We start from the raw sequence: 57,229 nt of genomic DNA, 5'->3' as shown, positions 1-57,229 counted from the left end.
AGTTGCGAGCTCCTCTCCCAGAGCTTACTCGGCGTCAAAAAGGATTTGGCCTGGTCGAGGTCCTAGTGATGCTTGCCGTGTCTGGTGCGGTGCTGCTTATCTGGAATCGAATGCAGGTTGCTCGACAGATCGAAGAAACGGACACTTCTGTTGCTCAGCATGGCAAGTTGGTGCAGGCAGGTGTAAATAAATTCATCAGTGATTATCGGCTCACCCTCATCAGTAACGCCGCGCCAGCGATTCCTGGCTTTCCTGTTGCACTGTCTCCCACGTTGGAACAGTTGCAAGCAAATCCGGCAGAAAATCCCTATATCCCTTTAGGTTACAACTTGGCCAATCAGCTTGGGATGACATATACCGTGAGTCTAGGGTTACTCCCGGCTGGCTGTACTCCAGGCGTGAGCTGCACTGACGTTACAGGAATTATCGCTTCGACCTTACCGCTTATTGATTCGGCAACTGGGTTTGCTGATGGAAGCCGTGTTGGCAGTATCGCCAACAAGATTGGACTGGACGCAGCGTCCTCAAAGGTTGGTGCCGGCACGGTTCTAACTGGCCCTGCGGGTACCTGGGCGGAAGTAAATCCAAGTGGCAATGTCCCAGGGATTCTGGTAATGAGAGCCGGTTATGGTTCCGGTGCTTACAACGGCCTTGAACATCTCCTACCGCGGGACGGATCAAGGGCCATGAGCGGACGGCTTCGCTTAGGCGGGAACCCAATCGTTGACGTTTCGACTCTGGAAGCGAGTAGTCATATTTCGACCTTGACAGGAAATATTTCATCGAACTCGGGCTCCATCACAACTCAAAGTGGCAACATCACGACCACGACGGGGAAGGTATCGGCGAACTACTTGATGACCTCGAATCAAGCCCCGTTAAGTACTTGCCCTGATCCCAATGCGATCGCAACGGCGGCGGACGGTACCGTTTTGGTATGCCGTTCAGGGTTATGGCGTGTCCATACTGGCCCTATCGCAGATAAAGGCGCCCCCTGTAGTCAACCTGGTGCGTTGGCAACGACTTCCGGCAACGGAGAAGCTGTGCTGTGCCGGGGATCGACCTACATATCGTTGTCGAATGCGATTGGTAAGTTTGTGGAAATAGGCCGGCAAGCTGTGATGGATGGATCTGTCGTGCAGCATCCTCAATGCGATGCTGGTGGCATACCGACCTTTCGTTTTAGCATGGTTCAAACTGCAGTGGATGTTAGTTCAGCTCCGCCCAAGCAAGTATCTAGCTTAACAGCGAGCGGGGGGCCTGGAGCCGCTTGGACAGTCTCCTACAAGTTGATTGACGATGTGGGAACGCAGACATCAGCGAACGTATATAACCTGCAAGCAGTCATGTATCTCGAGTGCAAATACCCGTAACCAGGCCAAAGTATGCAAATTAACAAAAAGTACATTTTCAGTGTGGGATTTGCGGTCTCCTCGTTGGTGTCGGCAGCACAACCAATGCAATTTGAATTGGTCCCTAACTCGAAGCCCATTGAGGTTGACTGCGGGATCTCGCCTGATGTCTGTTTAACCGCGCCGGTCGCACGAGGTTGCGGTCCAGGCAGGCACTGGTCTGGTGCCGGCAGCGGAAAGGCGCACTGCGTAAAAAACGATAGAACTTGTGAAAATGGTAGAAAAAACACCCGCGATGACCCCGATAAATTGGTTTGTGAGGATGAACCAAATGACAGTGAAAAAAATGGGTTACCTGAAAAAGGGTTTGCGGATCCAAGTTCTATCGAATCACAGATGAAGGGAAAAAATGAATGAAACAGTTTATTTTAGGATTAGGTTTGGCATTATTCCTACTATCCTCGCAAGCGCAAACAACCCAATCGGGTCGTGGAACAGGTGCAAACATCGCGACCTGCATACAGAGCCCCGATATGTGCCTGTCGTCACCAATCGCAAAGTCCTGTGCTGCTGGGATGCGTTGGTCGACCGCGGGAACCGGAATTGCCCATTGTGTTGCAAACGATCCTGTATGCCCGGCATCGGAAAAAGTGGTGCACGATTTCTATGGGAATCCTTCTTGCGTTTCACGCTGTGCACCTTCGGAGTATTGGAATGCAACAGGGGAGTGTCGGCCATGCGCGACCACATCCACCAGTAGTGGTTCATGCCAACCAGGCTACGAAGGGACGGCTTATCGCTCGGTGACTACGAACGTATGTACTGGTTCAACCAATTATGCTGAATGGGATTATTCGGCCTGTACTGTCCCGCCCACCTGCGGTAATGGCGCAAGTAATTACCCCATGTGTAATGTTTTTCCGACCTGCGCTAACGGGGCAAGCAACTACCCGAGTTGTACATCGTTTGCTCCAAATTTGGCTTCATTGCCCGCAGTGATTCATGAAGTTGGAGCATCTGCCGAAGCCCAATTGCAAATATATGCGGATGGCAGATGGCGCATTGGAAGAACTAACTGTGGCAATGAGGATACGCCGGGATGGTCAGCCCAAGAGCAATGGAAGTTTTGTACGACGAAGGACGCCTATGGTAGCCTTTTTCTTCCGGGAACGAATCCCGCAGATTTTGAAATTAGGTTGACAGATATGTACAGGCAAACTGGTAGTGTTCGTGGTGACTCCAATGACCCTAGATGTGCAGTATGGCAGAACATTACCACTCAAACATTAGCGTGCTCTTGGGTGAACGCTCGTCGAGAAATCTCAGGGCACCCGGGAGATAGCCAGGATTACTCGTCTCCGTCGGATTCGAGTTTGCAATTTACGTTGAATATCCGTAGTAGAACAAATCCAGCACAAGTATGGTCGATCAAAATGATTCTCGGGGCGACCTGGTTGAAGGGGCAGGCCTGTCCATATAGAGGTTTTTGCTACGATTAGAACTTCGGTTAAATTGAAGTAATTGCATGAGCCCGAATAGAAGTATTCGGGCTCTTTCTATTTGTTTGATGGATACGCGGTAGAGCTGCATCTGATAAGCGCTATTAACCCTTGATTGGCCACTGCGGTGGCCGCTCGCGGCGCGCCGGTGGCGCAGGCGTGGGTCCGGCCGGAGATCCGCAGCAGGAACGTGGTGGCGCCGGCCTGGCGCCGGGCAGCAGCAGGTGCGCGACATCGACGTGGTGCTGGCCGTCGGCGGCCGCGCGCGGCGCGCCGGCGGCGCCGGCGAGGATCCTGCCGGTGATCAGCTGCAGGAACGTGGTGGCGCCGGCCAGGCGCCGTACAGCAGCTGGTGCACGCCGTCGACGTGGTGCTGGCCCGCGGCGGCCGCGCTCGGCGCGCTGGCGGCGCCCGAGCGGATCCGGCCGGAGAGCAGCTGGAGAAACGTGATGGCGCCGGCCAGGCGCTGGCCAGCAGCTTGTGTACGCCGTCGACGTGGTGTTGGCCACTGCAGCGGCCGCGCGCGGCGCGCCGGCGTGGGCCCGGCCGGTGATCAGCTGCAGGAACGTGATGGCGCCGGCTAGGCGCCGTGCAGCAGCAGGTGCGCGACATCGACGTGGTGCTGGCCACCGCGGCGGCCGCGCGCGGCGCGCCGGCGGCGCCGGCGTGTTCCCGGCCGGTGATCAGCTGCAGGAACGTGATGGCGCCGGCCAGGCGCCGTGCAGCAGCTGGAGCACGCCGTCGACGTGATGCTGGCCACTGCGGCGGCCGCGCGCGGCGCGCCGGCGGCGCCAGCGAGGGGCAGGGTGATGATGAGCTGCAGGAACGTTGTGGCGCCGGCCAGGCGCTGGCCAGCAGCTTGTGTACGCCGTCGACGTGGTGTTGGCCACTGCAGCGGCCGCGCGCGGCGCGCCGGCGGCGCCGGCGTGTTCCCGGCCGATGATCCGCTCCAGGAACAAGGTGGCGCCGGCCAGGCGCTGGCCAGCAGCTTGTGTATGCCGTCGACGTGGTGCTGGCCACCGCAGTGCTCGAGCGCGGCGCGCCGGCGGCGCCGGCGTGGTCCCGGCCGGTGATCTGCTGCAGGAAGTGGATGGCGCCGGCCAGGCGCCGTGCAGCAGTTGGAGCACGCCGTCGACGTGGTGTTGGCCACTGCAGCGGCCGCGCGCGGCGCGCCGGCGGCGCCGGCGTGTTCCCGGCCGATGATCCGCTCCAGGAACAAGGTGGCGCCGGCCAGGCGCTGGCCAGCAGCTTGTGTATGCCGTCGACGTGGTGCTGGCCACCGCAGTGCTCGAGCGCGGCGCGCCGGCGGCGCCGGCGTGGTCCCGGCCGGTGATCAGCTGCAGGAAGTGGATGGCGCCGGCCAGGCGCCGTGCAGCAGTTGGAGCACGCCGTCGACGTGGTGTTGGCCACTGCAGCGGCCGCGCGCGGCGCGCGGGCGGCGCCGGCGTGGTCCCGGCCGGTGATCAGCTGCAGGAACGTGATGGCGCCGGCTAGGCGCCGTGCAGCAGCAGGTGCGCGACATCGACGTGGTGCTGGCCACCGCGGCGGCCGCGCGCGGCGCGCCGGCGGCGCCGGCGTGTTCCCGGCCGATGATCCGCTCCAGGAACAAGGTGGCGCCGGCCAGGCGCTGGCCAGCAGCTTGTGTACGCCGTCGACGTGGTGTTGGCCACTGCAGCGGCCGCGCGCGGCGCGCCGGCGGCGCCGGCGTGTTCCCGGCCGATGATCCGCTCCAGGAACAAGGTGGCGCCGGCCAGGCGCTGGCCAGCAGCTTGTGTATGCCGTCGACGTGGTGCTGGCCACCGCAGTGCTCGAGCGCGGCGCGCCGGCGGCGCCGGCGTGGTCCCGGCCGGTGATCAGCTGCAGGAAGTGGATGGCGCCGGCCAGGCGCCGTGCAGCAGTTGGAGCACGCCGTCGACGTGGTGTTGGCCACTGCAGCGGCCGCGCGCGGCGCGCCGGCGGCGCCGGCGTGTTCCCGGCCGATGATCCGCTCCAGGAACAAGGTGGCGCCGGCCAGGCGCTGGCCAGCAGCTTGTGTATGCCGTCGACGTGGTGCTGGCCACCGCAGTGCTCGAGCGCGGCGCGCCGGCGGCGCCGGCGTGGTCCCGGCCGGTGATCAGCTGCAGGAAGTGGATGGCGCCGGCCAGGCGCCGTGCAGCAGTTGGAGCACGCCGTCGACGTGGTGTTGGCCACTGCAGCGGCCGCGCGCGGCGCGCGGGCGGCGCCGGCGTGGTCCCGGCCGGTGATCAGCTGCAGGAAGTGGATGGCGCCGGCTAGGCGCCGTGCAGCAGCAGGTGCGCGACATCGACGTGGTGCTGGCCACCGCGGCGGCCGCGCGCGGCGCGCCGGCGGCGCCGGCGTGTTCCCGGCCGATGATCCGCTCCAGGAACAAGGTGGCGCCGGCCAGGCGCTGGCCAGCAGCTTGTGTACGCCGTCGACGTGGTGTTGGCCACTGCAGCGGCCGCGCGCGGCGCGCCGGCGTGGGCCCGGCCGGTGATCAGCTGCAGGAACGTGATGGCGCCGGCTAGGCGCCGTGCAGCAGCAGGTGCGCGACATCGACGTGGTGCTGGCCACCGCGGCGGCCGCGCGCGGCGCGCCGGCGGCGCCGGCGTGTTCCCGGCCGGTGATCAGCTGCAGGAACGTGATGGCGCCGGCCAGGCGCCGTGCAGCAGCTGGAGCACGCCGTCGACGTGATGCTGGCCACTGCGGCGGCCGCGCGCGGCGCGCCGGCGGCGCCAGCGAGGGGCAGGGTGATGATGAGCTGCAGGAACGTTGTGGCACCGGCCAGGCGCCGGGCAGCAACTGGTGCACGGCGTCGACCTGGTGCTGGCCACCGCGGTGCGAGCGTGTTGTTGGTGTTCTGCTGCAGGGACCTGGAGGGCCGATGAATAGCTGTTTGAAAAAGGTGGGAAATGTTATTGTGGCGCGGAAACTGTGAATGGATCCCGCGAAGGCGTCACGCTGTCGATCGACATAGCTGATGGATCTGAAGAATTGTCACGGGCATCCATAAGCAACCTCAATTTTTTTGTCGGAACGAAGGTATTTTATGACTACGAAAACAGAGCCGCCATTTAAAAAAAGTGGCAAGAGGGGGCCTGCACCGAGCGGAGAAACCAGAGCCGAAATAGAAAAGCGCTCAAAGTTGAAAAGTCGAGCGAGACGGGAAGACGATGGTTTGGTTGACCTCAAGGCCCATGTAACAAAAGATACTCGCGATCAGCTAGCTGCCATGAAGGAAACGTGGTGTTTAAGCAACATTGGTCAAGTAATTGAAAGAATAGTGAAGGACTACCAAAAATAAATGTAAAAAACTAGTGGCTACCCGCCACTAATAATGTATGATGATTCCCATCAGCAACATTAATCTCACTGAAAGGGAAGAAATGAAAAAGATCGCATCCACTAGCATGATCGCAGTTGCCGCGCTTTTGTCCGCTTGTGGCGGTGGTGGCGGAGGAGATTCCGGTGCCGTTCCTGTACCTCCTGTCGTTGTCCCACCTGTAGTGACTCCGCCGGTTGTGGATGCCAACCCGCTGCAAACGACGGTGGCAGCGGCAACTTATGCTCCTAATTCCGTTTTGAGCAGCGCTTACAATACTTTGAATGGTGCACGCCAGGCATACGGCGTAGGCCTGCTCGCTCAAAATGCTAAGCTCGATCAATCGGCTGCTAATCATGCAGCATACGTCTCCGCTCGCTGGGGGGCACAAGACTTTGCAAATGTTGGTCACCTGGAGGACGCATCCAAATCCGGATTTACGGGTGTGAACCCTTCCGATCGAATTGCCTATGCTGGTTACACGGCTGCCACAACCGGCGAGGTACTGACAACGTTTATCTCGGTGGATGGCGTACAGAGCGACCCAGGCGTGGTGGCGGTAAATGGGCTGATGTCGGGACCTTACCATCGGTTTAGCTTGCTCGATAGCAGTAAGGAAATCGGCATTGCGGATGCTTCTGCGGTGTTTGTAGGAGAAGGTGGGAAGAACCATACAGTGGTCTTGAACTCCGCTGTGGCTTTTTCCGACAAATCACAATTGCCAAACGCGAGTTGGGTGGGAGTCTGGCCATTGGATCAGGCAAAGGATGTTATGTATGGCTTCGCGGGCGAGTCGCCTAATCCCATCCCTGCAAATGGTGGTGCGTGTGCAGGGTATCCTGCATCGATCCAAATCCGTAACGGACTGGTTCTCGGAACGACCTCGTTCACCATGGTGGAAACAGCGGGTAACGTTCCGGTATCCGTGCAGCTTTCGACGGCTTCTTCGGACGTCAATCCAAGCCAAGCACGTACTAATTCCGCGTACATCATTCCGTTCAAACCGTTGAAATTGGCCACGCAGTACACCGTACGCTTTGTCGGTACCAGCGGCACCAATGCAATCGACAAGACATGGTCATTTACAACTGGCAACATTAATACAAAGTTGATCTACGGCTGCAATCCAAGCTAACAAATAGCGGCTCTGAGATAGGCAAGATGTTTCCACCTGGTGGCCTCGAATCCCATCGGGTGGAATTTTTGTTCTCTATTGCCGGAGCATTGTCCTCTCATTTGAATAGAACGACCTTCTGTATTTTTCTGGGTGCTTCGTAAAACGCAGGTTCCCTGGGTCACTTTGGCTCAACGAAAAATTGGATTCCCCCCGTTCTATTTCGACTAATTTCTTGCCTCTAACTCGTCGTAACTCATGTATTGTATGAAGTCCCAGAAGCCCTTTTCAGCCAATCGCCGTGTGATAGCGGTCGAGATAAAGAACCTCTTGAGTCTTCGGCGTTCCATGCGCCGCTTGCGACGTGAACTGGCTACAGGCCGGTCGCCGTCCGAAATGGTGCGAACCCCGCGTGGCGATATATCGCGCATTATGCTACTTCGCTATGCTGAACTGTCGTTTCGGAATGGGCTGGTGAAAGTATGTGCGGCAAGACGCGTTCTGTTTCGCCTGCAATTGTCTGCCGATGTTGGCATGGAACAACCTGGTACGGGCCACCTTCAGTGAACATGCGACCACGTGCGACGAGAGACAATATCTCGCAGGGTCCCCTCACTTACGTTCAATTCTTTTGCTTTTGCCGTCCATCCCGGCGTCTCTTTGCGTGAAGTTAGTTCAGCCGCCCATGCGCGGATGGCCAACACGTCTTTTGATTCCAGTTGGGCTCGTCCATGATTTTCTCCTCTACGGGCCTTCTTTGGGAATGCCAGCCGCTGGTTGGCGAGATCCTCCGGTGCATTGACGGGGTGAGTACCACCCACCTTCTTGTGCTGCACCTTGTAGCCAGAATCACCGTCAAGGGTATAGACGCGAGCATTGAGTTCACTGTCTGCAAAAAATACTTGTACTGCTGCGTCGCCAAATAATTGTCCCCACATGCTCCTGAAGCGCTTCTTCTCATGTTGCGCTTCTTCTTCAGCAACTCTAATGGTGCTTTCCGTGATGCTCATGAAATATGCTCTGGGCAATAAAGGGGCAACTTGCGATCATTGATTGGCAAGTGCTCTGACCGGGCACTTGCCTCATATTGATTGGGGGAAGCGATGAAAAACTGGCTCATTGAACTGACAGACGCAGATTCGCTCTCCCACAGGTCGCGGGTCAACTTGGAAGCCGCATTGATGCCCTCGATAACAGACGTCCCGTATAGACGCATGTTGTGGGCGACCTGGAATAACATTAGTGCTCCACAACCTTCGGCCAAGCATTCTCGCCAGAACTCGTCAGCTGCTACAACCATGGGGATCTCTGTTTGGTAACGGGAAAGAACGGTCTGGAATGAGCCAAGAATCTCAGGCCTCATCCAAACCGAGACTGCCGTGATGACCGGACTAGTGCCACAGCCGTTCAGTCGGGCCCGCATATTTTTGCCAGACTGAAAAAACTGACAGGCAATGCGTGTTCGTTTGTTGCCAATGTAGTAGTCAATAAAACCGAAAGTGGAGTTCAATATCGTCATAGGTCAGCAATTGTTGATACCAGCACGATCACTTTCGTCTGGCTGTTCATCGGCTGTCATTTCATTGAATGGGGCGGACGATACTTGCAATGTTGCAAACAGATCACCGATCTCCGACGACGAGGCCAAGGTCTCTTCGACCAGTGTGGAGATTTCCGAAGCAAATATTGGGGTTGTCATTGCCAGACGTTCGGATTCGCTCAACAAATTTGTGAGGTTGACGGCAAGCCAGTAATTTCGGGGGGCCGTAGCAGGCTCAACTAATTTGATTGCGCTCACGTTAAACATCGCGTCGCGCTGCGGAAACTGCGTCAAGAATGCCTTTGTGACCATGTAAGCGGCGATGTGCCCCGGCGTGTATTCAGCGTCAGCCTGACCAGTACCACCTAGATTCCGGTCGACCAAAGCTTGGAGGTCGGCGCCGGCATTATCTTTACCTGCGGATGTGAGGTGTTGAAAAAACTGTGCTGTATGACGGAATGCCGTGACTTGCATTTCCAATAAACAAGCGGGATCGAACCCGCGCGCCGCCATTGCAACGAGCGGGCGGCAGAGCAGTTCTGTGCGGGAAGCGACGGTCGGTCGAAAGGGGGCTTGCGTTGCTGTCATGGAAAAAAGGGAAATAACTGAAGTTTGTGACATAGCAATTCTTGTATTCTGTCACGTATTATAGATACAATGTAGCACAAATGTTGTTTTGAATTAATATTTCAACCCCTAATCGCTTTCCATAAATGCTTTCCACGATGACCCAAAATCCAATTTCGATGTCAGCCGCTGTCGTTGCACGGCCTGATCCGGTCATGAATGTGATCAATAGCATGTCAGAGCCGCATGTCGTGGCACTGCTGGGGTCTCGCCAGTTCGAGGTCATTTATCAGGCACCGTATCGTGGAACTGACGAGGAGGTGCTTAGCATCCTGAGTCATTGCGAGGTGCTTATCCAACAACTATCCAATGCGCCGGTCAATGACCGCCTGACATTGGCCGTGGGTGTAATTGATGCTTGCTTGATCGATAACCTACATGCCCAGGAGGTTCGAGCTTTGATCAAAGCGATCGTTAAGAAGGATGTTGGACTACTCAACCACATGCCTTGTACCAAGGCGATGCTTGCCAGGGTGCTACGTGCAGTTGGGTTGTCCAGCCTTTTGGCGCCGGCAAAAATTCGACGGATTACCCAGGATGTCAGGCAGTATCAACAGCAATTCGGGGGGGGCCTGGAATGAATATTCGTGATGCCGCCCGCAAGGTTGGAAAGGGGATTATCTGGGCGATCCTCCCAGTGTATGCGTGGCGAAAACTGATCAGCACTAAGGATTCCGTTTCTCGTATAGCCGACATGGCGCGTCGTGGCAATACTCCGCGAGCAGAAGATATGCACGGGCTTGAGCTCGAACGTTATGAGCTGGAGCAAAAGGGGCGGGAAATCGTACTCGGCTTGGAAGAGCACGAACGTTTTGAGTACATGGCGGGCCAGCTAGGCTTTACCGATGACGTGATAGCCGAAAAGATGCGAGCCCTGGGGCGTGCGCATGCAATCCGGTTTTGCCTTTTGATTTTTACCCTTGTCATTACGATCGGCTTGACTTACCGGTTTGGATTCCGCCCATTCGTTTTTGGAAGTGCGGCCACACTTTACCTGAGCGCCACTTGTGTCAAGACAGCATGCCTTTACACCCAGTTGGAAGAGCGCGCGCTGTGGAGCTTTGGGCAGCTCATTGGTCGAGCGAAAATGTGGATCTGGCGTCGTTCTTTTTGGTTCCTGGACTAAGCCATGGTCGTGATAGAAAACACACCACCGCTGCCACCTATGCCGGCTATACGTATGCCCGCGCCTGGCTACGCCATTCCTGAGAGCGCTGATGAACGAATTGCACGCGCACTGGTGACGCCCGAGTCTCGCGATGAGCAGACTTCCCAGCTAACTGAACGAGCAGGTCAGTATCAGGTGCAGGTGCCTGACCGGATACCTCCCCACTGCATCGTGGGCACTGCGCGAACATACAACTTGAACCCTTTGTTGCTGCTATCAATTTTGAAAGTAGAGAGCAATGGGCGAACCGGAATCATCAGCAGAAATACGAACGGGTCTGATGATCTCGGCCCATCCCAGTTTAATACGGACAGCTGGGCGAAGGTGCTGACTGTAAAGTACAAAATCCCGCGCGAAGCACTTATCCACGATATGTGTCAGGCCGTACGCGCGCTTGGTTTTGCGCTGCGTACCGAGATAAATCAAGCTGGTGGAGACCTCTGGAAGGGCATCGGAAACTACCACTCTCGAACCCCCAAGCACCATATCAAATACATCGGCTTAGTTTTCGGCGCCTACAAGCAAATGACCGTGAAAGGGAAGTTCTAATGGCGCGTAACTCGCAAACCCCCAATGCCGATGTCTCCGGAATATTTATCATCCCACTGCTCATATGTGCAGTATTTGTCATTCTATGGTTCGCCATGGGTGAAAGCCTGTTCTATGGGGCTGGGAAGATGGCGTATCACATGCTTTGGCCGCTCGACAAGATTGATGCTGTCCATGCCTACCGACTGCAGATCATGCAGGATGTGGTGCGGCCGCCATCAGTCGGCAAATTCTATGAGTGGACCAGCAACGCTTGGCGAATCCCAGCACTGATCATGGCTGCAATCGCTTTCAGAATGGCATGGTCAGCGGCAAAACATCCAATTGGAAAAAAGAAGGGTGGATTACGCGGTCGTCTGAGTGTCGATGCACTGTTGCGTTACCAGGCACAGATCCATTCCGCGATCGCACCTATTGTCCCGATTGCAAAGGAACTCCATAAGAACGAAGACCCACGTTTCCATGAAGCTTGGCATCCCGATGAAGTTGTAAAGCTTTTTGGCTTGGCCAAAGAAAATGGAGATCTCGACCAAGAGAAGGCTGAACATTATCTCTTGACGCAGTTGGGTACCCGCGTCTATCGACCAGGTATCGACAAGTCTGACACAATTTTCGCCGACCGTTTAAATAACTGGGAGAAGGCAATATTTGCACTACTGGCGCCGGCAGCTGTACATGGTAAGGAAGGGCTTGCCGAGTTCAGAGACCTTCTGGATAAGCTGAATTACTCAGCGGTGAACGCCACTCAGACGCCAGATTTGCGTTTGGCAAATGAACAGTATCGAAAGTATCGTGCTCACCCTCTCCTCAATAATCTCTGGCGCTCGCATCACTTTTCAGTGACCTACCTTATGCAGGTATACAAGCTGTGTAAGCGGGCCGGAAAGGTTACCACCGCGGAGTTCGTTGGCTGGCTTCGTCCCAATGCTAATTCACTATACGCAGCCCTCAACAGTGTTGGGCGTCAGCGCGCAGCTTTTACCGAGTGCGCCGGCGCTCATGAGCATTGGGAACATGAGCAGAAGTGCCAAAGGCAGAACAGAATATCGATTCTCCCTGTGGTGGTGGCTTCTCTCAAAAGCTTTGAGGACGAATACAACTTCTGGCGTTCAGCGAACCCCGGAGAAACCCTAGAGACGTTATGGGGCCGTATGACCCAGGAGCAGGCACGCTTGGACACTGAGTTATTTCGCGAGCACGTGGTGGACTTGCTTGGCTCGGCAATGAATGGAGGACCCAAGCCAGGTGAGGAGACGGAATTCGATGCTGGCCAAGCCATCGCGCGGCGTGAGTTCGAGGATGCACAAATGACGAAACTAATGGCCGGCGCAAAGGCCGCATTCCCAAAAGATGAGGAGCAGTAATGAACGATATGGCTACTAAGCAAGCTGTTTTACACAGCACCCAACCAGGCGTACCAATGCATACGCATCCAGATGGTCGAGGAAGGTACCGCACTAGTATTTCATACAGCAACGGGATGGTGACACTTTCACTCCGATATGTAGAGCGCCCGTGGCTTCCTCATGTTCTGTTCGGTCGCGTGATTCAGACCAAGATGTGCCGTATCTCGGGTGACGACGTGCGGCAGATGAGCATGGTGAATGACGCCCAGGGACTTTGTTGTATCGTTGCGCGCTACGGTGGTGCTGAGGAGACCATCAGTATGCTTGGGAGCGAGTGGCCAATGTCAATGCGCGAAGCAGTCCGTACTGATATTGATAGTGCGTTGCATAAGACCTCACGTGGCCTCAGCTTCAAGTTGAATGGCCGAACAGCGATCCTGGCGGCCTTGCTCGTTGCATATGCTGTTATCCAGGGGCTGTCCGGCGTCAAGCAGCAGTATGGTGCGGAACCAGTTGAAAATCCGCTCAAAATATCAGCAACTTCTTCTGCCTTGACGCAACTCACTCCGATCGAAGCAGCGGGCATGTCGTCCGCAGCCATAGCGCAGGCGTCCGCAGAGGGGCAAGAGAATCCGATGCCCATCAAAGAAGCGTTGGGTCAGGCGTCGAAAATCACGGTACGAGCGGTTGGTGCAGGGGGAAAGAGTCTGATAGTTTGGTCCGACCCCTTATGCCCGAATTGCCGCGACCTCGAGCAAAAAATAATCCCTGTGCTACCGGCCAATGTGGGGGTAACTGTGATCCCCGTCTCATTTAAGCATGGATCGAGGCCACTGGTCGCCTATACAGCGTGCGCTCCTACTGCAAATGATGCTGCCGAGCGCTGGAAAAATTTGATGTCCCTGCAGCCCACTGACATGAATATCGCGGCGCAATGCGAGTACGGGGCCTCCTTCGCGGATTCCAACACCTCGTTGTTCGCTCGTGCAGGCCTTCGCGCGACCCCGACATTGATGAGATCGGATGGACAGGTATTCGCAGGTGATCCGCACTCGGCCGAGGAAATCGCAAGTTGGGTCGCTAAATGAGCATTAATAAGCTCTTTTCTGCCTCCTCTGGTTGGCTTGTGAACGTGGCGTCACGAACGCTCCGGCCTGCATATCTCCCAAGCGCATGTGCGCCGGAAGGCGCTAAGTTAAGCGCAGACCTGCTGCTGTCCTATCAAAGCGCTGTTGTAAAAGGGTACCAATCGATGAGGCAGTTGATGGAAGCCCCTTCGAAGAAGAGCGCAAAGAAATCACTTGGGACAGGCGATATTTCTGCAAACGTGCATGCCGTGGGCGTCAAATTTGACAAGGCTGTCGCGAGCCTCGATCCAGATGGGATCGCTAGCGAGATGATGCGGATGTTTTGCGTTGGTGTTCCCCATATGGATGACCTCGGTAACCAGCGCAGGGTTGCCATGATCTGGTCCGCGCTCTTAGCACCTGCTGTGGTTATGCGTGAAAAACATGGGCACACGATTACTGTGGAGGACGTGGTGGCCATGGCTGTTCGATGGGTCGCTGAAGGTACGACCAAGGCCGCGGAACTGGCGAGTAAATCCCGTGACACGCGCTTTATCAGCGCGCACCCTGCGCGCGTGTACGAGCTGCTTACTGACACCGCTATAGCGCACAAGATAGATCACATGAAGCTCGTGTCGAGTGTCGTCGATCCAATGATCTTGCCATTGGGACAGTATATCGGCGCCCGACAAGCTGCTGCAGGTGTGCAGGTTGACGCACTCAATGAAACCCTACATGAAGAGGGTAGCAAATGAAACACGGCCGCTATACGACGATTGAGGGGGGCCAAGAGGTTACTTCGCGGCAGATAATCGTGGATGTTCGGACGAACGCACAATTGTTCAAGGATTGGATGGTATATCCCACCAATTTTTGTAAAGTGATGGCTGGGTTGGGAATATTGTGCTTGATCTTTCCATTTGCGCTGCCTGTCCTCTTCTTCGCGATCCTTGCATTTGTCGACGAATACCAAAAGTCTTCACAATACCTGCCAATGCGCTATCCGGCGTGGAGCAAGGTCCCTGATCCTGGGCTACTCCATCCGGGTACTGACCAACCGATGCAGCCCACTGGCATCATGTATTTTGGCGTTATTGATGCGCAGGATCCATATGAGCGCGGCAAGCAAGTCTTCCTATCCGCTGATGATCTTACTCGGCATATGCTGGTGCTTGGAACGACGGGCTCCGGGAAGTCAGAATTTCTAAAAGGTATGACCTTTTGCGTTCTGTGCTGGGCGAGTGGGTTTTTCGTTGCGGACGCTAAAGCCGACAATAAATTGCCAACTGACATGTATTCTCAAGTTCGAATGTTCGCACGAGACTACGACTTCCTGGTGGTGAATTACCTTCTGGGTGGCCTGTCGCCTACTCAGATTGCCAACATGCGTGAGCGCCTCTCCAACGGACTTCAGCCAGCTACGGCGGCGGATGCTGACACCCTTGTTCAGATGACGTCGAACATTATGGTGAAGGCCTCGGGCGACTCGAAGACATGGCAGGACCGGGGGCTGAACTTGTTCCGGGGTATCTGTCGCGCGCTAACCCACAAACGTGATCTGGGCGAGCTGACTCTTTCAATCGAAACCATGCGTGAGTATCTGGCGTTGGATAAGATCGAAGAACTGTATGTTGAGGGATGGAAGCTTGCGAATGGAGGCGCCTGGCCGACGCCATTTCTGGGGGTTAAATCATACCTCGAGGTTGGGTTACCCGGCTTTCAGCTGCAAAACATGCTGCGCAAGCACGGCTGCTTACAAGAGGAGGCGGAGGATGAGGCTGCAGCACTTGGCCAGGCCTTCGGTCGCGCTCCTGCGCCGGCAAAGAAACCGCCGACGACCCAGACAAATGAGTGTTACAACCAACATGGCTACCGTGCGGACCAAGTCTATCCGGCGCTGTCGTTGTTGATCGACACTTACGGCCACATTTTTAAGCGAAAGCATCCGGAGGTTGATATGCAAGATGTGGTTGTCAATAATCGCATCTGTGTTTCCCTCATTCCTTCCCTGGAAAAGGGCGCGCAAGAGCAGGAAAGTCTGGGTAAGTTGAACCTGGCTCTCTTGCGCGTCATGATGGCAAGGGCATTGGGATCGTCGATCGAGGGCGATGTGTTTCAAAATGTCGACGCAAAAATTACTGCATCGGCGACCCCTTTTGCATTGTTTCTTGATGAATTTGCCTATCAATTCGCTGAGGGTATTGCGCTAACAGCGGCTCAAGCTCGCTCTCTCAATTTTTTCCTCTGCGCGCTGGCCCAGGATTTGGAGAAACTTACCGAGGGCGACCGTGCTGCTGAGGCCGGAGCCATGATGGCCAACCAGGCGACAAAATTCTTCATGAAAATCGTGGGGTCGGACAAAACCCACGATATGGCGCAAAAAACCCTCGGGGAAGCTGACGTAGCCGTCGTAGCAGGTTTTGATCGAGATACTGATTCGTTGTTTGGCGGCGTACGTCGCGATATAAATTACAAAATTGAAAAACGACCACGCATTGGGCGCAAGGTACTTGAAGAGCTTGCTTCCGGCTTCGCAACTTTTGCCTACCGTGAGCGCGCACATGTGATGCGAACGTTTTATCCATCGCCAGAGGTGCCTCGAGTTCGATATCCGCGACTGAACCGGTTTTTGCAGATACACGACCTGGGCGAGACTACGATGCTGACCAGTACCGTCGAGCTGGCGCCGAATGCAGATAAGTGGGTGATGGAAAAGATTCGTGGAATTTTGGAGGGCGGTACACCCCCGAGTTATCCCGAGCTTGTTACCAGCGACATTATCCAGAGCATTTCGCGGGCTGCGGCGGGTATGAATCCTCACACGCCACCGATTGAAAGGGGGATTGTGTTGTATCAAGCGGGTGTGCAGGCCTTACATAACGCTCGTGCTGGGGCGTCACTCTTAGGCGGCGGTTCGGGGGGGGGTAGTCGACCTCCAGTAACCCAGCCGGTCGGAGCATCGACGGATAACTCGATAGCTGGACAAACTGGCGGTCCGGCTGTGGTCCATGGGTCCGCTGGAATGTTTTCAGGTGGCGCCCTCGATCCGGCTGCCGAGGTGGCCGCCGAGTTGGATGCCATAAGTTCGGGGGCAAATGGCGATGATTTCGATCTGGCGGAGCTATCTGCCGAGCTCGAAGCCGACGTCGGTACTATGGCTTCCGGCATGGCGGACGTAGACGGTGAGGTTACGCTGATGGGATTCGATCCATTTGACGAAGTTATGCGCGTTTCGCCACCGATCATCCGTCGCCCGAAGGAGGATGTGTTCGGTGACGAAATGGGTAATCCCACGTTGCCTTCAGGTCCTGAGTCGGTGGAAGGGCTCCTGCAAGGTGTTATAGACAGCGAGGCGCCGGATTCCGAAAGCCATCACGATATCGAGTTGGGTGATCAGGACGAAGACATGCTCTTGGTGATGGACGTTGGGAATGAGCCAGATGTTGAGGTAGCCGTCGAGATTGAACCCTCCTTAGTTGCAACCACGTCTTCAGTCAACTTGGGTTCAGGTCCTACACTTCCACCTCAAGGCCCTGAGCAAATGCGCGCGGGCCTCGAAGCATTATCTCGTACGAAGGTTGAGGCTGAGTTGGTGGAGCGGATGGGGCCGGAGGTGATTGGTTTGAGAGACACGACTAAAGATGAACTGGTCGATTTGGAAGTCTCCCTTGGATCGACTCCAGAGCAGGCTGCCGATGCTGCTCAACGGACGGAGAAAGCCGTTGCTAAAGGCCTTTCGTTGTTGGATAGCAACAAAACGCAAACATCCTCAGCCGACATTGAGATCTTATTTTCTGAACTGGCCAATCTGGTCGAAAAATCTTAAGGGAGAAAACGATGTCCACCGCCACTCAAACCCGCACCGCGCAGCTGTTGAGCGCCAAACAGCTGCGTGAACAGCAAGAATCCAGCGGTCGAGAAGGTTTGTCCAATCTGCTGGCGGCCGTTCGTCGCATGATGGATTGGCTTTTAATGCCCTTTCGTATGATGGCTCGGGTATTATTTAGCCCTAAGCAGGCCGGTACTGAAAATCCGGCGGCCGAAAATGGAAACCCGGTGGTCCGAGCCGCCGGTTTCACGCCAGCTTCTAATGACGATGTATCGCTCAGTTCCCTGGTGCCCGCCGGCGCCACGGATCAAACTGAGCCCGAAATCACCGGCTTGATGAAGCAGATCGTGGATAACCCTAATGGGGGGCTCGATATCGAGGTTACAGGAGCACCGGATGAGCTTGATGCAGTCTTGCCAATGCTTTTGCGACATGTGGAACAAATCCTGAAAACTTATTTGCCTTCGGACGCAAAAGAGTCGGAAGTCGTATCCCATTTGGAGGCGCTTGCCGAGACGGCCGAGTGCTCCCGGCACGCCCATCGCCTTGTCTCGCGTGAGGTTGATGTTGCTATGAAGTCGGTGTTGGCAGATCCAAAGTATTTCGGCCTGAGCGCCGCAACGGTTCAAGGCATGCTCCGATCTGCGGCCAAGTCGCCGGATCTGGTGGCATCCTTTGGCGAGGGATCGGCTGAGCAGCGCTTGCTGTCGCGTTTGACAGTTCGCGACAAGATCGAGGCGGATTTTATGCTTCAGACGCAGCAGATGGCAGTAGTGCTCTCTCCAATTGCAGGTCGGGTAAAATCGAACGCTGATCTGCAAGGGCGTGCGAAGGAGTTGATGGACGGTGCAATGAAGGCAGCCGCCGCTACGCGTTCGAAGTTTCAGGTGAGGCAACTCACGCAAGGGGCACCGCGCGTGCTGCCTGAAACTTTGCCACCGTTGTTAGAAGCGTTCGACCGTGCCCTTGGAAACTTGGTTGCAATTCGTATGGAAGAGTCGGGCGTAAAAGAACCTGCCCAGAAGGCGGATGTCGTAGACGGTCCAGCGGTACCGTCAACGCTGCAGGCCGAGCCGTTGCCATCTTTGGCTCATGGAAAGATGCCTCCGGTCTCGCTAGAAAAGATTGACCCGAAAATTGGTAATGCACCGAGCGTTCCAACGTCACAAGTTGCAGTTGCGACAGCACCAAGATCTGCTGCTGCAGTGAAAGTGGCAGCAGCTGCAGTTCAGTCGGTACGTTCAGGTGGAATGTTTGGCAGTTCCCAGGTTATACAGAGGACTGCGGCTGAATTGGCCGAGGAAGATGTTGTTGACGAAGTATTTGGGATGGATGAAGGCGAAAATCTCGTCAGCGGTTAATACAAAGTGGCGCAGTCTATATAGAATAGACTGTGTCAATATAAATAAAACAATAGGAATGTGGATGGTCCGAGTAAAAGCAGTTTCAGAGCCAATCGCGCCACGGGCGCGGGCAATACACCCGGCATTTGAGGGGCGGGCATTAACTGGGTATGACGTGGCAACCTGGCAAATGCGCGAAAACCTCACCAACTGGGATGCTTCGTTCGCGCTGGGTTTCACATCTTATCAGGCATTGCTCACCTTCCTGAAAAAAAATCAGCAAAGTCCAGTGGATGAGCCACGCGATTTGTTAATTCGATTGTATATGCTCGAACCGTCTTTCCCAAGCCACTTTCGACCGCCGAATATGCAAGACTTGGTCGATCTACTTTTCGGCCTAAGTGATCAAGATTCAGCATATGCTGCTGAGCGCAGGAAAAAATGCGCTTCACTGCTGGCGAAATTGCTTGGAAAGAATAGGGGGTCGGGATACCGTTGGTTGCGGGCGGCCGAAAATGCTGAGGTATCGGTCGGCACGCCTACACGACGTCTTTCTTCCAAAGTGTTCTCGATGAATCCAGATACGGCTCGCGCTAATTTTTGGCGTGCAGCGCGCGCTATGGCAATGGGCCGCGGTTTTGATATGGACGAGATTCTAACGTTCCTCGACGAGAATGGGGTGAAAATTGACTAAGTCCATGTGCCTGACGACGCCAGTTGTTGCGGAGAATGATGCGACGATGCTGGCGCCAATTGCGAATTGGATGCAGCTAATTGGCACTCATCCAGACCTGCTCTATGGATTTCATGGTAGCACATCGTCGAAACAGCCGTTTCTTTCGGCTGCATTCGATGCGGCTGATAAAAGTGGTGAGCTCACCAGAAGGGAGTTGACGTTTTACCTTATAGATTTGACTTATCGGGCACCCGAGCCAGGCGAGTCACAAACTCTCTATGGCCAGCTTCCTCCGCATTTGCTCGATAAAACTCCTTTTATCGTATCTCGCCGGCTGTCCACAGAAAGTTCATACGATCTAGGGCAAATGTGGCTTGAGGAAGCTCGAGAAATGGTTGGGGTAAGGAAAATTAAATCGTCAAGCGTCAATTGGGCCCAAGCTTCGTCCTATATGCTGGAATTTCCTGAGGTAGCGGCTGCTATATTCAAACGGCTGCCATTATTGCGCTGCATGTTAATGCCTATGCGCATGACAAAGATGCCCGCTGGAGCAGATGTTTGTTGGGTCGGCGTCGCTCCAAAATCGGCCGCGATAGATGTAAAAGCTGACGTACGATATAAGCCTGAGGTAAAAGTCGATCTTACTTTCGCATGAATGGCTCTATTTTCCCGAAGAATGAGCGTGTTCAACAGGTCGACCTTCTGCAGCCGAGAATGGATAAACAATGATGCATTTGTGTGACGTAGAAAACGCTGTGGAGGGACCGGGAATAATGCGCGAGGACTTCGTGTGCTTTGAACTCCAGGCAATCGTGGATACGCAGAATTTATCTGTTTATGGATACGAGTTTCTCTTCCGTGGCCAGGATCGCCCGTTGACGCCCGAAGCATGGAGAGACGTCGATGAGGGTGTACTTCGTTATCTGGCACATGCGGATGCTGGTGCAGGAAAGCCTTGCTTTGTAAACCTGTCCCATGGGTCGGTTTTGGCGATTCCTGAGCCAGTATTTGCTGCTGCCTGTGCGCGGAATGTTGTAAGGTTCGAAATGAGCGAAGAACCGGCGGATGGCATGTTGTTTGACCGTGTTTGCGAAAAAGTGAACTACCTCACGAGTCAGGGTATGCAGTTCGCAATTGATGACTTTGGCGCCGGACTGGACGGAAGCCGGCGCCTTTATGCACTGGACCGGGTCGCCGCGGTGAAGGTTGACCGCGGGCTTCTCATTACTGCTGCTGCCCGCCCATTGGCGGCACGGATGTTGGAGGCTGCTGTGTCGAGCTGGAAGTGTGCCGGGATTCGGACTGTGGCTGAGGGTGTTGAATCGGCAGAGCTGCTGTCGTTTGCTCAACGCCTAGGTTTTGATTTGGTTCAAGGGTGGCATGTTGATCAGATTGCTCCAAGTATGAAGACTTTTATTCAACGCTCTTTTTTTAATCATAATTGTTCTGTTTTATGTGCATAAAACGCGGTTGTGCAACCACGTTACCTTCCGTGCAGTAAAACAGAACCTGATCCGAAATTAACAGTTACCTGGAGGGCTTATGCCTGTACCACTTTCAGCCGACCCTAACGTCCTCGGGCGTTTGGCGGTTAAGACCGCGCCGCGGTTAGCAACCATGTTGATGGCGTCGCACCACAGCGGCGTTCCTTTGTCCGGCACCCCGCATCGTGCGGGAGCGTCGCCGGCGGCCTCAATAGTCCTGACCCCAACGAATCCCTTGGCACGGTGGGGGGATGGTGCCGTAAAGGCTGTTGAAACCGCAAGAGAAAGCAAGGTGTCCAATGCACTGCCAGAAGCGTCTCCTGCTCACTTGGCGAGTACGGCGCGTACCCCTGTAACTGCGATCGCGGATCTGTACAAGCGACTGCTTGGTGAAGGGAGCGCAGATTCGCGCCCGCGTAGCCAGGTAGAGCAAGCCGAGTCTGCGAAGCCGGCGGAGGCCGGGCGTACTGCACCAGCCCTAGCTGACGCAGATAAGGTGAAATCGGACCGCACTGCTGAGCTTGTCGCATTGACCGCGTTGGTGGTCAGCGTTGCATATGGTGATCAGTTTGCCCACTCCAGCAATGCGGGCAGCTTCGACGTCACCGTTTTCCGGAACTTGTCGGCCGCGGCCAACGTTATCGCGCCGGGTCAGACCATTTCGTCTTTGGACCCTGTTCGCAAGCGCGCTGTGCTGACGGCCGGCCTGCAGAGCTCGAATGGCGAGTTCCTGGGGCAGATGAAGGACGCAGGTTCGACAAGTAGTTCTTTGCGATCTGCGTCGAAGTTGGTACCTGATGGTGGCAAGGCCGCATCCCAATTTTGTGAAGGCGGCAAGTTCAGTGAGGCGTTGTTTTTGAAAAAGGTGGCTGGATCCCTTGGGCCCGTCGCTCAAGTCGCAGGCGCCACGCCGGTTGGTGCAAAAGCGATGCTACTCATGGCGGCCGCTGAGAAGGCCCAAGAGCTGTTGCCTGAGCTCAAACAATTGGGTCGCAGTGGAGTGGGTCCGGGAGTTCAAGCAAGAGTATTACGCTCCCTCACCGATCGAATGAATGGCCCGGGCCAGTCTCCATCAGACGAACCAGCCGCACCAGGAGTTCGTTAAAATGAATAAAGAAACTGATGACTACGACCTGGATCTGGGGGCCCTTCACGAGATGTTGAACGAACAACTACGTGACGATGCGCAAAGCGTGTTCCGCGAGATGAATTCGCCGGCAGTACATCGCGTCCGAGCTGAAATCGCTGAACCCGCATCTTACCGGTTGTTGGCACTGCGGTCCGCGCGCATGAGTAGCTCACGACAGTTGATGCAACAGCGGATGTTGGCAGTGGCCGAGCAGAGGCTCCCTCTGGAGCAGTTAAGCCAACGACGTGCCCTGGTAACGGAAGTCGCGCGCGCTCTTGAAGCATGTATTCGTGTTCTCGAATCAACGGATATGCCAGAGACAACCGCCCTGGTGGCTGAGAACGTCGAGGCTATGAGCCATAGCATCGGTACGATGGCAACACTTCTGGCCGGGCCATATCCGCCACTTGGCACCCAGTTGGCGGCGGCGTCCCTGCAAGCTACCGAAATCGGCGCAAACGTCGACAACATCGCCGCCGAAATGCGTAAGGCCTACGAGCAGGTGCGTGCTGAGTTGGCACAGACTGGCCCTCGTATTGACAGCGTCGTCCCGGTGCGCCGAAGCGAAAGCGAAACACCTGCAACTACAGCGCAAATGGCATAGTCGGAAAAGCAGCGGAATAAACAGCCGAAACTGAGATGTCTAGCGACATCTCAGTTGCTTTGTTTTATGATGTTGCTACGTAACAATACACCTTAGGACATTCATGCGTTTCCCCTTTAAGTCTATACAACCGCGTACTTGCCTCATGGCAATCGCCATCCTGCTCGCGCCCAATATATCGCATGCGGGTTTGCTGGAGGATGTCGCTGAGTTGCTCTCCACGATTAACCGGGAAACTGACGAGTCCTTTGGGATGCTTCGGTCGGTATTAGGGGATTTTGTTCTTAACCCGTTCAAAACTTCGGATGGATCCACTGGATCGTTGATGGCCTCGATGTTCAAGGACTTCAACATGTTCATCTTTTCAGTTGCCTGTGTCTGGATGGCTTACAACATGCTTGCCGGCTTGGCCCAAACCATGCATGAAGGCATTGTGCTGGGTAAGCGAATGTCGCCGGTGTGGGTGCCATTTCGTGTTGCCTTCGGTACCGCTAGCCTTATGCCGGTTTTCGGTGGTTGGGCACTCTGTCAAGCGCTGATGGTTCTTGCCTGCCTACTTGGGATCGCTGGCGCGAATCGCGTGGCGCACACCGCTATCGAGAGTACTGCAGGCTTCCAAAGCACAGTCAACCCGATGGGCAATATCAAGCAAGCTGCCCAGATCCAGAATATTGAACTCTACATGGCAAAGGCTGCTGCGTGCCAGCGCGCATCCTATGACATGGCGGATGCGATGAAGGCGGGAAGCCAGGCAACGCCAACTGATTTTCCAGTAACGCTCAATGCATCTGCCGACAGTGGTACCGCCATTGTTATGAAATTTGGTGGTCGCCAGGCGAGTGGAAAGTATGGCGATAGCGCGTGTGGCGAGATCAAAATGAAATTCTCGGCGCGGTCCAATACGGGCCTCGGCAGTACGTTCGGCTTCCGTATTGCTGCAGTCAATTACGCGGGAATCCGGAAAAGTGCTATGGAGGCGCACGCTGGTACGCTCAATACTGTGTATGAGAAGGCGCAGACGATGATCAAAGGCGCATCTCCGAACAGTACGGCGGCCGAGTTTCAGGCGGCCGTAAAAGTCGTCTCCGAGGGTTATTTTGGGCTTTATACGAACACATTCCAAGGCAAATTGGCTGCATTGGCCGCCGAGGCTAATAACGTGAGTAATGCCGGTGCCATCTCCGATCAACTTATCGCGCGAATGAAGGATGGCGGCTGGGCCACACTCGGAATCTGGTATAGCGTGTACGCAGAGGTTGGTGAAGCAATGAATGAGATGTTAGATCCTTCTGTGACGCTTCAGGATGAGGCAGATGGTATTGAATTGTCGTCGACTACCAAAGACCTTCTTGCCGGGCTGGATGCTGCAATTGGCGCAGCATCCGCACATAAGCCAGGAAGATTTGAGACTGCGACGGGTAATACTTCGCTGGGGCAGTGGATCATGGGTGGTGTGTTGAATGGAATGATGGGATCGAGTTCGACTGGTGCGAGCAATACCGTGAATCCGATTATCGCGTTCAAGAACATCGGTGATAACGCTTTGGCTACGGCCCAGGCCCTCTATTTCGCGTATAAGGCCGCAAGTGTGGTCATGGACAGCAAAGTTGGTAAGGCTGTTAGCGGCGCTGTAGGAGGAATTGGGAGTGGTTTTATCAGCAAGATCCCCGTTATTGGTGGCATAGCCAGTACGCTGGGATCGATTGCTTCGGATGCGGGAATGCTGTTGCTCCCTGTCATTGCCCTGCTGTTTGTCACCGCAGCCGTTATGGCGTTCTATATACCTATGGTGCCGTTTATCCAATGGTTCGCTGCGCTGATCCAATGGTTTACCTCTGTCATCGAGTCGTTGATCGGATCTTCACTCTGGGCAATGGCGCACTTTGACTCGGACGGAGAGGGTATGGGGCAGCGTACAAGTTATGGCTATACCTACATGCTAAATAACTTTGCCCGTCCGATCATCATGACCTTTGCCTTCTTTATTGCGTCCGCGGCGATCACGGTGTTGGGGACCTATCTGTTTCGCTACTTTGGGACTGCCGTCGGCAGCGCCCAGGGTAACAGTCTGACTGGTTTGATCTCAATCGTTGCCTACCTGGTAATTTTTACAGTGATGGGTCTGACGCTGGTGAACTCGACGTTCGCAATGATGTTGCAGTTGGCTGACCGGATGATCGGTTGGATCGGCAGCAATCAGAATGCGGCGATTGGTCACGAGGTTGAAAGCAAGGTATCCGGTGTCTTTATTGCCGCTGCACGTGGTGGTAGCGGCGCAGCTAATGAGGCGTTGGGTCTTAAGAATAAGATGCGCTTGGGGTTGGTAGATTCTGTAAATAAGAAAGGCGCAGGTAAACAGTCTGGTGTCACACCTGATTAGTGAGTCAAATATCGCCCGACTGTCGGGCGATATTTTTAAGGGCTGATGGAGAACTCATAAATTTTCTGGGCAGCCACATCACTTGGCGCGAAATTGGTCAAGTCCGCGTCATCTGGCCGGTCAGCCCGGTTGTAGTTGATGAGGGTCTGGGTCGCGATGTTCTGGCGTACGGTCGATGACACTACAAGTGGGTGGCCAGGGCTAATTTTACCGAGTTCGCGAAGTGCTACAACCTTTACGCCGACTTGGCGGCCCATCTGGTCGACCGGTACTGTACGTTGGAATTCGTCAGGCATGATGCCCGTGCGCTTGGCCTCCGAAAGCGCTCGGGCATATCCTTCACGGAAATCTTTTTCCGCCTTGTCGATTACCCTACGGTCCCTCAGCGTGGATCCGATACTGACCATGTTGTCCACCAGGCCTATTGTCTCGATTGCTTTTGTCGTGTCCCAGATACTCATGCGATGCCTCTGTGTGGTGTATTCAGTAATTTATAAAGCTTGATAACGCATTTAATCAATCCGGCATCGAGTCTGTCAACTAAACGCTCCTGGTGAAGGTACTGGCAACAGAATCGATCCGCATTTCAATTTGTTTAACGAGGCACCGTAGTATCTTCGCCGTACTGCATTTCGTTGGCCGCATCCGCCGGCTCTTCCTGACCTGTCTCTGGATTGGCGCACCAGATCGGCGTTGTCCCCATTTCACTTAAGTATGCTTCATGCGACAGGAGCTCGTCGTTAGAGGCAGCAACTACCAGGATAGGTGCAAAGCCGATAGGCGCGTCGCAGAGACCAAGGTCAGGGAGCTCGTCGACGAGGAGCGCATCAAAATTCCTTTGCTCTCGGTGCATCGCAAGCAGCGATTCTGCGCAAAGCATTGCATCTGTCAGGGCTCCGTGCCTTGTGCGGTGCGCGATGGATATCCCCACGCGTTCGCAAAGCGCATCAAGGTGCGCAGGCTTGCCAGGCCATCGCTTGCGGCTTTCCGCCATGGTGTCGAACACACCTATGATGTATTGATCTAAGCGGGGGAATCGATGACGCACCAACTCGGCGTTTAACATGTCGATGTCGAACTTGACGTTGTGGCCGCAAACGATCGCCTCGATCAATAGCTCAAGAATTTTTGCCAGGTAACCCTTAATTGGGGGCTTATCGGCAAGGAATTCCTTCGTTATGCCGTGGACCTTTAGCGCATCCGGGTGGATTTCCACATTGCCAGGATTGAAAAACCACTCGACAGAGTCAACAATTTTTCCATCATGAACCCGGACGTGCCCAAATGAAATAATACGGTCCAGTCGGGGATTGAGGCCGGTTGTTTCAGTGTCTATTACCGACACAGGACCAATTAGGGGATCAAGGGTATGAATTGGTGCAACGACGGAAGGTTCCATGGAATTCCTAGTTTCTGAATGATTCACGTAGTATGATAATAAAAGAGAACAACATGCGCTGAAAGGCGTGATTGCAAAGGGTGCGCTCATGAGTACCATCAACTCAAATGTCTTATGTCTGCCACAAAATAGGGTGGGTCGAGATTTCGTTGTTGGTGATACGGGTGGTGCCTATGACCTCCTGCTCCAATCAATGCGAAGTGCAGGTTTCGAGCCGAGTCGCGATCGAATTTTCTCGGTTGGACATTTATTGGCCGGCGAGTGCTCGTTGACAGACTGCATTCGTTTCCTGCGCATGCCCTCGGTTTTTGCCGTGAGAACCAACAGTGAACAGGATTTGCTAGATTTATTTTCAGACGGTCCGCCTGACGAAGAAAGCATCCGTGCCCTGAATGAACTGCCGTTTCATGACATGGGTTGGCTCGCCAAGGTTGGTTATCAACAACGCATGCAACTTGTTTCCGCGATGCGAATGCTCCCAGTGGCCATTTCGATCGGCAACGGTGTGGCTCGAACGGGATTCGTTCATGACAGTGTGCCTGAAGGAAAAGGTTGGGGTGACTTCCTGGGGGGGCTTCAAGAAGATGCCGAGAATTGTTTGATGGCTGCCATGAGGGGCATAGGTAGGAGCGCAATGATAGTTGAGGGCGTTGAGCGAATGTTTGTCTGTTATACGCCAGATTGGGCAGGGACCGAACGCCCGGCCAATGCCGTTTCAGTAGCACCTGGTAGTGCATTGTATTTGGTGGAAGACATGGGTACTTAGATGTTTATGGGGTATCCGAAGCGATTTTGGTGGATTCGGCGGGGTAGGAAAGAGTCTGAATCGAAATAGATGTGGTGCCAGCATGATCTGATCCCTCGCGGGAAATGAACTTAGACAAAAAATGGCCGGTGACGGGCGAGCTTCTGTCTCCCAATGCCGGCGTCATGAGGAATCGTAATGATAGAAAGCAGAAAAATAGGCGTAGCTTGCGCTATAGCACTAATAGCTTCGTTTGCTGGATGTGGGAAAAAGGTATCAAGTCCGCCAGAGCAGACGCCGCTGCAGCGCGAGGTTCAAGCGCTGCATGCCAACATCAATGCCACTTTTTTCGGAGCTGTGCGGGACGCGGATTGGTACTTGATCATCAGCTCCCCCGAAATCGCTAAACCACTGGTGATTTGGTCAGGAGAGAAGGAGGTTTGCATTCAAGAGTCGAGCGAGTTTGCTCTTAAGTCGGTCGATATGACCTCGGTGACGGAGCCGCCCAGGGCCTGGTGTGTAAAAGGACGCGAGCTGCGAGCACGCTTTGGCATTTCATAATGAATGTATTCAGTTGGCTTGAATTCCAGCATTAAATAATCAACGTAATCTTGCTGTATGGCGTAATGCCATAGTTTACGGGGTGAATCGCGCCAAGGGAATACTGCCGCGAATTTCCGGTTAGTAGAGGGCCAGTGAGGAGTTTCCATCAATTTCTACATTCGATAAATGCACCCCTTAAGGGTTGCGTTTTTGAGGTGCCTTCAGTATCATGTTAGTCATGGCCTACCGCCATCGCGCCCTTTCCGACCATAGCGGCGTGCTCAACACTATCGAGGAAACCATGACGAAATACTATGTAATCGCGCTGAGCAGAGCGTTCCTGCCCAATGAGACTTTTGACGCGCAAAAAGGCACGATTGTGTCCCGCCATACCGAATCGTTCAAGGCATCGGAACAGGCGGACAAGCATAATGCGAAAAACGGGACCACTAGCCGCAAGCCGTTGTTTGGCGTGCTGAGCACGCAGTTATTGCTAGCAAAGGGGGAGGTGCGCGAGGATCTGGCCGACCAGTGGCTCAAGGACCGATACGACTACGATGCCATCTACGTCATGAAGTGCATTCTCGATCCGAACTGGCGTGACGGCCGGCCGGTCGATGAGGAAACGATGAGCGTCTGGTTGACGGACCTGAGCCTGACTGTCGAAGATTTGCGTATCCGCTACCAGGACCGTGCCCAGGAAGAACTCGACAAGGCGAACTCAAATCGCATATCGCAGGCTGAGCGGCGCGCGCGTGTGAAGGCCAACACTATGAAACTAGCTGCCGAGCGTAGCCAGTTCACCTACACGTTCCCCGCCGTGGCAGGAACGCAGGCCGGCCAAGTCTACTATGTTGCGCAAGTCCCCATGAAAGTGCTGGTACGGTTATTCCGCTTCGATGAAGAGGATGTCGTGCCGGCACAGCTCCGGGCCCAGCGCGTGATGAACGAGGCTCGGGCTGAGAAGATTGGTCAGTACATGGTCAAGAATCCGTTTAATTACGTGCTGCCCGCCATCACTGCCAGCGTGTCGGCCGAGATGGCGTTCCAGGCGTTTGAGGTGGATGGGGCCGCCGGTAGCATCGGTCTGCTGCATATTCCGATGGAGGCGACGCTTTTGATCAACGATGGCCAGCACCGTCGCGCGGGCATCGAGCGTGCTATTAAGGAGCTACCCGCACTGGCCAACGAGACGATCGCCGTGGTGCTGTACTTTGATCAAGGCCTGGAACGTTCTCAGCAGATGTTCGCGGACATCAACGCGCGCCAAGTCAAGCCATCGTCGGCGATTAATGCGTTGTATGACCGCCGCAACCCATTCAATAAATGGGTGCTGGATATAATCGAGCAACTTCCGCACATAAGTCACCGCGTCGACTTCGAGAACTCTAGTGTGGGCGCCAAGTCGTCCAAGCTGTGGAGTCTGATTGCTTTCAAAAAGGCGCTGTCGCTGCTGACAGGTGTGGACGAAAAGATAATTTGTGAGTTGGATGATGGCCAGTTGGCGGCAATCACGGCATTCGTAAAGCAGTTCTTCGCGACGTGCGCCGAGCGAATCCCAGACTGGCAGCAAATGGTCAGCGGTAAGATGATTGCCTTCGACGTGCGCGAACATCTGGTCATCGGTCATGCCGTCTGGCTCGAAGGACTGGCCGTCTTTGCGCGCCAGGCGATGTTCGCCGGTGTTCAGGTCGACCATGGTCGCTCAGGGCAGAATGTTATTTGTCCAGACAGCGCCCAGTGGGATAAGCTCGATGCGCTAGATAAGTTGGACACGCGCAAAGTATCGCGCATGTGGGATCGTCGATGTGTGGTGCTGGGCAAGATGCAAAAGACTGCTGACGGCGTCAACGGCACGGCGTCCAGGCTGTTGACCCTGGCAAATATCCCGCTGCCGCAGCATATGCGAGAACTGGAGCAGCGGTTGGCAGCATAGAAGAGGGGTGTGGCGCGGCGGTTCCGACGCCGTCGCGCCACGCTATCGAGGACCGATAGAGAAAGGAATGGTATCACATGGCTGAACCGGCTTATGCGCTGACCAAGGACATGCTGACTGCGATGCTGCAGGCGACGCGTATAGAAAACGAACACATGGTCGACGCCCTGCACGATGTCCTGGTGCTGGGTAAAAAGCCCAGTCCAACCGCCGAATTTCACGGCATCAAGCGGCAGTTGTTGGAAAGGCGGTTGGCGCACCTGGTCGGACTTAAAGTAGCGTTCGACCGGTACGCGCAGTTGGCAAATAGGTGAAGACACCGGTCAGTACGAAACTGACGCGTTGACGCTACTGGCATGTTTGTTCCAATCAGCACCACCCCAAAGGAAAATATGAAGGCTAATGACGCCGGGCGCGGTACCATCCCCAATTTTAAGGACCGCTTGACAAATGACTTGAAGCAGAAAACACCAAAGTGCCTATTACATCCTGAACGCACGACTGATTGTCGTGAGGAAATGCCGCTGGAGAACGGACAAAGCAAATGCGGCCTTTGTAAAAGACGTGCCGGGATGTAGACAATAGTAACAAATTATAGACCTGCGCTGTGGCGCCCGCCTCCTGGACGGTTTCCAGCATGAGGAAAAAAAGTGACCATAATGAATGATCCGGGTATTCACGTAAAAGCATGCATAGCGATGCTCGACGCTGGCAAGCTGGCAGACGCATTGACGTACTGTAAAGCGCAACGGATTGATCCTCCGCAGTGCTCGTTAACAGCCAAGTCGCCGAATGCGCACCGGCTACGCATACAAGCCATGGAGCACTTGTCGGACGAATCTTGGTGGCGGAAGCGACTTACAATTCTCGCACGACAAGATGCTGATGTGGCTAGAATGAAACCACAACGGCAGGTTTAGGCTAAAGAACGGGGTTGTTTGGCGCTACAACGCCGGCTGGAAGTGATTTTAAAGGCCGCGCAAGCGGATATGGGGAATTTATGCAAAATCGATCAGGTCAACAAAAGTATCAAATGTTTGGTCTCTTGTTGATTGCTTTGGCGTGCTGCGCCGCATTGCTTGGTGGACTCGGCGCCATCAATTATATGAATGGAGCCATGTTACAAAGTGGTGCGACACTCGCCATGCCAGCATACCTGGGCTACTGGGCATGGCAGGCTAGGGATAATCTAAGAAGTGAACCATTGATTCCAATCTTTGCAGGAGCGTGGTTGTGCGGACTTCCGCTTGGATTGCTTGTCCATCAAGTAGGGAAAATTTTTAATTAAACCGGAATACACCCAGCAGCACCTTGCGGCCCGCATGACGATATTTATAACCTCTAAAATGTGATCGGACTTCGGATGAGCGATATTGATATCCTACATAGGATAATCCTAGTCGAAGGCGAGGCAAAGACACATGCAGGAACGGAACTTGGCGCACTTTACCGACAGCAGATAATCGACCTATCAGATGAGCTTTCACCAAGATGTAAGATGGTCAAATTACTATTGCCACATGCTTCATATGAAGAGATAGGCAATTATGTAAAAATTTCTCTCAATGACCAAGAGTAGTCGACGCCAGCGAGGCTCCGGTCGGAAAGTGCCTCCTTGCACATCTGGCAGCGCGCTCAGACCCTGCCGATGAACAACTGCAGGAACAAGGATGTTCAGGATGTGCGCCGTGCAGCAGGTGGTGCAGGCCATTAACTTGGCACCGGTCACCGCGGTGGCTGCGCGCCGCGCGCCAACGGCGCCAAAGAGGTGCCAGTCGTTAGCCGATGCAGGAACGTCGGGGCGCCGGCCAATCGCTGGCCAGGAGCATCCGCATACCACCAAACTATTGCTGGCCACTGTGCTGGCCGCGCGCAGCGCGGGCGTGTGCGCGCCGTCGACGTGGTGCTGGCCACCGCGGCAGCCGCGTGCGGCGTGCCGGCGGCGCCGGCGAGAATCCGGCCGGTGAGCCGCTGCAGGAACAGGGTGGCACCGGCCAGGCGCCATGCAGCAGCTGGTGCACGCCATCGACGTGGTGCTGGCCACCGCGGCAGCCGCGTGCGGCGCGCCGGCGGCGCCGGCGAGAATCCGGCCGGTGAGCCGCTGCAGGAACAGGGTGGCGCCGACCAGGCGCCGTGCAGCAGCTGGAGCACGCCGTCGACGAGGTGTTGGCCACTGCGGCGGCCGCGCTCGGCGCTGGCGGCGCTGGCGCGGTACCGGCCGATGATCAGCTCCAGGAACAAGGTGGCGCCGGCCAGGCGCTGGCTAGCAGCTTGTGTATGCCGTCGACGTGGTGCTGGCCACTGCGGCCGCCGCGCGCGGCGCGCCGGCGGCGCCGGCGTGGTCCCGGCCGATGATCCGCTCCAGGAACAAGGTGGCGCCAGTCAGGCGCAATGCAGCAGCTGGTGCACGTCATCGACGTGGTGTTGGCCCCTGCGGCGGCCGCGGGCGGCGCGCCGGCGGTGAGCCGCTGCAGGAACAGGGTGGCGCCGGCCAGGCGCCGTGCAGCAGCTGGAGCACGCCGTCGACGAGGTGTTGGCCACTGCGGCGGCCGCGCTCGGCGCTGGCGGCGCTGGCGCGGTACCGGCCGATGATCAGCCCCAGGAACAAGGTGGCGCCGGCCAGGCGCTGGCTAGCAGCTTGTGTATGCCGTCGACGTGGTGCTGGCCACTGCGGCCGCCGCGCGCGGCGCGCCGGCGGCGCCGGCGTGGTCCCGGCCGATGATCAGCTCCAGGAACAAGGTGGCGCCAGTCAGGCGCAATGCAGCAGCTGGTGCACGTCATCGACGTGGTGTTGGCCCCTGCGGCGGCCGCGGGCGGCGCGCCAGCGGTGAGCCGCTGCAGGAACAGGGTGGCGCCGGCCAGGCGCCGTGCAGCAGCTGGAGCACGCCGTCGACGTGGTGTTGGCCACCGCGGCAGCCGCGTTCGGCGCGCCGGTGGCGCCGTCGAGGATCCGGCCGGATATCTGCTGCAGGAACGTGGTGGCGCCGGTCAGGCGCCGTGCAGCAGCTGGTGCGCGCCGTCGACCTGAAGATGGCCATTACGGTGCTCGCGTGCGGCGCTGGCGGCGCTGGCGCGGTACCGGCCGATGATCAGCTCCAGGAACAAGGTGGCGCCGGCCAGGCGCTGGCTAGCAGCTTGTGTATGCCGTCGACGTGGTGCTGGCCACTGCGGCCGCCGCGCGCGGCGCGCCGGCGGCGCCGGCGTGGTCCCGGCCGATGATCAGCTCCAGGAACAAGGTGGCGCCAGTCAGGCGCAATGCAGCAGCTGGTGCACGTCATCGACGTGGTGTTGGCCCCTGCGGCGGCCGCGGGCGGCGCGCCAGCGGTGAGCCGCTGCAGGAACAGGGTGGCGCCGGCCAGGCGCCGTGCAGCAGCTGGAGCACGCCGTCGACGTGGTGTTGGCCACCGCGGCAGCCGCGTTCGGCGCGCCGGTGGCGCCGTCGAGGATCCGGCCGGATATCTGCTGCAGGAACGTGGTGGCGCCGGTCAGGCGCCGTGCAGCAGCTGGTGCGCGCCGTCGACCTGAAGATGGCCATTACGGTGCTCGCGTGCGGCGCTGGCGGCGCTGGCGCGGTACCGGCCGATGATCAGCTCCAGGAACAAGGTGGCGCCGGCCAGGCGCTGGCTAGCAGCTTGTGTATGCCGTCGACGTGGTGCTGGCCACTGCGGCCGCCGCGCGCGGCGCGCCGGCGGCGCCGGCGTGGTCCCGGCCGATGATCCGCTCCAGGAACAAGGTGGCGCCAGTCAGGCGCAATGCAGCAGCTGGTGCACGTCATCGACGTGGTGTTGGCCCCTGCGGCGGCCGCGGGCGGCGCGCCGGCGGTGAGCCGCTGCAGGAACAGGGTGGCGCCGGTCAGGCGCCGTGCAGCAGCTGGTGCGCGCCGTCGACCTGAAGATGGCCATTACGGTGCTCGCGTGCGGTGCTGGCGGCGCTGGCGCGGTACCGGCCGATGATCAGCTCCAGGAACAAGGTGGCGCCAGTCAGGCGCCATGCCGCAGCTGGTGCACGTCATCGACGTGGTGTTGGCCCCTGCGGCGGCCGCGTGCGGTGCTGGCGGCGCTGGCGCGGTACCGGCCGATGATCAGCTCCAGGAACAAGGTGGCGCCAGTCAGGCGCCATGCCGCAGCTGGTGCACGTCATCGACGTGGTGTTGGCCCCTGCGGCGGCCGCGGGCGGCGCGCCGGCGGCGCCGGCGAGAATCCGGCCGGTGAGCCGCTGCAGGAACAGGGTGGCGCCGGCCAGGCGCTGGCCAGCAGCTGGAGCACGCCGTCGACCGGATACTGGCCACTTCGGCGCGCGCGGCTCAATTGTTCCCGTTATCGACCTGATTCTGCGGGGCGGAGGAGGGTGCTTGAAGGTGTCATTTGGCATCAACCAGCGCAATATAAGAGTTTACTAGCTTGTTCCTATACTCAAGTGATGTACCCTCAACCTAACCCATGGAATTACTATGAACTCCCCGAACAAATATCCCAAAGTGCCAACTGCCATCAACCAAGTTTTGACCACGATTGTTATCATGGTCTTGTGCGTTGTTGCCTTTATTATCATTAACCCAGAATTGAAGGTGTCACTTGAGACTAAGCGTGTGTTAGCTCGAGCAAGTGCCGTATTTGTCTTAGCGGGCAGTATTCTGGGTAGCTTCGGACTTATCTGGAGCCAAAGAAACAGTAAAAAGCTTATGCTGGCCAAGATTCATTTTGACCAGACTACCGAGGCAATACGTCGTATGACGCACAAGGGGCAGAATGCCAACATGGTTTCATCAGTAGTACACCAGGCGACTGAAATGAAGGAAAAAGCTGCTGTTGCGGTGGAGGAAGCCACTGATTTCGGTAAAACTGTGACCATTGTAGGCTTGAGTGCGTTGGCATTCATAACGGTTGGGGTCATCCTGCAAGCCGTGATAGCTTAATCTACGCACCGCCTCCGATTCAACCTGAGCCGGAGGCGGTGCGCAGTACTCGTTGCTTAAAACATTCAGCTCGCGCCGCCATGATGATGGCGATTGTTGCGTTCAGTAAAAAGCGCAGCAAGCGGCTGCGTGTACGAACGATCTCCGAAACCGAGAAAAAAGTCGTGCAGCGTGTAGCTTAGTTGGGAGCGCATTATCTCCTGGGGGCGTTTAAATCCCTTTACCTCCCTATGCTCCATTCGAGCACTATCGAGGCGCTGTTGGGCCGTACGTAGGATTGCATTTGCGACGTGGGCAGGGGAGAGGCGTTTTGTCCCTTGCGATTCAGATGCTCCTGCAGTTCCTTGCCATAGAAAATTAAACACCTGAGATACAGAAAACTTCGCAAGTGCGCTGTCAATCATTAACAGTGCTTTAACTGTTGGGGGGGCCTGAAGGTGCCGTTCACTTACACACAATTGGAGGTAAGCCAAGCACTCATGCCGGGCAAGTTCGTAAGCCAGTTTTATTGCGTCGGCCTTCCACGTCTCAGGCCACGCATTAGTGCTGCAGACTTCTTCGATTTCGCGAACTCGTTTAACCGTGGCATCAGGTAGCTCCCAGAATAGGTTTTCCAAATGGTAACCCTCGACTGCAGGTGGTGATTGAATGACTGTGAACGCTGTAGTTGGCGTAACTGGCGAGACCATAATAAGACCTGATCTCAGCAGAGCGAAGAGTGGCTGGTACATCTCCGGAGAAGGCGCAAAGGGACACTCATTCTCGCCAAATGGACGTAGCACCTGGTGTTCTCCTGTTGCGCAACTTCGGTGTAACGCTATTAAATACACCGCTTGTTCCAAGGTCATGTCGGTCACTGAGCCGGGGGGAGTGGATACCACAAGAGCGGCTATATCGTGATCAATTATCGTTCTAAGTCGTTCCGCGGGGGGCACCAGCAACAGAAGGTTCATCCGTGCGTCCGAGTGTGTTGGTTCTTGCTCCAGGCATGCGTTATAGCTGGATATTGCCGTTTTGTGCTTGCCCGTTTGGTGGGCCGCCAGGGCGTAGTCGAACCAAATGCCGGGCATCACCTCTACCCCAATGACAAGATGCTTTTCAATAATCGCTTCCATCATGGAATAAAAACGGGTATGCAGCTTGTATTCGAGAAGCGGAGCGCGAAGGTAGTTGCAAAGTATGTTGGAAATGTGATGTAGGCCATTGTTGTGCGCCAGACCTTCCAATAGTGCTTCTTTGAGCATGCCGTCTGCAAATTGGTCCACCACATCTTCGTCGTTATATGGGGCCTCATCAAAAATTGTTGAGTCGTCCAGGCCCATCATGCCGCGCGGGAGCTCGAGCGCCCATGCAAAGTTAAAACGAAAAAAAGCGCGGCCTGCACCTTCGAAGTCACCGGCTTCCATTCGAGCCCAGGCAACTTCCCGTTGAATGAAGGGGAGGGTACTTTCACGTCCTGCCGAGAGCTTCAGTTCCCGCGCAATATCCACCGGCATCTGACCGTCTTGCCCATCCTGATTCGCAAATAGGACTTTGAATAGTGCACGGACGTCTTTATCGGTAACAGACGTGAAGATTCGGTCCTGCAGCCCCGTTAAGTCTCCATTGGGACGGTATGGCATCAACATTGTCCCGACCTCAATCATTATATGATCGGGTGTAAGTGGACAAGGTAGATGTGCAATCGACAGAACGCCATGGCGACATAAGCAACTTGCAAACGAGCGGGCAGCGGTTTCAATTTCAAGATTACTGCCCCGCTCCACTCGGAGTTGGAGAAGGCCTCTTGCTGCGTGTAGTGCCAAGTCGTTGCATGAGTTCTCCGATGGTGCGTCTTCGAGCAGCTGCTGGTAAATAGCGGCTGCACGGTCCGGAAAACCAGATAGATTGAATAGATCTGCCTCGACAAACGCCAGCGCACGCCTGCTAAACGGTGCGCTGATTTCCCTTATTCTGCCTACGAGTTCCAATGCTTGCGCATGATGTCCGAAGCTATGGAATATCTCGAAGCCTTGCCATAGGTCTTCAGGTTCCGCGGCGGGCACCTGTACCGCCTCGGACACCAGTGCCAGCAGAGTATCTTTAGAAAGATCATCTCCCCATAATGCCCGCGTGTATATTCGACGCAATTTAGCATTCTCAGGGAAAGTCTCATATCCAAACCGCAGCTTATCTAAGCGTTGTGTCGTGTTGATCAGGTGACGGTCCGCTAGTTCGTAGAAGTAGGGATCCTTATCTGGTAATTCCAACAGCATTTGCACAAGGTCGTCTAGTTCATCGTCATGCTCGCCCCATATGTTGCCCGCGGCAATGCAATCGATAAGGATTGCTAACGGCTTGCTCTCGCGATGGCGCCGAGCGTCTTCGAGATAACGAGTGCAGTCGCTTAGCATGTCGAGTTGATAGCAACACCATCCTATTTTTTTTCTCAAGCGCCAGGATTTACCTTTGGCATCTTTGTATGACTGGAGTGCCTCTGCATATTTGCCTCCTGCCAACGCTTGATCTCCCACAAGTTCCAGCAGAATCCGCTCTGGCTGTCCTGATGGTAGCTTCCGCAATAAGTCGGTCATGCCAATGATCTGAAAGAGCGAAGCGGGATTATATTTTGATGACTTCATGCGAGAAAAAATTCTGCGTTGGGCGAAGGTGCCAACGTGAAATGGTACTGCGTAATTGCAGCAGGCGCATGCTTTGCCGTACGGTGCGGTTGATGGAGTCAACCACGACCGCGGACGGACTCAAACGCGGGGGAAATTTCGAAACCGGGAAAGCCACGGAAGAGTTCCGCGCTTGGCCGGATATAGTCGAGTATGTTCTCAGTTGTCAACCAGCGGCGGCCCAGGCGCTCAGCGGCTACCCTCATCGGCGCTTGCGTAAGCTCCAGTGATATGGGTGAAGAGGTCTAATTGTTGCATGTGTTTGCTCGAGGTTGGAATGATCTGTGTGGATTGTATTGATTAAGGCTCAGGTCTCACAAGGATAATTGTTCTGTTTTATAGTAATAATGTAGAATTCATCTATCTTCTCAACTGCGATAAACATCATGTCGACATCTGGTCAGCCTCCAATCTTCGTAACTGTAGTCTTCGCGCAGAGGAAGCCGGGGGCAATTCTCAGTATTCCACCACTGGCAGTTGCAACGACTTTCCACATGCGTGATAGCGCTTTCTTTACTGCTGATGGGCGAGAGCTTGTCATCCTCGATGACGACACACGTGCACGGGTCATTGAAGCATTTTTGAAAGACCCATCAAGTGTGTTTGTGGTCGAAACAGGACCGCTTGGTTTCGTGGCTGACTATCCGATCGATCCTGGCAGCGCGTCATGAACGCGCAATTGAATCGTTTACAGGCATTTTTGGCCGACGCCGGTGAACTGGAGATAGTTGCTCCACCACCTGCGGTCCGGCCAGACTATTTCAGTAGGTTTGCCAAGATCTTGGCACCAGCACTATTGGCGGGTCATCTTGTCGCTCCCCAGGCGGGCGCAACGTCTGGGACGCCAGAAATACCAGCTGCCGACGTTGTCGCCACTCAGTCCAACACGGCAACGCGCCAAGCTCTTTCTGAAATCAGTCAGATTTCCGCTCGCTATCTGGCTCATGGCCGGTCGCCACTACAACCTCGGATACTGATGTTGAACCCGAGTGACTCGCCGGACGAAGGTCCAATGGCGATCGCCGTGCCTGGTGAAATATGTATTGTCAAGGGCGTTCGGGGCGACTACTCGAAAACCGAGCCGCGGTTGGCTGCTATGGCCGATACCGCACAAATGCGGGCAATGGTGCTTGTTCACGAAAGTATGCATTGTCGGCTTGGCCCAGCCTTGCTACGCCATGTAGCGGCCACGCCATTCCCCATGGCGACGTCATTCACGCAGATTTTTAGCGAGTCGTCTGCCGATGCGATGGCAGTACTGACTTTGGCGCGCCGTGACGGGATACCAGACGCGCTAAAGGTACTTGACCGAATGGTGGAAATACGCGCTGAGGAGGCTGCCTCGGCAGATGCAGACGGTTTTCATGATACGCGCGAGACGCTGGCCAGAGTTCGTGCGCTGCTTGTAAACCAACCCAGCAAGCTCGCATCAGACGCGGACGCCTTCAAGCTTGCAATCACTGAAGCGATGGGCGGGAGCGCTACCACATTCAAAGCGTCGTTGCCGGCTGACAAGAAAGACTACATTTCTACACCCGAATTTCGCTCCGATATGACCGGATTCCACAAAGCCGTGGAGGAGATGGGTCGCGACTATCTTGATGGTAAGCACGAAATGAGTTCACCTGAAATTAGCTTGGGGAATACCGTCTTGCAGTCGGGTGCAGCGGCCTCTTCGTCAGTCTGGCAAATGCTGGCAAAGCGCGTACATCCAGATCCGGGATTTACGGCCGCAGGCCTCCGTGGCCAAGCAGAGGCGATTACTGCTGAGGTCATCGCTGCGAATGCAGGCGTTAGTGCTGGAGTTGGTGTCAATTCTCAATCGGCCGTTGCCATTGGCTCACCGGCACCACAAGCAACCCTATCGCAGGCCGTTGGACGTTTGCGGTCACGAATTGGGTCTGTCTACGAGGACACCCTCCGTCCTGAAATTCACGTACCAGGGAATGATGAGACGCCCGATGAAGCGCCACGGCCGGCTATGTGAGCTGGTTGCCTGTCGGGGCGTGAGCCAGAAACCGTCTTCAAATGAAGGACATATGGAAAATAGAATGAGTTGGGATGAGCAGTTATCGGGTGAAGCTGGCCAGCGGGCAATGGTGCTAGGTGCGCTCATTACCAGCTGGGTTAATGAGATGGCTGAGACGCTGAATATGTTACCTGTAATGCCGTCAGAGGGCGTTGTTCGTGATGACGGTAAGCAGAAACATTTAAACGCTGAAATTTTACAGCGACTTGATAGGCAATTTTTAGGTGCCTTGTGATCTCGTCAATTGAGTCGATGGACGAATCCGATTTGGGGAAGTAAGGAAACATTCCTAGCGCCAGGGCACAAAGAATTCCCTGCAGCAGCAAGAGCAGACCAGCCAGCGGCAGTTGGTTTTATAAGTGAGATAGTCAGGCTCGGTGCCTGACGAACAAGGAGCTAACGTGATGCAAGAAAACGAATTTTTATCAACCCCTATCGACCTCCCCAATGGGATTGTTGCACGGATCGCTTTGATACCCATGCCACAGCCGGACGAGCACGGCCGCTATAAGCCTCGGCAAGATTGCGACATCCATGTAAGCCTGTATCGTGAAGATAAGCTTATCGAATGCCGTCCTTGGGATACGCTGATAAGCGGCGAGTCTAGTGCTGTGCTAGTCGATGGAACGATTCTTTCCGAAGATGATCTTGACGAACTGGACTCGACCGGTTGGGACCAAATGTTGGAAGTGGGATTGATTCCCAGCGTGTTGGTTGGATAACCCCTTAATTGCCGTGCCGGAAGGCGCACCGCCGCAGCCGGAAAGACGAAGTCTACGTAAAGCTCGACAGTTCGCGCCGAGCTGTATCCCCCGTCTTGTTTAGTGCTCACAATCCTGGTGATTCACCTTCTCCATCATCTTTTTGATGCCACTCTGCTTGGGTTTCCTGGCCCAGTCCGGTCAATCGATGTTGATGCTCTGAGATGAGAATCTGTCTTGCGGCCGCTTCAGCTTCTGCTTTTGCTTCAGCAAGAGTTGCTGGGTGTGTCCCCATTTGCGTCTCATACTGGTCGCCCGATTTCCAAACTGACTGCAGGGTACGATCACCGTTGAACAATTCCCATTTTGCAGTTTCGTCGCAATCGCACCGGCGCCATTCGAAATTAGCGAACGGAGGAAAGGCGCACACTTGCGCCGCGACCTCTCGTACCATGGCAAACATATCGCCGGCATTAGCTGAGTTTGCCTCAATCAACCCTTCCTTGCCGAACGTCTCGTCCGTGTCCCAGGTGTCCATGCCGGCTACGCCGGCAAAGGCCCGGAGTCGCTCAGTAGTGGGTTGATACCATTTAGCTTCCCCTTCTGATACCGATTGGTACGCGATGTAATGGATCAAGCTAACTTGCTTTGTCCCTGGTGGGCAATTCGGAGGGCGGACCGTTAGAAGCGCATTCCCCCCCATCAGTTTGGGATCTGTTGAGAGAAGGTACCCTTGGGGTAACAAGTCACGCAAAGCCTGTACCAGGAGCGACTGTGCGGCTTGTGCTCTGCTCTTGGAAAGGTATTGGTATTCTGGATAGGTCAAGTTTTGGTTGAGCATCGGCGACTCCGTGTGTATGAAGGCTACAGCCTACTCACGCTGTGACCGCGTGGTTGCAACGAGTTGATTGTGCCGGTCGGGCATGCCGTCAACGTAGTGTTGGCCACTGTGGCCGCCGCAGCGGCGCGCCAGCGGCGTTGGCGTGGGGCAGGGTGCAGACCAGCTGCAGGAACTCCGTGGCGCCGGTCAGGCGCCGGGCAGCAACTGTTGCATGCCGTCGACTTGGTGTTGGCCACTGGGGCGGCCGCGCGCGGCGCGCCGGCGACGCTGGCGAGGACCCGGCCGGAGATCCCCTGCAGGAACTAGGTGGCGCCGGCAGGGCGCCGGGCAGCATTTGGTGCGCGTCCTCGACGTGGTGCTGGTCACTGCGGTTCTCTCTCGCGTAGTTGACTTTCGACAGGGAAGAACGATAATCACGCTATGAATACCGTTCCCGACACTCTCAAAATTGGCACCTACCCGCAGTTATCGTTGATCGCCTGGAGCCGACAGCCAGGTGACCACATCACCGCTGAGGAGGCCTTCGGGCTGTACGAGAGCAATTGGCGCTTCGTTGATAAAGATGCGCTTAACGATCTTGAGCGATCGCTGATTGAGGATTTAACCGAGACCTACGGAAATGGAATGATGAATGTTTAAGCGGGACCACCACAATCGAATCCAGACATTATTGTCCTCACTTGATACTGAATTTCTTGTTCAGAATAAATGTTTCTTTGGGGGCGGAACTGCGATCGTGCTAGCTTTAGACGAATACAGGGAGTCGGTCGATATCGATTTTCTCTGCGCCTCACAGGATGGATACAGGGCGTTGCGCAATACAATTGACAACGTCTCCCTAGGCGCATTGTTTGCTCGACCTGTTGAGCTCGCACGCGAAGTACGAGCTGACCGGTATGGAATCCGGACGTTCTTGCGGGTTGATGGCGTGCCTGTGAAGTTCGAGATTGTGAGCGAGGGTCGCATCCAGCTGGAAGGTGTTTTAAACCCTGTGACGGGTGTGCCGACGCTTTCGCGCGTGGACATGTACGCTGAAAAGCTCCTTGCCAATGCAGATCGCTATCTTGATAAGTCGGTCACAAGCCGCGATATCATTGACTTGGCCATGATGATCGGTAACTGGGGTGAGGTTCCAACAGCTGCTTGGGATAAGGCTCGTCAAGCATATGGTCCATCAGTTGATCGGGCGTTTCAAGGTGCAATAGCAATGGTCAGCGACCGTGCTTATTTGGCTCAATGCCTCTCCAAGATGCATATGGCTCCTGAGCTCGTAGAAGAAATACCGTCAGTACTTCGCGGGGAGCGTACGTTTGTCCAGTCTGGGCGCGAGAACGTTGTTAGCGGACAAGGGGCGATTGCTGCGGCTGCTCGTGGCATACGTTCGGTTTATAGCCGCAGTCTTGCAACACCTGAAGTTTCTGAGGTACGCGAGGGCGATTGCGTGCCGCCGGCTGGTGATAATCCGCATACCTAGCATTTTGTCGTGCCAACATTAATAGTACTAATTACCCTCGATAGATCTCACTTGAGTTACATACGTGGCGATGAGTCGGTCTCCTCAGTAAGTTCAGTCTCTTCATCTGGTGAGTGACCGAATCCCAGTTCTTTATCGGTCAACCAGAATCCTTGAACTGCTATTTGGAATTCCTCCTCGCGTGTGATATTTCTGGTTGCGTTAGAGTAGCTTGAAAACTCATACCACTCTCTTTCAATGTAACCGGGAATGTCACTGTGTGTGATCGCCAGATCACAGCTGTCACCTGATCGCAGTGGAGCTTTTTCAGCGATCGAATTAAAAGCGGCCTTTCTTTTCGCCCAGTCGGACTCGGGAATGGCGCAGGCAGCATCAATCGCGTTGAGCAACTCCTTCGTGCTCGGGAACGCGTTGCCTTGGAGAATGCGGGTAAGAAGGAAGGTTTGATATCGGATCTTGTTCATGCGCAACTTTCGTATTTTTTTCTCGGGTACAGGCGACGTTTTTTGCTGCCATTACTCGATTGTGCTTTAAACGAATACGCGTGGTTGCGCCAAATAATTCAAGCGAGATCTCTACCTGGTTCCGACCTGAGAACTCGCATCGCCGGCGCAGTTTCACAGCAGTTGCGGCCGGCAGGGATGTATGAGTGATCATGCAGCCATTGGCAGCAGCTGCTCATGAGAGAAGTTGGCACGGATGATGGCTTCCGCCTGTATAGGGGCCACGCTATTGCCGCACATACGAACCTGAGCAGTGGCCGTCAATGGGATACGCGGCACTGACAGCGGATCCGCGATCTGCTTGCCGTCCTTGAAGAGCATCTCCGGATCGGGGATCTCGTTAATTATGTACGTTTCGGGGAAGCTCTGTGCTCGAAACAGTTCGCGCGGCTTCAGCATGCGTAATGTGATGTCGACTAGGACGTAGTCACCAACCAGCACCATCTCAGCTTGCGTCGGGAAGTGCTCGGGAAGGTATTCATGTAGCAAGCGGGCGCATTCTCGTGCCTTGGACGCATGCTCATCAAGCAATGCCGCCGCCGGCACTTGAATGGTTTGCACCAGCCCCATGCGACCCTTAGTTGGCAATGTATGCATCGGCTCGGCCAGACCTTGCCATTGGCCGCCAGTACTGTAGTACTTGACGCAGTAAGCGGTGATGAGGCGCTGATTGCTGCCGGCGGCTGTGATGGTCGAAAGAGGGGCTTCAGCCGGACGGCCGTCGCCCTCGTAGAAGCCACCGTTGGCCTGTTCAAAGCATGCGGCGACCAAGGTGTGTTTTGGTGCGGCGACCACAGTACCCAGCGGCTTCTCGATGTCCTGGGCGCGCGGTGCCTGGTTTGTCCTTTCACCGTATCCAATCGTGATCAGATGGGCACCAACCAGCGCATGGTGTGTGCCGCCTGCGGCCACAGTTGAAAGCGGAGCCTGGATAGAGTGGGCTCCAAGGTGTGCTTCGGTCGTGCCGCGCAGCGGGGCGAGGGTAGGGGCAATTATCGAGAAATGCCCGCCCTTCACTTGAGCACAAATGGTACGTAACGGAGAATTTGCCGGCATATTGCGTTGCGAACTGCCATTTGCGTGCTCGCCGATGAAAGGTGTGAGTACTGGTCCGCTTCCTGCTGGATTGTCCGTCTTGACAATGAAAGGCTTAGCCGCGGTCAAAACGTGTTTCCACAATCCTTTTGCAACACGACGACGGGTATTCGTTACCAGGTCTTTTTTGCGGAAGAAGATGCTCCTGGACGGTTGGTTGAAGTCGATACACTCGGCAGCGGAGCGCCAAGGCTTTAAGTTGCCGGCGACAACCTCGGCGCTTTCCGGATCGCTATGGGTAGCCGTTGGCCAAATTATTGGCAAACCGTCTCTTCGCGCGATAAGGAACAAGCGCCGGCGGATCGTCGGCGCGCCGCTGTCACATGCACGTAGTTCGCGCCAATCTACTTCGTAACCGTGTGCCCTGAGTTGTCGTACGAAGCTCTCGAACGTCACTCCTTTCTTTTTCGGATCTGGGCGAGCCTTACCATCTGCGTCGATAATGACCGGCCCCCATGTTGTAAATTCGATAACGTTTTCCAGTACAACTACCCTGGGTTTGCATGTGGCCACCCAGCGCATACCAACCCAGGCAAGTCCTCGAATTCTTTTCTCAACCGGGGTCCCCCCTTTCGCCTTTGAGAAATGCCGACAATCGGGGGAAAGCCAGACCAGCGCGACTGGACGGCCACGAGTCACCTCGCGCGGCTTGACATCCCATACGCTTTCGCAGAGGTGCATTGTCCGAGGGTGGTTCATTGCATGCATTGCGATTGCTTCAGGATCATGGTTGATAGCAATGTCCACCGGCCGTCCAAAAGCCCTCTCAAGTCCTGTCGATGTGCCTCCGCCACCAGCGAAGTTGTCTACCAGTAATTCGTGGCCTAGGTCCAGGTTTCGGGTGTGTGGATCTTTTACCGACGCCATGGCGCGGTAGAGGACATTCAGTGGTACATCACGCTTCATTTTTGTTCTTCCTGGCCAGCTGGCCTGTTCAATTGTTTTGTTAAGGTAGCAACTGGGCTGCAAACTTTCAGTGCAACCACATCAGGTGCCATGAGGGCACTTTTGTGGCCATCAGTGCATTTTTCGGCCTTACTCCAAAGTGCCTACGATGCTGTTGCTGGAGTGCTAATAATCCTCTCGGTGTACTGATTTTCTTCTAGGGTGGTAGGAACAAATTTATGCAAATTTAGGGAACAACTTTGTGCAAACAAGGAACAAGAAATAATTGCCTTAAGGAAAGTATTTCTTATGTTTGATAATATATCTTATCAAACATAAATATCGCAACATCATATGATTACGCATGTAAATCATACGAATAAATTTCGCACATCATTAGAGTTAAGCTCACATTTGTGCATATTGCATATCGTCAAAGTTAAGCTCACATATCGTCAAAGTTACAGCTTAACTTTGATGATTTGGTGGCCCAAATGAGGGGATAAATAGGGTGTTTTCATAGGAGCCACGCCGCAATTTAAGGATTTTGCTCGCCATTCCACAATGCGGAATTCCCTGCCTGGGCTGAGCCGGCTGCGTCGCTGGCCCTGCGGGTACTAAACACTCACGAATTACCAGGGACCACCGCACTACACCGCGTAGACCCTTCAAAAACACGCGATCGCGTACATCCTGGTCGACCGCGCGGCCGCAGGCCGTGACCCCGGCTAAACGCCGTTGTTTGACGATCTCCCTTCGTTGCCGGAGCCCGCATCAGGGATCGCGCTGGAAGACGTCGCGTTCGTGTACGCGACGGAGGATTGCGACTGCCGCGTGGTGCTCGTCCCCATGTTGTAACGGTGCGTACTCATCGTTAGGACCTCTTGTTTTTTTCTGCTCGATGTGTTTAACTGCGGCTGTTCGGTAGAGCCGCTGTCGAGGCCCGCAAGGGTGCGCCTCACCGCCGAACATCAAGTCACGCTCTCGTAGACGTCACTTTCGCAGCAGTACAACAAGCTACTCGATAACCTTGATGAGCCGATCAGCGCCTGCTGATTCCATTTACTGTTGTTTCGAAAGAGGACACCTATGAACACGTTCCGTCGCGCCCCTATTTCCCACCAAGACCAAAAATTTTTCGAATCCCTGTCGAAGAATATCGGTCGTCACGTAGCTGCTGCAGCCCATCTCCCGGACGATTTTCCGCAGTTCTTTCGCCACGCAGGCGAATTCGGGGCTAAATGCTTCGGTTCGACCAGCCGCCAGCGGCTCTTTGCCGAGGTCGAAAGCCGCCCGCCCGTGTTCGAAAAAGGCTTGACCCGCCTGGCCGTGCAACGTCAGTTCGAGTTCGCCATCAAAAATGGCGCCGACGTGCTCAAGGCGGATGGTGTGATCACCAGCAAAGAGGCACGCGCGGTCGTTGATGCCGCTCCGGACATCGTCCGTGCGGTGGCGAAGGATTTGCAATACCTGGAGGTGGATCGCTATACCTTTGAGCGCACTGAACTGGATCCGCGCCTGCTCGCGGCAAAAGCGCCGAAATTTGAATACGCGGTGATGAAGGGGCATCCCCTGGTTTTCGACTTCGAAAAAGCGCGCCAAGGCTTGCGTGATGCTGCAGGCGAAAATAGCAGCGATGCACTCAACAAGGTCACTCCCGACCGCGTCCGGCAGATCGTCCAGAGCAGTGTTCTGTCTCCTTTTGATGCCGTAAAGCAGGGTCTCCTGCCGCTGACGCATATCCCGATCGTACTCACTGACGATGCTGGACAAGTCGTGGGCGTGTCGATGCAGCATCCGGCCCATCACGGCGTCCTGCCGGTCTGCTGCGAAGATGAAACGCGGTTCTGGACGGTCGCTGCAGCGCTGTACACTTCGGCCCCGGCTCAAAACCAGTACGGCGATGACTCGTCGCTCCGCTACGCTGATCCCACAGATATCAGGACGTACTCCCCCAACTCGCCGTTCCCGTCGATGTTTAACGCGACCGAAGATAATCGCGGCCCAGCTGTCCACTATGCTCAAGTCAGCCTAGAATCTGCAATGAAGTATCTGGCGGAACTTAAAAAAGCAGTGAATGGCGAGCGTGTGCAATGCAGGGAGCCCAAAAAACAACTGCTCAAGAGCGCTTCGTTGAGTTCGATATCTTCCGGCTCGCCTAGTAAAGGCACGACGTGCACGATCTGGGGTCTGGTGAGCTATCAAAGCCAGCATGGTCAGAGCAAGGTCATGAGCGTCAGCGGCACCACCAAAGGTATCTTCCACAACGGCGCTTGGGCGGATCAGTGGTACCTGCGTCAAGATTACTGGCTGGACGAGGCGGATGTGCCTGAACTCGGCTTGCCAACCGATCACTTTATGGTTTCGCGGCCGTACGATGACGTCACCAAGGTCATCCCGGACGGTGTCGAAGATTTCACACGTCGTGCGCTGGAGCATGCCGCCAGCCTGCCGAAGGAACAGAGTAGCGACGGCGCCATCCATGCCCTTGTCATTAAGCTGAAGGAGCAAAAAAAGCGACTTCAGAGGGTCAAAGATGCACTCGAAGAAGAGGCAGCTGCGAAGGCAAAGGCCCGGCTTGCAGGCTTGGCGTCCGTGGGCCCCGATGTCCTTGCCCCTATTTAACGTGTTCACTGCACTGGCAACCCTAGTCACCCGTTAGTAGCCGGCGGCAATTTCAAAAAGGAGCTCCGGCTCCTTTTTTTTCGTTCCCAACGACGACGCTGACGTCGCGGCGGCTGGATGACCGCTTTCACTTGCTTTTTTCACGAACCGGCGGCGGCTCCGCGACGGAAGACTGTTCGTTGGCAAACACCATGATCTGGTGGCCTGATGGGTTTTCCGGGTACAGATGATGCGGGGCTTGACGCAGATCAAACGAGACGGTTTCAGGTTCCAAGTCGGGCGCTCCTCGTGGCGTAATGTCCAGCGCGTCGATAGTGAACTCCATTGGCTGATTGTGGACAAGCCAAAAGCCGAATGGTAAAAATTTTAAAATGTGCCCATACACCGTCTTGTCGCCAGCGTTGGGCAAAGAGATATCCATCCAGCCAGCGTGCCTGAGGATCACCTGCTTGCGCGACAGATAAGGCCAACAGTACAGGCGCCATTCGCTGGGAAATTCCCGGTCGGAATGCAAAAAGTACTGCCTCAGCGATTCTGAGGCACCGATATCGTCACGCCATTTTTGCGTGTCTTCGACCGAGTGTGCTGCAAGGATGTGGCCGACCACGGACCTTGCCACCAGGTTCAAGTCTGCTTTCACTCGGACAATGCGGGGCAGCACGACATTTCGCGCGACCGCCTGCATGCCGGTGCGCATCTGGTCGACAAAGTGCTTCAGTTCAGGGTCGTAGTGAAGTCCGAGCCTGTGGTTATTGCAAGTCCCGCATAGGGTCTGGAACTTCAAGCCGCCCTGGATAAAAATGCTATCGCGCTGTTTACCACTCGATTGCGAATCCATCGTCAGTCGGCTCAAGACGGCGTTGGTGATATGAACACATCCCTGTGGTGGTACGTGGTCACGCGTCAATTCACCGAACTGGCCGCAGATAGCGCAAAATCCCGGTCCCTTCCTACCGGCGAACCCAGCCCAGCTGTTGATACGTTTGGAAAAGCCGGCCATAGCTGTAATTTCGTTTAAAAAAGTCATTGTAACGCGGCACGGATAGGCGCCGTTCAGTAGCTTGTGCACGCCGTCGACATGGTGCTGGCCATGGCTGCGGCCGCGCGCGGCTCGCCGGCGGAGCTGGCGTGGTCCCGGACGATGATCCGCCGGGGGAACTGCGTAAGAACGGGTTAAGGGCGGGCCTGTCAGATTGAGGTCATAGAAGACGACGCGATAGCGTCATGAAATGCCTGAATCGACACTAAAGTGGGTCAGTATCTTGAGTAGTAGCCAAGACTATGTTGACAACATCGTTTTCTGAACTGCTGAAATCGACAATCCAAGCTGACGTGGGATTGTCCACGCAGCTCGCGTTTTGTTGGTCTGACCATTCAAGTTGTACAGCGGCGTGAAGCCAGAGGAGCCGGCGTAAAAAGTCTAACGCTTTCTTAATAGTTTGTGGCCCCTTACGGTACTCGCCCCGCTGGATTTCAACTCGCGCTATATAGTTTTCTCCAAGAGGATTCGACGCATGCATGAAGGTCGAGCACACCCCGTATAGCTCGATTAATTTACTGTGATTTACGACAGTTTTCGCGCGATCAAAATTGATCGTGCCGGTGCCTGTCGACGAGTGAGCGCCAAGGGGTATCGGAAGCATGTGTGGGCTGAGCTTCACAAGCCTAGACAGAATCTCTTTTGCATTCCAATCCCTCGTCGGATCTGGTTCCGGAGCCTTGGATGTTTTCGGCTCCGTTGTTCTGAAATGCCGATAACGATGCTCTTCCCGGACCATTGCACCAAACGTTATTAGCTCGATGACTTTCCGAATTTGCAGAAAACAAAATTCACAATCTAGCGAAGATAGACCCGTCAGTGGAGCGCTAGCCGTAGAGACTCGTTCGGCTGCCAATATCCGAAGCTTGGCCTCCGTCATCTGGACATGGTAAACGTCATGGGCTTTGGTGGGCATCACTGTTTCCTAGTGGGGCATTCAAGAAGCGCTGGACCTGGTCAATCGACAGCCAGTCGGCAGGCGCATGGTAAGTAAAATCCTAACACGCGGGTGTATCTAAACCAAGACTAACCCGGTTCTACGTTCCGTTGCACCTGGAACCCCGTGTTGGCCGCTGCGGCGCTCGAGCGCAGCGCGCCGGCTGCGCTGGCGTGGTTCCGGCCGGTGATCAGCTGCAGGAACACCGTGGCGCCGGCCAGGCGCCGTGCAGCAGTTGGTGCACGCCGTCGACCTGGTGTTGGCCACTGCGGCCGCCGCGTGCGGCGCCAAGATAAAGTGGTGCCCCTCACTAGCAACCACGTCGATGCATAGTTTGTAGACTCCGGCTTTCGCCCAGCATGGGTCTTTGAACTAGGGAATATTATGGATATGTGGTTGGCTCCAGCATACGGTATGAAATTGGCGGGCCTGCTGGAAGGCTTGTTAAAACTCGATGGGCACCTTCAAATACCTCCTAAGACTATTCCTGAGTTAGTTGAAGCAGCGACCGCGGTTATAGCTAGCGCAGCGAGGGTCAAGAAGGATGTTGCTAGTTTCCCGAGCGTTGCGCCGGAAAATTGCCACGCCCAATTCGTATGGCTGGTCAAGGACGCGGCCGATAAACACGTGATGATGTGCCCTTCCGAACCCGACGAAATTGCACTAGCGAGCATCGCGGCCCAGATCGGGCAAATGGTATCGGTCGAACAATTCCTGCTTGCGCCAACCTCACTGGCGGGCTTGGTCGATGGCAGTCTTTTGCCCCCTTTGCCGAAAGGTCACGGGGTGCTTAGCACCGAACGTTTGAACAGCACGCTCACTGTAGGATACAGCGCTTCGCAGGTGATAGAAGCACAAAAGCTAGCTGTAGCTTTCGATCGCCATGCCAATCCACGAATCTCGCATGCGCCAACTCCTACTTTTGTGGTCGAAATGGACAACGGTACCGTCTTGAAAACCAGCGGGTCACATCCTGGCCACATTATTTTCTTGGACATTGATACCGAGGGCGTTGATCAAGAAAATATCCTACGAATTGGCAACCAGGACTATTACGCTATCCACCATGAGTATCAGGTTGTGCGGGGAATGTCTGATGGTGGTTCTGAATTCGTCGAGATGGTTGTTGAGCGTCTCACAGCAGTGGACGAAGCCGCTGATGAAGAAGTGCGCCAGGCACGCTACTTGACAGGGCATTGGAGCCACATTTTCCGTGATTCGAAACAGCAGAGTACCGTTCGATTAGTCTTCGACACCACTATTCGGCAGATCATTGCGATGGACTGCCGATACGGTCAGGGTTATGTGCCGGCGTCATTCGACGATGTCGAAGATGTGCTTGACAGTCTCTTGACCGCTAATTCCGATGCATTGGACAACCCTGCCGAGTTTGGGCTGGAGCATGTTCACGAGATGCCAGCATGGGCACAGGGGGCAACACTTGAGGTACAGGATGAAGAGATCGAAGCTCCACGGAGTTAATCGGTCAAACCCTGTGCTCCCGGAACCTTTCATACGCTACATAGAGGGCGCGGTTGCGCCCGCTAATTCCCCATCGTCAACGTTTGCATCACAGTCCTGCATACAGGAACTGCGGAGCAATTTGACTGCGTGAGACTGCAGGATCTTGTGTTCTGTCTCTTTGGTGAACTGCTGCACTAATTGGCCTGCGGCTAAGACGTTGCCAATTTTTGGGATAAGCATCGAACTCGCTTCGAGGATGTTCCTGCCTTCGCTGTAGTATTGGCCTTGTAGAACACAGTTTGGTTCCGCAGGTCCCCAGGGGGCCAAGTATACGAGGGCTTCCTTCTGTCCGACAGCGGTTTGGAAGTCCTTTTTTGCCACTGCCGTTCCTCCCTTCAGAATAGACCAACCTGCGTGGGCCAGGTTCTCCATGATCACTTTGTAGAGGCACGGATCGATTTCATAATTAGTAGAGCTTTGGTCTTGCACGTGAAATCCTTCGATTGTAATGTGGCGTCGAAAGCGACCTCCTCATTGTGATGCTATTGGTTCTGCGTGGTTGCAGGACCTGCCAGATAGCGTCTGATCATTCACCTGCACAGGTAAACTGGAAACGAGCTTGGCCAACTCCCCCTTTTTCAAAACACCCCATGAAGTTATGGAGTAAACAGGGCCGTCTCGATCTATGCAGACTGCAAACTGTTCCACCATGGCGTGTACTGCCCTTTGGGCCTCCGCGCGCGTGCATCCAATTGCTGTAGAAACACGATGTATCGTCGCTTCTCCTGGTTTCATCGTGTTGATCGCTAACAGCACAACAAAATAGCGTCTAGCGTCTCCCTTTGGATAGTCCCTGTAGCGCATGCTTGCTAATCCACAAAAGATCTGCGTTGGGCAGAAATGTAGTTGCCAAATTTCGTGTGTTCACCTATCCAAGTCAAACGAACGCTCCCGATAGGGCCGTTTCGCTGTTTTGCAATGATGGCCTCGGCAGTCCCCTTCTCTTCGGAGTCCGGGTTATACACCTCGTCACGGTAAAGGAAAATGATGACGTCGGCATCCTGCTCAATGGCTCCGGACTCTCGGAGATCAGACATGACTGGTCGTTTATTCGGACGTGTCTCAAGCGACCGATTTAATTGAGATAGCGCAATTACTGGGCATCCCATTTCTTTGGCCAATGCCTTGAGTGATCGGGAAATCTCGGATACTTCGTTGGCCCGATTGTCCCCGCGGCTCTGTCCTTCGTTGTTTCCGACCATTAACTGGAGGTAGTCGACAATAATCAAGCCGAGTTTGCCGTGCTTACGCGCTTCCCGACGTGCTCTTGACCGGAGCTCCATTGACGAAAGACTTGGTGTTTCATCAATGTACACTTGCGCGTCGTTCAGCTTTTGAATCGCGTTGGTGAGACGTGGCCAATCCTCGTCCAACAGTTTGCCGCTTCGCATGCGTTGCTGGTCAAGTTTGCCTGCTGACCCAAGCAGGCGCAGTGCAAGTTGTGCGCCGCCCATTTCCATTGAGTAAATGAGAACGGGCAAATTTGCCTCAAGGGCGACGTGTTCCCCGATGTTAACGGAGAATGCGGTTTTGCCCATCGACGGCCTGCCGGCAACAATGATGAGGTCCCCCGGCTGTAAACCAGATGTCATTCGATCGAGGTCGACGAAGCCTGTTGGAACGCCAGTGATATCGTCTTGGTTTTCACGTGAATACAGCTGATCGATGCGCTCTACGACTTGGGTAAGCAGCGGTTGCAGTGCCACGGCACCGGCGTCTCCCCGTGTACGCTCCGCCCCGATGGCCATGATCTTTGCTTCGGCCTGATCCAACAGCCCCATTACGTCGTCGTTACGGGGGCGATATGCACTCTCGCAGATCTCATTTGCTGTTTCAATAAGTCGGCGCAGGATTCCTCGATTTTTCACAATCTCGGCATACCGACCAATGTTTGCCGTTGACGGGGTGTTCTGGGCCATCGCGTTCAAGTACGGCATTCCACCAAGGTCCGCAGCTTTGCCAGTCAACACCAACTGCTCATAAACAGTTAATACGTCAGCAGGCTTGCCGGCAGCAATCAATCGAAGCGTTTCCTGGAAGATGATTCGGTGGTCATAGCGGTAAAAATCCCCGGCAGTGAGCAATCCACTAATACGGTCCCAGGCAGTATTGTCGCGAAGCAAGCCGCCAATGACGGATTGCTCAGCTTCGATCGAATGCGGTGGGACCCGCAAGTTTTCCATCTCAAAGTCACTACCTGGCATTTCCATTTATCTTCCTTGCTCCAATATATTCACGAGGCCACCTACTTAGACCTCAACCAATGCTGCATTATAGTCCGTTAAATGATACGGTCAATAAGGAAATTGAGCATTATTTACTGATCTGTGCGCTGCTGACACAGCATGCTCCTTCCAAAAAAGAGCTAATTTAAAACTTCTCTGGTACGTATCATTACTATGAAGCGTAACAACTTTAAGCGATAATGTTATTGAGCAACATATGAAGCGAAGTACCAGTTGACCTGGTCAGCTGGAGATAGAGGAGGATACTGTCATGGCAGTACATCGCACCCTTGCAATACCCGACAAGTTCAAAAAAGGTAAGAAAAAAAAACGTACCGGTCCTGGTTCGACGGCTGAACAGTTGCAACAGATGAAAAAAGACCTCACGCCAACTCAACAAGTTGGCGTGAGGCGTCGCTAGATCCCCATCTCCATACTCCAAAATTGAGAAAATGCTTAAAATCAATATGGCAATCTTGACACTAGCTGCCGCTAGCGCCGTCACCACCCATGCCGCGACCGTCGTACTTGATACAGGACACAGCCCACAGCGTTCTGGCAGCATGAGCCCTAGTGGTAAAACTGAATACGCTTACAATCTCCAAATGAGCACGTATGTGTCAGAATACCTAGCAAAATACGGTATCACCGTCATCCGGGTTGCCGCCGACGGAAAGGATATCGCATTGAAGAAACGCACTGCCGCGACGGATATGGCCGACCTCTTTTTATCTATCCACCACGATTCGATCCAACAAGAATGGATCGACCAGGGGCGAAGGCGTGATTTTAATGGATTTTCCACATTCGTTTCAGCGAAGAATCCTGATTACCCTTTCAGCCTGGCATGTGCAAAACGCATCGGTGCAGGGATGCGGGCCGCCGGGGAGCGCCCTTCTCTTTATCATGCAGAAAAGGTTAAGGGTGAAAATCGTCCATTGGTCGACCGCCAGAATGGCGTTCACCAGTTCGACGACCTTGTGGTGCTAAAGATGGCCAAGACACCGGCAGTACTTTTGGAAGTCGGTGTAATTGCGAACCCCGAAGAAGAAGTCAGACTAGCGACTGCAGCAACTGCACTACCCATCGCGAGGGCAATTGCTGATGCAGTTGTAAATTGCCTTTATCGCAACTAATCCGGTAAATTGGGCACTCGTGGCCCCGCCCTTTGACGGGCATAATAGAAAACATGACTCAATCTACCCACATTTCACTCGATGAGGCGGCCCCTCTTAACTCCCGTGCGTTGGCTCGTATGATCGCCGCAGAGATGGTGCAGAATAACGAACTGCCTAACGCCGAAATTATCCGGAAACGAATTGTTGCACTCACTGCGGGCAGCATGAACCCCTCGGCACTAACCATCCAGACCGAGATACGCGCCTGGTACGAACAGGAGTTTTGGCCAACCTACCATGCCATGGGCGCTCTTCCTGAGAACACGGGTGTGCCGGAGGCTGTACAAAACCTCTTTCAATCCTCATTCCAGACGATGGTAGTTCAATTGTTCGCGGCCGCGAAAGCGGGTTTTCAAAGCGAGCGGGAAGAGTATGATCGCCAAATCGACGAGGCGGAGCAGGTCGTTAAAAAGCTCAAACTGGAGGTCAACGAGTCCGTTGCGCGCGTGGCTGAAGCACTCGACCTTTACCATACGGAGGCGCGAGACCACACGGCTACAAAAGATCGGCTTGACGCCGCGGCCGACGAGTTGCGAGAGTTAAATTCTAGGTTGCACTCTGCATATGAGCTGCAGGCCACTCATGAGGCGAAATTAACCGAAATACGAACGGTTGAACGTGACCGCGCTGATGCTCAAATTCAATCCGCATACTTAGAAGCTCGACGCAATCTGCAGGAAATCGACAACTTGCGACAGCGAGTGAAAACGCAGGAGCTAACGCAGGCAGCACAGGCGGGCGATAACAGGCGCCTTGTACTGGAACATGCCAGGGCGGAATCGGACGCGCAGGCTTCGCGGACTGAACTTGCGAATGCACGGGAGGCACATGCGAGAGAACTGGAACGCCTCTTAGCGACGCTGCGACCAACCGGTAGCAAAACCGCCACAGCCAAAACCTTTACGCATTCGCGAAAATCCCTTCGTAAGCCTACACGCGGATAAATCAGTTCCCTTGGGTTCCAACTGGATGGCCAGTTGGGCACATACCGAGACGTTTTATATTCAACCTGATTCCATACCACCTCAGGTTGATGTCTCAGCAACCACGTCTCATCTCATTCCCTACACTCGCCCCTTTCAATTCACCGTGCTCGGATAGCGCCGGCACGAGAAAGGATCGTTGTGAAGCTTTACCCCGAATCATTCGATCAGTTAATGCCCAGCTCGAGCCGGAACTCGCGTTCCACAGGCGCGGATGACGCGCCTGCATGCTCCCCGGATTTGTCCGCCTACGCAATCAAGAGCAGAACTAAAATTATCAAGTTGATAGAGGAGGTCGGCCGGCGCCACGACCGACGCCAGGTCTTTCGTGATTTCGTGACCATGAGCGCAGTGGCATTAAGTAAGGCGGACCTGCGCCAGGCAGAAGAACGTGAGAAGCTTTACATGCAAACGGTACGCAAATACAGCACTGACGAAGCATCAAAAATCGCCCACATGTTTGCAGAGTTGCAAGTCGGTCTTGAATTCGCGCCGAGAGACATCCTGGGCGAAATCTTCATGTCGATGGAGCTGGGCAATAGCCGGATGGGCCAGTTCTTTACACCGTACGCACTGTGTGAGCTGATGGCCGAGCTCACCCTTTCCGAAGACCCTCACGAAAAAATCAAGAAGAATGGCTACATCACCGTCAGCGAACCAGCATCAGGATCAGGCGCCACTATCATCGCACTTATGCTGGCAATGGAAAACCGTGGATTGAACTACCAACGCCATGTTCACGTGACGGCCACCGACCTGGATTCCACAGCGGCGTCGATGGCCTATGTTCAACTCTCCTTGATGCACGTGCCGGCAGTGATCGTACATGGAAATACGCTCACGCTAGAGGAATACTCTCATTGGTACACACCGGCACACATTTTTGGAAACTGGAGTATGAGACTCGATAATGCTCGAAAACACCGTTTGCAAGAGGAAGCCAACATGGCCGCATACGGCGCTAATACTGACGAAGTAGAGGACACCGAGACCCAACGCCCGAGGTGAACTCTGGCGAGCTAAGTAGCGCGGGCGGAATGTCCAAGTCCGGGGCTACTCCTAGAAGATCCTGGGAATCTTGCGCTGCCTGAACAGTCATTTTTTGCAGATAGCGGCTCTCAATGCCAAGCGTTCAGGCTCCAGTTGATCCATTTTTTGATTGAGTATTTCATTGCATAAAATTTACGCAGTGTAGCAATATGGACACATTTAGAATACTACAACCAGCCATATCGGCCACAGCCCTTGCCCGAATCCGGGGTGTGCAATAAAGTTATGTCTTTCCTGATGGAAACTATACGCGTAGGCGGTTCGAAGCGAATCGTCTGGGCCGAAACCTTAACAATTCAGCACCAGCGATGAACACCGATAACGTAATTGATTCCATAACTCAAAAACCTCCCTCCCTGATCCGCTCAGTATCAAACGCAACCATCACTTCGGGCGCTATGGCGTCTCGGCAGGACTATGCATTGATGGAGGCGCTCGCCGCGCCTGATAGCACGTCCACGTTTGGCCTACTACAGTCGGAATGGGCGCGCATGCTGGACGAGCATCCTGATTATTCTGATGAACTCGAGGCCGTCGATTCCCACGTATGCGACCTGTTCACGCTGGCAGAGCTAATCGCAAAGGCGCCCACAGGGGCAATCCGACAGGCGCTAAGAGAGACCTACTATTGCCGCTCTCAGATGGAGCTGGCATTTGGACGGGACATTTCTCCGATCGAGGAACGTGCTCACCTGGTGTTTGTTGGCGCCAATGCGGAATGGGAAATCCTGTTAAGCGTCTATCCAACTTACTCAACATGGCTCAGCGCTATCGATCGCTTCACCTGCCCCCGCTCCGTGCTGATTGAAGGCATGCTTTATGCCCCTACTGAGTCGATTCGTCATGCCCTTCGCGAGACATTCTGCTTCCGCGAAGTGGCTGCCATGACTACTGACCACGAATTCGTCTAACTCGG

Annotated in this window: 55 protein-coding genes (1 of these 55 only partly in view); 39 read left to right on the top strand and 16 right to left on the bottom strand. The window is 55.0% G+C overall.

What is annotated here, in order from left to right; genetic code table 11:
* The 3 genes from JAB4_RS29295 to JAB4_RS29285 form a co-directional block, all read left to right on the top strand.
* Window positions 1–1,373: the 3' portion of a prepilin-type N-terminal cleavage/methylation domain-containing protein gene (locus JAB4_RS29295; protein WP_139143886.1), read on the top strand. Its footprint begins 61 nt before the window's first position; 1,373 of the gene's 1,434 nt are visible here — the last part of the coding sequence; the start codon falls outside the window, past its left edge; the stop codon is at window positions 1,371–1,373.
* Window positions 1,374–1,385: 12 nt separating this feature from the next.
* Window positions 1,386–1,769: a hypothetical protein gene (locus JAB4_RS29290; protein WP_139143885.1), complete on the top strand. Its 384-nt coding sequence runs from the start codon at window positions 1,386–1,388 to the stop codon at window positions 1,767–1,769.
* A gap of 1,306 nt (window positions 1,770–3,075) precedes the next feature.
* Complete coding sequence (locus JAB4_RS29285; RefSeq protein ID WP_193725221.1) at window positions 3,076–3,435, top strand: hypothetical protein; 360 nt, start codon at window positions 3,076–3,078, stop codon at window positions 3,433–3,435.
* Here JAB4_RS29285 and JAB4_RS29280 read toward each other — a convergent pair.
* From JAB4_RS29280 to JAB4_RS29270, 3 genes are all read right to left on the bottom strand, one after another.
* Window positions 3,432–4,070: a hypothetical protein gene (locus JAB4_RS29280; protein ID WP_193725220.1), complete on the bottom strand. Its 639-nt coding sequence runs from the start codon at window positions 4,068–4,070 to the stop codon at window positions 3,432–3,434. The two genes, JAB4_RS29285 and JAB4_RS29280, sit on opposite strands and share 4 nt — an antisense overlap.
* 114 nt (window positions 4,071–4,184) lie before the next feature.
* A complete protein-coding gene (locus JAB4_RS29275) occupies window positions 4,185–4,850 on the bottom strand; it encodes a hypothetical protein (protein ID WP_193725219.1) in 666 nt (221 codons plus the stop codon).
* A gap of 114 nt (window positions 4,851–4,964) precedes the next feature.
* Window positions 4,965–5,240, bottom strand: a complete 276-nt coding sequence (locus JAB4_RS29270; RefSeq protein WP_193725218.1) for a hypothetical protein — start codon at window positions 5,238–5,240, stop codon at window positions 4,965–4,967.
* Between the two features lie 122 nt (window positions 5,241–5,362).
* On the opposite strand from JAB4_RS29270, the gene JAB4_RS30850 reads away from it, so the two are divergent.
* The 3 genes from JAB4_RS30850 to JAB4_RS29260 all read left to right on the top strand — a co-directional run bounded on the left by JAB4_RS30850 (window position 5,363) and on the right by JAB4_RS29260 (window position 7,305).
* Complete coding sequence (locus tag JAB4_RS30850; protein WP_139143884.1) at window positions 5,363–5,542, top strand: hypothetical protein; 180 nt, start codon at window positions 5,363–5,365, stop codon at window positions 5,540–5,542.
* Window positions 5,543–5,897: 355 nt separating this feature from the next.
* A complete protein-coding gene (locus JAB4_RS29265) occupies window positions 5,898–6,152 on the top strand; it encodes a hypothetical protein (RefSeq protein ID WP_139143883.1) in 255 nt (84 codons plus the stop codon).
* Window positions 6,153–6,189: 37 nt separating this feature from the next.
* Window positions 6,190–7,305 (top strand): CAP domain-containing protein, encoded by a 1,116-nt coding sequence (locus JAB4_RS29260; RefSeq protein WP_083287442.1) that lies wholly within the window; start codon window positions 6,190–6,192, stop codon window positions 7,303–7,305.
* A 539-nt stretch (window positions 7,306–7,844) separates the two neighbouring features.
* On the opposite strand, the gene JAB4_RS29255 is transcribed toward JAB4_RS29260, so the two are convergent.
* From JAB4_RS29255 to JAB4_RS29245, 3 genes are read right to left on the bottom strand one after another with little or no spacing between them, the layout of a single operon-like run.
* Window positions 7,845–8,294 carry a hypothetical protein gene (locus JAB4_RS29255; RefSeq protein ID WP_139143882.1) on the bottom strand — a complete coding sequence of 150 codons (450 nt, stop codon included), beginning with the start codon at window positions 8,292–8,294 and terminating at the stop codon, window positions 7,845–7,847.
* Window positions 8,291–8,803 carry a hypothetical protein gene (locus tag JAB4_RS29250; RefSeq protein WP_139143881.1) on the bottom strand — a complete coding sequence of 171 codons (513 nt, stop codon included), beginning with the start codon at window positions 8,801–8,803 and terminating at the stop codon, window positions 8,291–8,293. The genes JAB4_RS29255 and JAB4_RS29250 overlap by 4 nt, the downstream gene beginning before the upstream one ends.
* Before the next feature lie 3 nt (window positions 8,804–8,806).
* Window positions 8,807–9,445: a hypothetical protein gene (locus tag JAB4_RS29245; protein ID WP_139143880.1), complete on the bottom strand. Its 639-nt coding sequence runs from the start codon at window positions 9,443–9,445 to the stop codon at window positions 8,807–8,809.
* A gap of 161 nt (window positions 9,446–9,606) precedes the next feature.
* Here JAB4_RS29245 and JAB4_RS29240 point away from each other — a divergent pair, with 161 nt between their 5' ends.
* The 14 genes from JAB4_RS29240 (at window position 9,607) to JAB4_RS29175 (ending at window position 25,026) form a co-directional block, all read left to right on the top strand.
* Window positions 9,607–10,032 (top strand): hypothetical protein, encoded by a 426-nt coding sequence (locus JAB4_RS29240; RefSeq protein ID WP_139143879.1) that lies wholly within the window; start codon window positions 9,607–9,609, stop codon window positions 10,030–10,032.
* Window positions 10,029–10,577, top strand: coding sequence for a hypothetical protein (locus tag JAB4_RS29235; protein WP_070225088.1), 549 nt, complete (start codon window positions 10,029–10,031; stop codon window positions 10,575–10,577). Before JAB4_RS29240 ends, JAB4_RS29235 begins: the two co-directional genes overlap by 4 nt.
* Before the next feature lie 3 nt (window positions 10,578–10,580).
* Window positions 10,581–11,168 (top strand): lytic transglycosylase domain-containing protein, encoded by a 588-nt coding sequence (locus tag JAB4_RS29230; protein WP_139143878.1) that lies wholly within the window; start codon window positions 10,581–10,583, stop codon window positions 11,166–11,168.
* Window positions 11,168–12,532, top strand: coding sequence for a hypothetical protein (locus JAB4_RS29225; protein WP_070225089.1), 1,365 nt, complete (start codon window positions 11,168–11,170; stop codon window positions 12,530–12,532). Before JAB4_RS29230 ends, JAB4_RS29225 begins: the two co-directional genes overlap by 1 nt.
* Window positions 12,532–13,602 carry a thioredoxin fold domain-containing protein gene (locus tag JAB4_RS29220; RefSeq protein ID WP_139143877.1) on the top strand — a complete coding sequence of 357 codons (1,071 nt, stop codon included), beginning with the start codon at window positions 12,532–12,534 and terminating at the stop codon, window positions 13,600–13,602. Before JAB4_RS29225 ends, JAB4_RS29220 begins: the two co-directional genes overlap by 1 nt.
* Window positions 13,599–14,336: a hypothetical protein gene (locus tag JAB4_RS29215; protein WP_070308547.1), complete on the top strand. Its 738-nt coding sequence runs from the start codon at window positions 13,599–13,601 to the stop codon at window positions 14,334–14,336. The genes JAB4_RS29220 and JAB4_RS29215 overlap by 4 nt, the downstream gene beginning before the upstream one ends.
* Window positions 14,333–17,407: a TraM recognition domain-containing protein gene (locus JAB4_RS29210; RefSeq protein ID WP_070225092.1), complete on the top strand. Its 3,075-nt coding sequence runs from the start codon at window positions 14,333–14,335 to the stop codon at window positions 17,405–17,407. The genes JAB4_RS29215 and JAB4_RS29210 overlap by 4 nt, the downstream gene beginning before the upstream one ends.
* A gap of 11 nt (window positions 17,408–17,418) precedes the next feature.
* Window positions 17,419–18,771, top strand: coding sequence for a hypothetical protein (locus JAB4_RS29205; protein WP_070225093.1), 1,353 nt, complete (start codon window positions 17,419–17,421; stop codon window positions 18,769–18,771).
* A gap of 64 nt (window positions 18,772–18,835) precedes the next feature.
* Complete coding sequence (locus tag JAB4_RS29200; protein WP_139143876.1) at window positions 18,836–19,447, top strand: hypothetical protein; 612 nt, start codon at window positions 18,836–18,838, stop codon at window positions 19,445–19,447.
* The gene (locus JAB4_RS29195) at window positions 19,440–20,084 is read left to right on the top strand and encodes a hypothetical protein (RefSeq protein ID WP_139143875.1); all 645 of its coding nucleotides are present in this window, start codon (window positions 19,440–19,442) and stop codon (window positions 20,082–20,084) included. The genes JAB4_RS29200 and JAB4_RS29195 overlap by 8 nt, the downstream gene beginning before the upstream one ends.
* A 118-nt stretch (window positions 20,085–20,202) precedes the next feature.
* On the top strand, window positions 20,203–20,892 hold the full coding sequence (locus JAB4_RS29190) for an EAL domain-containing protein (RefSeq protein WP_175444831.1): 690 nt from the start codon (window positions 20,203–20,205) through the stop codon (window positions 20,890–20,892).
* A 517-nt stretch (window positions 20,893–21,409) separates the two neighbouring features.
* On the top strand, window positions 21,410–22,018 hold the full coding sequence (locus JAB4_RS29185) for a hypothetical protein (protein WP_139143874.1): 609 nt from the start codon (window positions 21,410–21,412) through the stop codon (window positions 22,016–22,018).
* A gap of 1 nt (window position 22,019) precedes the next feature.
* Complete coding sequence (locus JAB4_RS29180; RefSeq protein WP_070225097.1) at window positions 22,020–22,646, top strand: hypothetical protein; 627 nt, start codon at window positions 22,020–22,022, stop codon at window positions 22,644–22,646.
* A gap of 145 nt (window positions 22,647–22,791) precedes the next feature.
* On the top strand, window positions 22,792–25,026 hold the full coding sequence (locus JAB4_RS29175; protein ID WP_175444830.1) for a DotA/TraY family protein: 2,235 nt from the start codon (window positions 22,792–22,794) through the stop codon (window positions 25,024–25,026).
* 35 nt (window positions 25,027–25,061) lie between these two features.
* Here JAB4_RS29175 and JAB4_RS29170 read toward each other — a convergent pair whose 3' ends face one another.
* Window positions 25,062–25,487 carry a hypothetical protein gene (locus JAB4_RS29170; protein ID WP_070225099.1) on the bottom strand — a complete coding sequence of 142 codons (426 nt, stop codon included), beginning with the start codon at window positions 25,485–25,487 and terminating at the stop codon, window positions 25,062–25,064.
* A gap of 134 nt (window positions 25,488–25,621) precedes the next feature.
* Complete coding sequence (locus JAB4_RS29165) at window positions 25,622–26,425, bottom strand: exonuclease domain-containing protein (protein WP_070308546.1); 804 nt, start codon at window positions 26,423–26,425, stop codon at window positions 25,622–25,624.
* An 88-nt stretch (window positions 26,426–26,513) separates the two neighbouring features.
* On the opposite strand from JAB4_RS29165, the gene JAB4_RS29160 reads away from it, so the two are divergent.
* The 6 genes from JAB4_RS29160 (at window position 26,514) to JAB4_RS29135 (ending at window position 34,564) form a co-directional block, all read left to right on the top strand.
* Window positions 26,514–27,191: a hypothetical protein gene (locus JAB4_RS29160; RefSeq protein WP_139143872.1), complete on the top strand. Its 678-nt coding sequence runs from the start codon at window positions 26,514–26,516 to the stop codon at window positions 27,189–27,191.
* A gap of 177 nt (window positions 27,192–27,368) precedes the next feature.
* Window positions 27,369–27,731 carry a hypothetical protein gene (locus JAB4_RS29155; protein ID WP_070225102.1) on the top strand — a complete coding sequence of 121 codons (363 nt, stop codon included), beginning with the start codon at window positions 27,369–27,371 and terminating at the stop codon, window positions 27,729–27,731.
* A 211-nt stretch (window positions 27,732–27,942) separates the two neighbouring features.
* Window positions 27,943–29,649 carry a DNA sulfur modification protein DndB gene (locus JAB4_RS29150; RefSeq protein ID WP_070225103.1) on the top strand — a complete coding sequence of 569 codons (1,707 nt, stop codon included), beginning with the start codon at window positions 27,943–27,945 and terminating at the stop codon, window positions 29,647–29,649.
* Window positions 29,650–29,726: 77 nt separating this feature from the next.
* On the top strand, window positions 29,727–29,963 hold the full coding sequence (locus JAB4_RS29145) for a hypothetical protein (protein WP_070225104.1): 237 nt from the start codon (window positions 29,727–29,729) through the stop codon (window positions 29,961–29,963).
* Between the two features lie 620 nt (window positions 29,964–30,583).
* The gene (locus JAB4_RS29140; RefSeq protein ID WP_139143871.1) at window positions 30,584–30,937 is read left to right on the top strand and encodes a hypothetical protein; all 354 of its coding nucleotides are present in this window, start codon (window positions 30,584–30,586) and stop codon (window positions 30,935–30,937) included.
* Between the two features lie 3,162 nt (window positions 30,938–34,099).
* Window positions 34,100–34,564: a hypothetical protein gene (locus JAB4_RS29135; RefSeq protein WP_070221167.1), complete on the top strand. Its 465-nt coding sequence runs from the start codon at window positions 34,100–34,102 to the stop codon at window positions 34,562–34,564.
* Window positions 34,565–34,629: 65 nt separating this feature from the next.
* On the opposite strand, the gene JAB4_RS29130 is transcribed toward JAB4_RS29135, so the two are convergent.
* Window positions 34,630–37,185, bottom strand: coding sequence for a hypothetical protein (locus tag JAB4_RS29130; RefSeq protein WP_139143799.1), 2,556 nt, complete (start codon window positions 37,183–37,185; stop codon window positions 34,630–34,632).
* Window positions 37,186–37,610: 425 nt separating this feature from the next.
* Between JAB4_RS29130 and JAB4_RS29125 the strand changes: the two genes are divergently transcribed.
* From JAB4_RS29125 to JAB4_RS29110, 4 genes are all read left to right on the top strand, one after another.
* Window positions 37,611–37,895, top strand: coding sequence for a hypothetical protein (locus tag JAB4_RS29125; protein ID WP_139143800.1), 285 nt, complete (start codon window positions 37,611–37,613; stop codon window positions 37,893–37,895).
* Window positions 37,892–39,211: a hypothetical protein gene (locus JAB4_RS29120; protein WP_139143801.1), complete on the top strand. Its 1,320-nt coding sequence runs from the start codon at window positions 37,892–37,894 to the stop codon at window positions 39,209–39,211. The genes JAB4_RS29125 and JAB4_RS29120 overlap by 4 nt, the downstream gene beginning before the upstream one ends.
* Before the next feature lie 52 nt (window positions 39,212–39,263).
* Window positions 39,264–39,488: a hypothetical protein gene (locus tag JAB4_RS29115; protein ID WP_139143802.1), complete on the top strand. Its 225-nt coding sequence runs from the start codon at window positions 39,264–39,266 to the stop codon at window positions 39,486–39,488.
* Window positions 39,489–39,657: 169 nt separating this feature from the next.
* Window positions 39,658–39,975, top strand: coding sequence for a hypothetical protein (locus tag JAB4_RS29110; RefSeq protein ID WP_070221177.1), 318 nt, complete (start codon window positions 39,658–39,660; stop codon window positions 39,973–39,975).
* A gap of 106 nt (window positions 39,976–40,081) precedes the next feature.
* On the opposite strand, the gene JAB4_RS29105 is transcribed toward JAB4_RS29110, so the two are convergent.
* A complete protein-coding gene (locus JAB4_RS29105; protein ID WP_139143803.1) occupies window positions 40,082–40,591 on the bottom strand; it encodes a hypothetical protein in 510 nt (169 codons plus the stop codon).
* A 624-nt stretch (window positions 40,592–41,215) separates the two neighbouring features.
* Here JAB4_RS29105 and JAB4_RS29100 point away from each other — a divergent pair.
* Complete coding sequence (locus tag JAB4_RS29100; protein WP_070221179.1) at window positions 41,216–41,434, top strand: hypothetical protein; 219 nt, start codon at window positions 41,216–41,218, stop codon at window positions 41,432–41,434.
* Complete coding sequence (locus tag JAB4_RS29095; RefSeq protein ID WP_070221181.1) at window positions 41,427–42,269, top strand: nucleotidyl transferase AbiEii/AbiGii toxin family protein; 843 nt, start codon at window positions 41,427–41,429, stop codon at window positions 42,267–42,269. Before JAB4_RS29100 ends, JAB4_RS29095 begins: the two co-directional genes overlap by 8 nt.
* A gap of 56 nt (window positions 42,270–42,325) precedes the next feature.
* On the opposite strand, the gene JAB4_RS29090 is transcribed toward JAB4_RS29095, so the two are convergent.
* Together JAB4_RS29090 and JAB4_RS29085 are read right to left on the bottom strand one after the other, a co-directional pair.
* Window positions 42,326–42,733: a hypothetical protein gene (locus JAB4_RS29090; RefSeq protein WP_070221183.1), complete on the bottom strand. Its 408-nt coding sequence runs from the start codon at window positions 42,731–42,733 to the stop codon at window positions 42,326–42,328.
* A gap of 189 nt (window positions 42,734–42,922) precedes the next feature.
* On the bottom strand, window positions 42,923–44,773 hold the full coding sequence (locus tag JAB4_RS29085; protein ID WP_343216773.1) for a DNA cytosine methyltransferase: 1,851 nt from the start codon (window positions 44,771–44,773) through the stop codon (window positions 42,923–42,925).
* 1,068 nt (window positions 44,774–45,841) lie between these two features.
* On the opposite strand from JAB4_RS29085, the gene JAB4_RS29080 reads away from it, so the two are divergent.
* Complete coding sequence (locus JAB4_RS29080; protein WP_070221185.1) at window positions 45,842–47,377, top strand: hypothetical protein; 1,536 nt, start codon at window positions 45,842–45,844, stop codon at window positions 47,375–47,377.
* A gap of 127 nt (window positions 47,378–47,504) precedes the next feature.
* On the opposite strand, the gene JAB4_RS29075 is transcribed toward JAB4_RS29080, so the two are convergent.
* On the bottom strand, window positions 47,505–48,377 hold the full coding sequence (locus JAB4_RS29075) for an HNH endonuclease (RefSeq protein WP_139143804.1): 873 nt from the start codon (window positions 48,375–48,377) through the stop codon (window positions 47,505–47,507).
* 244 nt (window positions 48,378–48,621) lie between these two features.
* A complete protein-coding gene (locus JAB4_RS29070; protein WP_070308522.1) occupies window positions 48,622–49,332 on the bottom strand; it encodes a hypothetical protein in 711 nt (236 codons plus the stop codon).
* 405 nt (window positions 49,333–49,737) lie between these two features.
* Between JAB4_RS29070 and JAB4_RS29065 the strand changes: the two genes are divergently transcribed.
* Window positions 49,738–50,835 (top strand): hypothetical protein, encoded by a 1,098-nt coding sequence (locus JAB4_RS29065; RefSeq protein WP_070221189.1) that lies wholly within the window; start codon window positions 49,738–49,740, stop codon window positions 50,833–50,835.
* Window positions 50,836–50,871: 36 nt separating this feature from the next.
* Here the strand turns inward: JAB4_RS29065 and JAB4_RS29060 are convergent, their stop codons facing one another.
* Together JAB4_RS29060 and dnaB are read right to left on the bottom strand one after the other, a co-directional pair.
* The gene (locus tag JAB4_RS29060) at window positions 50,872–51,306 is read right to left on the bottom strand and encodes a hypothetical protein (protein ID WP_139143805.1); all 435 of its coding nucleotides are present in this window, start codon (window positions 51,304–51,306) and stop codon (window positions 50,872–50,874) included.
* Window positions 51,307–51,686: 380 nt separating this feature from the next.
* Window positions 51,687–53,087 carry a replicative DNA helicase gene (gene dnaB, locus JAB4_RS29055; RefSeq protein WP_070221193.1) on the bottom strand — a complete coding sequence of 467 codons (1,401 nt, stop codon included), beginning with the start codon at window positions 53,085–53,087 and terminating at the stop codon, window positions 51,687–51,689.
* 286 nt (window positions 53,088–53,373) lie between these two features.
* Between dnaB and JAB4_RS29050 the strand changes: the two genes are divergently transcribed.
* From JAB4_RS29050 to JAB4_RS29030, 5 genes are all read left to right on the top strand, one after another.
* The gene (locus JAB4_RS29050) at window positions 53,374–53,523 is read left to right on the top strand and encodes a hypothetical protein (RefSeq protein WP_175444820.1); all 150 of its coding nucleotides are present in this window, start codon (window positions 53,374–53,376) and stop codon (window positions 53,521–53,523) included.
* Between the two features lie 31 nt (window positions 53,524–53,554).
* Window positions 53,555–54,238: an N-acetylmuramoyl-L-alanine amidase gene (locus JAB4_RS29045; protein ID WP_070221197.1), complete on the top strand. Its 684-nt coding sequence runs from the start codon at window positions 53,555–53,557 to the stop codon at window positions 54,236–54,238.
* 53 nt (window positions 54,239–54,291) lie between these two features.
* The gene (locus tag JAB4_RS29040; RefSeq protein ID WP_139143806.1) at window positions 54,292–55,224 is read left to right on the top strand and encodes a hypothetical protein; all 933 of its coding nucleotides are present in this window, start codon (window positions 54,292–54,294) and stop codon (window positions 55,222–55,224) included.
* A 180-nt stretch (window positions 55,225–55,404) separates the two neighbouring features.
* Window positions 55,405–56,271: an N-6 DNA methylase gene (locus tag JAB4_RS29035; protein ID WP_139143807.1), complete on the top strand. Its 867-nt coding sequence runs from the start codon at window positions 55,405–55,407 to the stop codon at window positions 56,269–56,271.
* Window positions 56,272–56,621: 350 nt separating this feature from the next.
* The gene (locus JAB4_RS29030; RefSeq protein ID WP_139143808.1) at window positions 56,622–57,224 is read left to right on the top strand and encodes a hypothetical protein; all 603 of its coding nucleotides are present in this window, start codon (window positions 56,622–56,624) and stop codon (window positions 57,222–57,224) included.
* Window positions 57,225–57,229 lie beyond the last annotated feature (5 nt).

The organism is Janthinobacterium sp. HH102, assembly GCF_001758625.2.
GTDB lineage: Bacteria > Pseudomonadota > Gammaproteobacteria > Burkholderiales > Burkholderiaceae_D > Janthinobacterium.
This window is presented reverse-complemented; position numbering and strand designations above follow the sequence as displayed.

Excerpts from the sequence above, each read along its gene's own strand:
- JAB4_RS29290 (WP_139143885.1), top strand. The coding sequence starts at position 1,386 with ATGCAAATTAACAAAAAGTACATTTTCAGTGTGGGATTTGCGGTCTCC.
- JAB4_RS30850 (WP_139143884.1), top strand. The coding sequence starts at position 5,363 with ATGGCGCCGGCTAGGCGCCGTGCAGCAGCAGGTGCGCGACATCGACGT.
- JAB4_RS29265 (WP_139143883.1), top strand. The coding sequence starts at position 5,898 with ATGACTACGAAAACAGAGCCGCCATTTAAAAAAAGTGGCAAGAGGGGG.
- JAB4_RS29260 (WP_083287442.1), top strand. The coding sequence starts at position 6,190 with ATGATGATTCCCATCAGCAACATTAATCTCACTGAAAGGGAAGAAATG.
- JAB4_RS29255 (WP_139143882.1), bottom strand. The coding sequence starts at position 8,294 with ATGAGCATCACGGAAAGCACCATTAGAGTTGCTGAAGAAGAAGCGCAA.
- JAB4_RS29250 (WP_139143881.1), bottom strand. The coding sequence starts at position 8,803 with ATGACGATATTGAACTCCACTTTCGGTTTTATTGACTACTACATTGGC.
- JAB4_RS29245 (WP_139143880.1), bottom strand. The coding sequence starts at position 9,445 with ATGTCACAAACTTCAGTTATTTCCCTTTTTTCCATGACAGCAACGCAA.
- JAB4_RS29240 (WP_139143879.1), top strand. The coding sequence starts at position 9,607 with ATGAATGTGATCAATAGCATGTCAGAGCCGCATGTCGTGGCACTGCTG.
- JAB4_RS29235 (WP_070225088.1), top strand. The coding sequence starts at position 10,029 with ATGAATATTCGTGATGCCGCCCGCAAGGTTGGAAAGGGGATTATCTGG.
- JAB4_RS29230 (WP_139143878.1), top strand. The coding sequence starts at position 10,581 with ATGGTCGTGATAGAAAACACACCACCGCTGCCACCTATGCCGGCTATA.
- JAB4_RS29225 (WP_070225089.1), top strand. The coding sequence starts at position 11,168 with ATGGCGCGTAACTCGCAAACCCCCAATGCCGATGTCTCCGGAATATTT.
- JAB4_RS29220 (WP_139143877.1), top strand. The coding sequence starts at position 12,532 with ATGAACGATATGGCTACTAAGCAAGCTGTTTTACACAGCACCCAACCA.
- JAB4_RS29215 (WP_070308547.1), top strand. The coding sequence starts at position 13,599 with ATGAGCATTAATAAGCTCTTTTCTGCCTCCTCTGGTTGGCTTGTGAAC.
- JAB4_RS29210 (WP_070225092.1), top strand. The coding sequence starts at position 14,333 with ATGAAACACGGCCGCTATACGACGATTGAGGGGGGCCAAGAGGTTACT.
- JAB4_RS29205 (WP_070225093.1), top strand. The coding sequence starts at position 17,419 with ATGTCCACCGCCACTCAAACCCGCACCGCGCAGCTGTTGAGCGCCAAA.
- JAB4_RS29200 (WP_139143876.1), top strand. The coding sequence starts at position 18,836 with ATGGTCCGAGTAAAAGCAGTTTCAGAGCCAATCGCGCCACGGGCGCGG.
- JAB4_RS29190 (WP_175444831.1), top strand. The coding sequence starts at position 20,203 with ATGCGCGAGGACTTCGTGTGCTTTGAACTCCAGGCAATCGTGGATACG.
- JAB4_RS29180 (WP_070225097.1), top strand. The coding sequence starts at position 22,020 with ATGAATAAAGAAACTGATGACTACGACCTGGATCTGGGGGCCCTTCAC.
- JAB4_RS29175 (WP_175444830.1), top strand. The coding sequence starts at position 22,792 with ATGGCAATCGCCATCCTGCTCGCGCCCAATATATCGCATGCGGGTTTG.
- JAB4_RS29170 (WP_070225099.1), bottom strand. The coding sequence starts at position 25,487 with ATGAGTATCTGGGACACGACAAAAGCAATCGAGACAATAGGCCTGGTG.
- JAB4_RS29165 (WP_070308546.1), bottom strand. The coding sequence starts at position 26,425 with ATGGAACCTTCCGTCGTTGCACCAATTCATACCCTTGATCCCCTAATT.
- JAB4_RS29160 (WP_139143872.1), top strand. The coding sequence starts at position 26,514 with ATGAGTACCATCAACTCAAATGTCTTATGTCTGCCACAAAATAGGGTG.
- JAB4_RS29155 (WP_070225102.1), top strand. The coding sequence starts at position 27,369 with ATGATAGAAAGCAGAAAAATAGGCGTAGCTTGCGCTATAGCACTAATA.
- JAB4_RS29150 (WP_070225103.1), top strand. The coding sequence starts at position 27,943 with ATGTTAGTCATGGCCTACCGCCATCGCGCCCTTTCCGACCATAGCGGC.
- JAB4_RS29145 (WP_070225104.1), top strand. The coding sequence starts at position 29,727 with ATGGCTGAACCGGCTTATGCGCTGACCAAGGACATGCTGACTGCGATG.
- JAB4_RS29135 (WP_070221167.1), top strand. The coding sequence starts at position 34,100 with ATGAACTCCCCGAACAAATATCCCAAAGTGCCAACTGCCATCAACCAA.
- JAB4_RS29130 (WP_139143799.1), bottom strand. The coding sequence starts at position 37,185 with ATGAAGTCATCAAAATATAATCCCGCTTCGCTCTTTCAGATCATTGGC.
- JAB4_RS29125 (WP_139143800.1), top strand. The coding sequence starts at position 37,611 with ATGTCGACATCTGGTCAGCCTCCAATCTTCGTAACTGTAGTCTTCGCG.
- JAB4_RS29120 (WP_139143801.1), top strand. The coding sequence starts at position 37,892 with ATGAACGCGCAATTGAATCGTTTACAGGCATTTTTGGCCGACGCCGGT.
- JAB4_RS29115 (WP_139143802.1), top strand. The coding sequence starts at position 39,264 with ATGGAAAATAGAATGAGTTGGGATGAGCAGTTATCGGGTGAAGCTGGC.
- JAB4_RS29110 (WP_070221177.1), top strand. The coding sequence starts at position 39,658 with ATGCAAGAAAACGAATTTTTATCAACCCCTATCGACCTCCCCAATGGG.
- JAB4_RS29100 (WP_070221179.1), top strand. The coding sequence starts at position 41,216 with ATGAATACCGTTCCCGACACTCTCAAAATTGGCACCTACCCGCAGTTA.
- JAB4_RS29095 (WP_070221181.1), top strand. The coding sequence starts at position 41,427 with ATGTTTAAGCGGGACCACCACAATCGAATCCAGACATTATTGTCCTCA.
- JAB4_RS29090 (WP_070221183.1), bottom strand. The coding sequence starts at position 42,733 with ATGAACAAGATCCGATATCAAACCTTCCTTCTTACCCGCATTCTCCAA.
- JAB4_RS29085 (WP_343216773.1), bottom strand. The coding sequence starts at position 44,773 with ATGAAGCGTGATGTACCACTGAATGTCCTCTACCGCGCCATGGCGTCG.
- JAB4_RS29080 (WP_070221185.1), top strand. The coding sequence starts at position 45,842 with ATGAACACGTTCCGTCGCGCCCCTATTTCCCACCAAGACCAAAAATTT.
- JAB4_RS29075 (WP_139143804.1), bottom strand. The coding sequence starts at position 48,377 with ATGGCCGGCTTTTCCAAACGTATCAACAGCTGGGCTGGGTTCGCCGGT.
- JAB4_RS29070 (WP_070308522.1), bottom strand. The coding sequence starts at position 49,332 with ATGCCCACCAAAGCCCATGACGTTTACCATGTCCAGATGACGGAGGCC.
- JAB4_RS29065 (WP_070221189.1), top strand. The coding sequence starts at position 49,738 with ATGGATATGTGGTTGGCTCCAGCATACGGTATGAAATTGGCGGGCCTG.
- dnaB (WP_070221193.1), bottom strand. The coding sequence starts at position 53,087 with ATGGAAATGCCAGGTAGTGACTTTGAGATGGAAAACTTGCGGGTCCCA.
- JAB4_RS29050 (WP_175444820.1), top strand. The coding sequence starts at position 53,374 with ATGGCAGTACATCGCACCCTTGCAATACCCGACAAGTTCAAAAAAGGT.
- JAB4_RS29045 (WP_070221197.1), top strand. The coding sequence starts at position 53,555 with ATGCTTAAAATCAATATGGCAATCTTGACACTAGCTGCCGCTAGCGCC.
- JAB4_RS29040 (WP_139143806.1), top strand. The coding sequence starts at position 54,292 with ATGACTCAATCTACCCACATTTCACTCGATGAGGCGGCCCCTCTTAAC.
- JAB4_RS29030 (WP_139143808.1), top strand. The coding sequence starts at position 56,622 with ATGAACACCGATAACGTAATTGATTCCATAACTCAAAAACCTCCCTCC.